Annotated in this window: 53 protein-coding genes, 1 other RNA gene, 3 pseudogenes and 1 riboswitch (1 of these 58 running past the window's edge); of the genes and pseudogenes, 19 read left to right on the forward strand and 38 right to left on the reverse strand. The window is 45.1% G+C overall.

What is annotated here, in order from left to right; all coding sequences use genetic code 11:
• Window positions 1-23: 23 nt before the first annotated feature.
• From AADZ70_RS05295 to AADZ70_RS05310, 4 genes and pseudogenes are all read right to left on the reverse strand, one after another.
• On the reverse strand, window positions 24-1,199 hold the full coding sequence (locus tag AADZ70_RS05295; protein ID WP_064778072.1) for an MFS transporter: 1,176 nt from the start codon (window positions 1,197-1,199) through the stop codon (window positions 24-26).
• A 140-nt stretch (window positions 1,200-1,339) separates the two neighbouring features.
• The gene (locus AADZ70_RS05300) at window positions 1,340-1,642 is read right to left on the reverse strand and encodes a metalloregulator ArsR/SmtB family transcription factor (protein WP_045926203.1); all 303 of its coding nucleotides are present in this window, start codon (window positions 1,640-1,642) and stop codon (window positions 1,340-1,342) included.
• 31 nt (window positions 1,643-1,673) lie between these two features.
• Window positions 1,674-3,602 (reverse strand): threonine--tRNA ligase, encoded by a 1,929-nt coding sequence (gene thrS / locus AADZ70_RS05305; protein ID WP_342007836.1) that lies wholly within the window; start codon window positions 3,600-3,602, stop codon window positions 1,674-1,676.
• Window positions 3,603-4,243: 641 nt separating this feature from the next.
• Window positions 4,244-5,105, reverse strand: a pseudogene (locus tag AADZ70_RS05310) (LysR family transcriptional regulator).
• Between the two features lie 118 nt (window positions 5,106-5,223).
• Between AADZ70_RS05310 and AADZ70_RS05315 the strand changes: the two are divergent.
• Window positions 5,224-6,204, forward strand: a complete 981-nt coding sequence (locus tag AADZ70_RS05315; RefSeq protein ID WP_342007837.1) for a zinc-binding dehydrogenase — start codon at window positions 5,224-5,226, stop codon at window positions 6,202-6,204.
• A 397-nt stretch (window positions 6,205-6,601) separates the two neighbouring features.
• On the opposite strand, the gene gltD is transcribed toward AADZ70_RS05315, so the two are convergent.
• Both gltD and gltB read right to left on the reverse strand, forming a co-directional pair.
• Window positions 6,602-8,083 (reverse strand): glutamate synthase small subunit, encoded by a 1,482-nt coding sequence (gene gltD / locus AADZ70_RS05320; RefSeq protein ID WP_045926200.1) that lies wholly within the window; start codon window positions 8,081-8,083, stop codon window positions 6,602-6,604.
• A gap of 16 nt (window positions 8,084-8,099) precedes the next feature.
• Window positions 8,100-12,659 (reverse strand): glutamate synthase large subunit, encoded by a 4,560-nt coding sequence (gltB, locus tag AADZ70_RS05325; RefSeq protein WP_342007838.1) that lies wholly within the window; start codon window positions 12,657-12,659, stop codon window positions 8,100-8,102.
• A 145-nt stretch (window positions 12,660-12,804) separates the two neighbouring features.
• On the opposite strand from gltB, the gene AADZ70_RS05330 reads away from it, so the two are divergent.
• Window positions 12,805-13,707 (forward strand): LysR family transcriptional regulator, encoded by a 903-nt coding sequence (locus tag AADZ70_RS05330; protein WP_016936565.1) that lies wholly within the window; start codon window positions 12,805-12,807, stop codon window positions 13,705-13,707.
• A gap of 58 nt (window positions 13,708-13,765) precedes the next feature.
• Here AADZ70_RS05330 and proB read toward each other — a convergent pair whose 3' ends face one another.
• From proB to AADZ70_RS05350, 4 genes are all read right to left on the reverse strand, one after another.
• Window positions 13,766-14,884, reverse strand: coding sequence for a glutamate 5-kinase (gene proB / locus AADZ70_RS05335; protein WP_016936566.1), 1,119 nt, complete (start codon window positions 14,882-14,884; stop codon window positions 13,766-13,768).
• A gap of 21 nt (window positions 14,885-14,905) precedes the next feature.
• Window positions 14,906-15,754 (reverse strand): pyrroline-5-carboxylate reductase, encoded by an 849-nt coding sequence (proC, locus tag AADZ70_RS05340; protein WP_342007839.1) that lies wholly within the window; start codon window positions 15,752-15,754, stop codon window positions 14,906-14,908.
• Between the two features lie 176 nt (window positions 15,755-15,930).
• On the reverse strand, window positions 15,931-16,299 hold the full coding sequence (gene rtp / locus AADZ70_RS05345; protein ID WP_045926195.1) for a replication termination protein: 369 nt from the start codon (window positions 16,297-16,299) through the stop codon (window positions 15,931-15,933).
• A gap of 282 nt (window positions 16,300-16,581) precedes the next feature.
• Window positions 16,582-17,298: a 3-ketoacyl-ACP reductase gene (locus AADZ70_RS05350; RefSeq protein WP_016936569.1), complete on the reverse strand. Its 717-nt coding sequence runs from the start codon at window positions 17,296-17,298 to the stop codon at window positions 16,582-16,584.
• Window positions 17,299-17,427: 129 nt separating this feature from the next.
• Between AADZ70_RS05350 and AADZ70_RS05355 the strand changes: the two genes are divergently transcribed.
• Both AADZ70_RS05355 and AADZ70_RS05360 read left to right on the forward strand, forming a co-directional pair.
• On the forward strand, window positions 17,428-17,733 hold the full coding sequence (locus AADZ70_RS05355) for a DUF948 domain-containing protein (protein WP_269774971.1): 306 nt from the start codon (window positions 17,428-17,430) through the stop codon (window positions 17,731-17,733).
• Between the two features lie 64 nt (window positions 17,734-17,797).
• Window positions 17,798-18,559 carry a hypothetical protein gene (locus AADZ70_RS05360; RefSeq protein WP_342007840.1) on the forward strand — a complete coding sequence of 254 codons (762 nt, stop codon included), beginning with the start codon at window positions 17,798-17,800 and terminating at the stop codon, window positions 18,557-18,559.
• Window positions 18,560-18,589: 30 nt separating this feature from the next.
• On the opposite strand, the gene AADZ70_RS05365 is transcribed toward AADZ70_RS05360, so the two are convergent.
• From AADZ70_RS05365 to AADZ70_RS05375, 3 genes and pseudogenes are all read right to left on the reverse strand, one after another.
• Window positions 18,590-19,837 carry an RbtT/DalT/CsbX family MFS transporter gene (locus AADZ70_RS05365; RefSeq protein ID WP_342007841.1) on the reverse strand — a complete coding sequence of 416 codons (1,248 nt, stop codon included), beginning with the start codon at window positions 19,835-19,837 and terminating at the stop codon, window positions 18,590-18,592.
• A gap of 47 nt (window positions 19,838-19,884) precedes the next feature.
• A complete protein-coding gene (locus AADZ70_RS05370; RefSeq protein WP_095241650.1) occupies window positions 19,885-21,348 on the reverse strand; it encodes an FGGY family carbohydrate kinase in 1,464 nt (487 codons plus the stop codon).
• Window positions 21,341-22,368 (reverse strand): annotated as a pseudogene (locus tag AADZ70_RS05375) (2-hydroxyacid dehydrogenase). The gene AADZ70_RS05370 and the pseudogene AADZ70_RS05375 overlap by 8 nt, the downstream one beginning before the upstream one ends.
• Before the next feature lie 120 nt (window positions 22,369-22,488).
• Window positions 22,489-22,581, reverse strand: a riboswitch (SAM riboswitch).
• Between the two features lie 146 nt (window positions 22,582-22,727).
• Between AADZ70_RS05375 and AADZ70_RS05380 the strand changes: the two are divergent.
• Both AADZ70_RS05380 and AADZ70_RS05385 read left to right on the forward strand, forming a co-directional pair.
• Window positions 22,728-24,782 carry a molybdopterin oxidoreductase family protein gene (locus tag AADZ70_RS05380; protein WP_342007842.1) on the forward strand — a complete coding sequence of 685 codons (2,055 nt, stop codon included), beginning with the start codon at window positions 22,728-22,730 and terminating at the stop codon, window positions 24,780-24,782.
• Between the two features lie 83 nt (window positions 24,783-24,865).
• Window positions 24,866-25,150: a hypothetical protein gene (locus AADZ70_RS05385; protein WP_016936576.1), complete on the forward strand. Its 285-nt coding sequence runs from the start codon at window positions 24,866-24,868 to the stop codon at window positions 25,148-25,150.
• A gap of 45 nt (window positions 25,151-25,195) precedes the next feature.
• Here the strand turns inward: AADZ70_RS05385 and AADZ70_RS05390 are convergent, their stop codons facing one another.
• Entirely contained in the window at window positions 25,196-25,420 is a 225-nt protein-coding gene (locus AADZ70_RS05390; RefSeq protein WP_045926188.1) for a hypothetical protein, read from the reverse strand.
• Window positions 25,421-25,615: 195 nt separating this feature from the next.
• Between AADZ70_RS05390 and AADZ70_RS05395 the strand changes: the two genes are divergently transcribed.
• Together AADZ70_RS05395 and AADZ70_RS05400 are read left to right on the forward strand one after the other, a co-directional pair.
• Window positions 25,616-26,194 carry a MarR family transcriptional regulator gene (locus tag AADZ70_RS05395; protein ID WP_342007843.1) on the forward strand — a complete coding sequence of 193 codons (579 nt, stop codon included), beginning with the start codon at window positions 25,616-25,618 and terminating at the stop codon, window positions 26,192-26,194.
• Window positions 26,187-26,477, forward strand: a complete 291-nt coding sequence (locus AADZ70_RS05400; protein WP_342007844.1) for a hypothetical protein — start codon at window positions 26,187-26,189, stop codon at window positions 26,475-26,477. Before AADZ70_RS05395 ends, AADZ70_RS05400 begins: the two co-directional genes overlap by 8 nt.
• Window positions 26,478-26,508: 31 nt before the next feature.
• Here AADZ70_RS05400 and yobK read toward each other — a convergent pair whose 3' ends face one another.
• From yobK to AADZ70_RS05430, 6 genes are all read right to left on the reverse strand, one after another.
• The gene (gene yobK / locus AADZ70_RS05405; protein WP_099745013.1) at window positions 26,509-26,967 is read right to left on the reverse strand and encodes a type VII secretion system immunity protein YobK; all 459 of its coding nucleotides are present in this window, start codon (window positions 26,965-26,967) and stop codon (window positions 26,509-26,511) included.
• A 14-nt stretch (window positions 26,968-26,981) separates the two neighbouring features.
• Window positions 26,982-28,784: a T7SS effector LXG polymorphic toxin gene (locus AADZ70_RS05410; protein WP_342007845.1), complete on the reverse strand. Its 1,803-nt coding sequence runs from the start codon at window positions 28,782-28,784 to the stop codon at window positions 26,982-26,984.
• 331 nt (window positions 28,785-29,115) lie between these two features.
• Window positions 29,116-29,448, reverse strand: a complete 333-nt coding sequence (gene csaA, locus AADZ70_RS05415) for a chaperone CsaA (protein ID WP_045926183.1) — start codon at window positions 29,446-29,448, stop codon at window positions 29,116-29,118.
• 68 nt (window positions 29,449-29,516) lie between these two features.
• The gene (locus AADZ70_RS05420) at window positions 29,517-30,227 is read right to left on the reverse strand and encodes a helix-turn-helix domain-containing protein (protein ID WP_342007846.1); all 711 of its coding nucleotides are present in this window, start codon (window positions 30,225-30,227) and stop codon (window positions 29,517-29,519) included.
• Between the two features lie 46 nt (window positions 30,228-30,273).
• Window positions 30,274-30,840, reverse strand: coding sequence for a WHG domain-containing protein (locus AADZ70_RS05425; RefSeq protein WP_342007847.1), 567 nt, complete (start codon window positions 30,838-30,840; stop codon window positions 30,274-30,276).
• Window positions 30,840-31,559, reverse strand: a complete 720-nt coding sequence (locus AADZ70_RS05430; RefSeq protein ID WP_188154137.1) for an MBL fold metallo-hydrolase — start codon at window positions 31,557-31,559, stop codon at window positions 30,840-30,842. Before AADZ70_RS05430 ends, AADZ70_RS05425 begins: the two co-directional genes overlap by 1 nt.
• Before the next feature lie 224 nt (window positions 31,560-31,783).
• Here AADZ70_RS05430 and AADZ70_RS05435 point away from each other — a divergent pair, with 224 nt between their 5' ends.
• Window positions 31,784-32,305, forward strand: a complete 522-nt coding sequence (locus AADZ70_RS05435; RefSeq protein ID WP_016936586.1) for a hypothetical protein — start codon at window positions 31,784-31,786, stop codon at window positions 32,303-32,305.
• A 28-nt stretch (window positions 32,306-32,333) separates the two neighbouring features.
• Here AADZ70_RS05435 and czrA read toward each other — a convergent pair whose 3' ends face one another.
• On the reverse strand, window positions 32,334-32,639 hold the full coding sequence (gene czrA, locus AADZ70_RS05440; protein WP_173363131.1) for a Zn(II)-responsive metalloregulatory transcriptional repressor CzrA: 306 nt from the start codon (window positions 32,637-32,639) through the stop codon (window positions 32,334-32,336).
• A 218-nt stretch (window positions 32,640-32,857) separates the two neighbouring features.
• Here czrA and AADZ70_RS05445 point away from each other — a divergent pair, with 218 nt between their 5' ends.
• Window positions 32,858-33,523, forward strand: coding sequence for a lysozyme family protein (locus tag AADZ70_RS05445; RefSeq protein WP_045926180.1), 666 nt, complete (start codon window positions 32,858-32,860; stop codon window positions 33,521-33,523).
• 61 nt (window positions 33,524-33,584) lie between these two features.
• On the opposite strand, the gene AADZ70_RS05450 is transcribed toward AADZ70_RS05445, so the two are convergent.
• Window positions 33,585-34,124, reverse strand: a complete 540-nt coding sequence (locus tag AADZ70_RS05450) for a DUF420 domain-containing protein (protein ID WP_016936589.1) — start codon at window positions 34,122-34,124, stop codon at window positions 33,585-33,587.
• A gap of 144 nt (window positions 34,125-34,268) precedes the next feature.
• The gene (locus AADZ70_RS05455; RefSeq protein WP_099745016.1) at window positions 34,269-35,051 is read right to left on the reverse strand and encodes a VLRF1 family aeRF1-type release factor; all 783 of its coding nucleotides are present in this window, start codon (window positions 35,049-35,051) and stop codon (window positions 34,269-34,271) included.
• A gap of 195 nt (window positions 35,052-35,246) precedes the next feature.
• Here AADZ70_RS05455 and AADZ70_RS05460 point away from each other — a divergent pair, with 195 nt between their 5' ends.
• Entirely contained in the window at window positions 35,247-35,744 is a 498-nt protein-coding gene (locus tag AADZ70_RS05460; RefSeq protein WP_016936591.1) for an N-acetyltransferase, read from the forward strand.
• A gap of 65 nt (window positions 35,745-35,809) precedes the next feature.
• Window positions 35,810-36,787, forward strand: a complete 978-nt coding sequence (locus AADZ70_RS05465) for a S66 peptidase family protein (RefSeq protein ID WP_342007848.1) — start codon at window positions 35,810-35,812, stop codon at window positions 36,785-36,787.
• A 33-nt stretch (window positions 36,788-36,820) separates the two neighbouring features.
• Here the strand turns inward: AADZ70_RS05465 and AADZ70_RS05470 are convergent, their stop codons facing one another.
• The 7 genes from AADZ70_RS05470 to AADZ70_RS05500 form a co-directional block, all read right to left on the reverse strand.
• Entirely contained in the window at window positions 36,821-37,213 is a 393-nt protein-coding gene (locus AADZ70_RS05470; protein WP_095241665.1) for a hypothetical protein, read from the reverse strand.
• A gap of 162 nt (window positions 37,214-37,375) precedes the next feature.
• Window positions 37,376-38,242: a 3D domain-containing protein gene (locus AADZ70_RS05475; RefSeq protein ID WP_016936592.1), complete on the reverse strand. Its 867-nt coding sequence runs from the start codon at window positions 38,240-38,242 to the stop codon at window positions 37,376-37,378.
• A 235-nt stretch (window positions 38,243-38,477) separates the two neighbouring features.
• Window positions 38,478-40,256 (reverse strand): DNA helicase RecQ, encoded by a 1,779-nt coding sequence (recQ, locus tag AADZ70_RS05480; RefSeq protein ID WP_047474646.1) that lies wholly within the window; start codon window positions 40,254-40,256, stop codon window positions 38,478-38,480.
• 102 nt (window positions 40,257-40,358) lie between these two features.
• Window positions 40,359-40,544: non-coding RNA, 6S RNA (ssrS, locus tag AADZ70_RS05485), on the reverse strand.
• Between the two features lie 224 nt (window positions 40,545-40,768).
• Entirely contained in the window at window positions 40,769-41,395 is a 627-nt protein-coding gene (locus tag AADZ70_RS05490) for an FMN-dependent NADH-azoreductase (RefSeq protein WP_003153791.1), read from the reverse strand.
• Between the two features lie 145 nt (window positions 41,396-41,540).
• A complete protein-coding gene (locus tag AADZ70_RS05495) occupies window positions 41,541-42,032 on the reverse strand; it encodes a TraR/DksA C4-type zinc finger protein (protein WP_016936595.1) in 492 nt (163 codons plus the stop codon).
• 88 nt (window positions 42,033-42,120) lie between these two features.
• Window positions 42,121-42,501 carry a hypothetical protein gene (locus AADZ70_RS05500; protein ID WP_045926174.1) on the reverse strand — a complete coding sequence of 127 codons (381 nt, stop codon included), beginning with the start codon at window positions 42,499-42,501 and terminating at the stop codon, window positions 42,121-42,123.
• Between the two features lie 92 nt (window positions 42,502-42,593).
• On the opposite strand from AADZ70_RS05500, the gene AADZ70_RS05505 reads away from it, so the two are divergent.
• Window positions 42,594-42,827, forward strand: a complete 234-nt coding sequence (locus tag AADZ70_RS05505) for a hypothetical protein (RefSeq protein ID WP_016936597.1) — start codon at window positions 42,594-42,596, stop codon at window positions 42,825-42,827.
• Here AADZ70_RS05505 and AADZ70_RS05510 read toward each other — a convergent pair.
• Window positions 42,814-43,296, reverse strand: a complete 483-nt coding sequence (locus AADZ70_RS05510) for an Hsp20/alpha crystallin family protein (RefSeq protein WP_047474642.1) — start codon at window positions 43,294-43,296, stop codon at window positions 42,814-42,816. The genes AADZ70_RS05505 and AADZ70_RS05510 overlap by 14 nt on opposite strands.
• A 72-nt stretch (window positions 43,297-43,368) precedes the next feature.
• Here AADZ70_RS05510 and AADZ70_RS05515 point away from each other — a divergent pair, with 72 nt between their 5' ends.
• Window positions 43,369-43,641: a hypothetical protein gene (locus tag AADZ70_RS05515; protein ID WP_016936599.1), complete on the forward strand. Its 273-nt coding sequence runs from the start codon at window positions 43,369-43,371 to the stop codon at window positions 43,639-43,641.
• Window positions 43,638-43,871 (forward strand): hypothetical protein, encoded by a 234-nt coding sequence (locus tag AADZ70_RS05520; RefSeq protein ID WP_003153785.1) that lies wholly within the window; start codon window positions 43,638-43,640, stop codon window positions 43,869-43,871. Before AADZ70_RS05515 ends, AADZ70_RS05520 begins: the two co-directional genes overlap by 4 nt.
• A gap of 44 nt (window positions 43,872-43,915) precedes the next feature.
• On the opposite strand, the gene AADZ70_RS05525 is transcribed toward AADZ70_RS05520, so the two are convergent.
• Both AADZ70_RS05525 and AADZ70_RS05530 read right to left on the reverse strand, forming a co-directional pair.
• Entirely contained in the window at window positions 43,916-44,260 is a 345-nt protein-coding gene (locus tag AADZ70_RS05525) for a PH domain-containing protein (RefSeq protein WP_003153783.1), read from the reverse strand.
• 372 nt (window positions 44,261-44,632) lie between these two features.
• Window positions 44,633-44,836, reverse strand: coding sequence for a DUF6501 family protein (locus AADZ70_RS05530; protein ID WP_007407979.1), 204 nt, complete (start codon window positions 44,834-44,836; stop codon window positions 44,633-44,635).
• Window positions 44,837-45,018: 182 nt separating this feature from the next.
• Between AADZ70_RS05530 and AADZ70_RS05535 the strand changes: the two genes are divergently transcribed.
• The 3 genes from AADZ70_RS05535 (at window position 45,019) to AADZ70_RS05545 (ending at window position 49,327) form a co-directional block, all read left to right on the forward strand.
• Window positions 45,019-46,506 (forward strand): aldehyde dehydrogenase family protein, encoded by a 1,488-nt coding sequence (locus AADZ70_RS05535; RefSeq protein ID WP_045926171.1) that lies wholly within the window; start codon window positions 45,019-45,021, stop codon window positions 46,504-46,506.
• A gap of 95 nt (window positions 46,507-46,601) precedes the next feature.
• Window positions 46,602-48,485, forward strand: coding sequence for a prenyltransferase/squalene oxidase repeat-containing protein (locus AADZ70_RS05540; protein WP_327815738.1), 1,884 nt, complete (start codon window positions 46,602-46,604; stop codon window positions 48,483-48,485).
• Complete coding sequence (locus tag AADZ70_RS05545) at window positions 48,482-49,327, forward strand: superoxide dismutase (protein WP_016936603.1); 846 nt, start codon at window positions 48,482-48,484, stop codon at window positions 49,325-49,327. Before AADZ70_RS05540 ends, AADZ70_RS05545 begins: the two co-directional genes overlap by 4 nt.
• Window positions 49,328-49,366: 39 nt before the next feature.
• Here the strand turns inward: AADZ70_RS05545 and AADZ70_RS05550 are convergent, their stop codons facing one another.
• Window positions 49,367-50,704: a sodium-dependent transporter gene (locus AADZ70_RS05550; RefSeq protein ID WP_099745020.1), complete on the reverse strand. Its 1,338-nt coding sequence runs from the start codon at window positions 50,702-50,704 to the stop codon at window positions 49,367-49,369.
• Window positions 50,705-50,908: 204 nt separating this feature from the next.
• On the opposite strand from AADZ70_RS05550, the gene AADZ70_RS05555 reads away from it, so the two are divergent.
• Window positions 50,909-51,880: a bile acid:sodium symporter family protein gene (locus AADZ70_RS05555; RefSeq protein WP_099745021.1), complete on the forward strand. Its 972-nt coding sequence runs from the start codon at window positions 50,909-50,911 to the stop codon at window positions 51,878-51,880.
• A 27-nt stretch (window positions 51,881-51,907) separates the two neighbouring features.
• Here AADZ70_RS05555 and AADZ70_RS05560 read toward each other — a convergent pair.
• The 4 genes and pseudogenes from AADZ70_RS05560 to AADZ70_RS05575 all read right to left on the reverse strand — a co-directional run.
• A pseudogene (locus tag AADZ70_RS05560) lies at window positions 51,908-52,653 on the reverse strand (MBL fold metallo-hydrolase).
• Window positions 52,654-52,726: 73 nt separating this feature from the next.
• The gene (gene odhB / locus AADZ70_RS05565) at window positions 52,727-53,974 is read right to left on the reverse strand and encodes a 2-oxoglutarate dehydrogenase complex dihydrolipoyllysine-residue succinyltransferase (protein ID WP_264820227.1); all 1,248 of its coding nucleotides are present in this window, start codon (window positions 53,972-53,974) and stop codon (window positions 52,727-52,729) included.
• A 15-nt stretch (window positions 53,975-53,989) separates the two neighbouring features.
• Complete coding sequence (gene sucA, locus AADZ70_RS05570; protein WP_188154144.1) at window positions 53,990-56,824, reverse strand: 2-oxoglutarate dehydrogenase E1 component; 2,835 nt, start codon at window positions 56,822-56,824, stop codon at window positions 53,990-53,992.
• A 227-nt stretch (window positions 56,825-57,051) separates the two neighbouring features.
• Window positions 57,052-57,671, reverse strand: the end of a protein-coding gene (locus AADZ70_RS05575) for a VWA domain-containing protein (RefSeq protein ID WP_342007849.1). 1,297 nt of this gene lie beyond the right edge of the window; the window shows 620 of its 1,917 coding nt (coding positions 1,298-1,917); the start codon falls outside the window, past its right edge; it ends in the stop codon at window positions 57,052-57,054.

Below are 57,671 nucleotides of genomic sequence, written 5' to 3' on the forward strand. Positions count from 1 at the left end.
AAACTGAGAAACGAGGCTTTTGTTTATTCGGCACTGTATTCGGATGAGGTTTTTTCAGACATTAACAACATAAGTGAAAGCACGCCGCACATCGCAATGACAACACCGCCCGCACCAATCCATGTCACTGACGCAAGAGACAGATGAGTGACAACAACGCCCCCGATACCTGCCCCGGCAGCCATAGCCAGCTGCATCATAGACTGGTTGAGGCCAAGTAATACACCTGATGATTCCGGCTCCATCGTTGCCAAATGATATTGCTGAGCCGGCCCGGATGACCAGGCGGAAAAGGACCAAAATATAAGCACTGCCGCCGCTCCGGCAGCGGAATGTGTAACAAAGGGCAATAACATGAGCATGATAGCATGAAGCGCCATTCCGCCGGTTAATGTGACACGCGCCCCCCATTTGTCTGCACTGAAACCGCCTGCTTTAGAGCCGGCAAGACTTGCAACCCCGAAAATAAGGAGCAATGTGCTCAGCATTCCGCTGCTGATATGAGTAACGTTCAGTAAAAACGGCGAAAGGTACGTATACGCAACCGAATAGCCTCCAAGCCAAAAAAACGTGATGGCCAGGCCGACAGCCACTTTTCGTTTCTTCAAAAAAGAGAGTTGCTGAATGAGCGGCACGGGTTTATCTCCTTTTATCTCAGGCAGCGCGAAACGTATAATCAGCATGGCAATGATTCCGAGTGCCGCAATACCGGCGAAAACCATCTTCCAGCCGAAAGCTTCAGACACGGTTCTTCCGATCGGCACACCGATAATGAGCGCCGCCGTAAATCCCATAATGACTGTCGCAAGAGAGCTTGCCTGCTTTCCCGGAGGAGCAATTTTTGCTGCAATCGTAAGCGCGGTTACCACCACGGTTCCCGCTCCAAGCGCCATGATCACCCGGGCTCCCGCAAATAAGCCGAATCCCTGCACAAGGAAAGAAATGATATTTCCGATAACAAACAGCCCCAGAGCATAGATCATAAGCTTCCTTCTGTCCAGCCTTGCTGTCAGGACCATCACGACGGGCGTTCCGATTGCATAAACGAGTGAAAAAATTGTAATCAGCTGCCCTGCCGCTGCCACAGTGACGCCCAAAGAACCTGCAATTTTATCAAGCACCCCGGATATCACATATTCAGAGGTCCCAACTAAAAAGCTGATAATCGCTAAAATATAAACCTTCCATGTATTTTGCATCTGATACACTCCTTCATTGATGATTTATATAAAGATATATTGTGATATATCGATATAATAGATTATAAACAGAAACAAATCGCAATATGTCGATATGTAATCAGAAAAAGAAACTGAATCCCTCTTCAAAGGATTCAGCCCTACATTTCGCGCTGAAAATAATCGGCCATCGCCTTTATCGCTTCTTCATCTCTTTTATAATAGGTATATTTGCCGATCCGTTTCGTTTGGATAAGGCCCGCCCGCTGAAGGATGGAAAGATATTGAGACGCTGTTGACTGTGTCATCTGAAGCTTATCGGTGATCTGACTCACACATACTCCGATTTCATTCATATCAATGCCATCATGCGGGGCGAAGTGATGGTCCGGCTCTTTCAGCCATTGTAAAATCTCAAGCCGGGACTCATTAGACAACGCTTTAAAAACATCAATAGGTTTCATACGTTTTATTATATCGTGATTTTACGATATGTCAATGCCGATTTACTTGAATCTCTTGTTTTGTTTCGTTTATGATTCGGGAAACAAAATCACTCACACTCTCTTCGAATGTGTCTTCCCGTCCGTATTGTCTTACCTGTACAGATTGATGGCGGCACTCGTGATCCCCCACAACAGCAATATACGGTATTTTTTTCATTTGAGCTTCTCTGATTTTATACCCGAGTTTTTCATCGTGCAGATCAAGCTCAGCCCTGATACCCGCTTTCTTCAGCTGCCGGTGCGCCTGTTCTGCGCAGTCCCGGTGTGCGGTATTTGATACCGGGATGATTTTTGCCTGTACCGGAGCAAGCCATGACGGGAACGCTCCCCCGAAATGTTCGGTTATGATTCCGAAAAATCTGTCAAGAGATCCGAATACCGCCCGATGAATAACAACAGGACGGACTTTTTGATTTTTTTCATCAATATATGTTAAATCAAATTTCTCCGGCATTTGAAAATCGAGCTGGACAGTAGCGCATTGATGGCTTCGATTCAGCGCATCTTTTATATGAATATCAATTTTCGGGCCGTAAAATGCGCCATCCCCCCGATTAAATCGAAAACGATATCCCTGTTCTTTTAATACTTTCTCTAATGCGCTCTCCGCCCGGTCCCACAAATGTTCGCTTCCCATGTAATTGTCCGGTCTTGTTGACAGCTCAATATCATAGGAAAAACCGAATGCGGTGTACACCTCGTGAATCAGCTGAAGCGCTGAAGTAATTTCGCTCTCGATCTGATCGGGCGTTACAAAAATATGCGCATCATCCTGGCAAAAGGACCTGACGCGAAGCAGGCCATTGAGCGCCCCGCTGAATTCGTGACGGTGCACCTGGCCGAATTCAGCCATCCGAATTGGAAGATCGCGATAAGAACGAAGCTTTTCTTTAAAAATGAGCATGTGGCCGGGACAGTTCATCGGCTTTAACGCGAAGCGCTGATGATCGGCTTCTGAGAAATACATATTCTCTTTATAATGATCCCAATGGCCTGATTGCTCCCAAAGACGCTGGTTCATCATCATAGGTGTGCGCACTTCCTGATAATGATAAGCATCCTGCTTTGAACGCAGAAATGATTCAAGCGTATTTCGGATGAACTGACCGTTCGGCAGATAAAAAGGCATACCCGGCGCTTCTTCTGAAAACATAAAAAGCTGTAATTCCGCTCCCAATTTTCGATGATTTCTCTTCTCCGCCTCTTTTATCAGCTGAAAATGCCTGTTCAGCTCCTTTTTTGAAGAAAATGCCTTCCCATAAATGCGCTGCAGCATTTTTTGATTGCTGTCGCCCCGCCAATAAGCCCCTGACACATGAGTGAGCGAAAAAGCTTTTATCTGACCGGCAGACGCCAAGTGCGGCCCCCGGCATAAATCAATGAAGTCGCTCTGTCGGTAAATACTGATTGTATCCTGCTGCGGAATATCGGCTAAAAGCTCGAGCTTCAGCGGCTCGTGAGCAAACAGAAGCTCTGCCTCTTCTCTGGAGATTTCTTCTCTGATGATTTCCGGATTTTCAGAAATGATTCGGTTCATCTCTTTTTCAATGACGGCCAATTCTCTCTCTGTAATCGTTTCATCCATGTCAAAATCATAATAAAAGCCATTTTCAATAACGGGACCGATCCCTAAACAGACCTTCGGATACAGACGTTTTACCGCTTGCGCCAATACGTGCGCTGCTGTGTGTCTCATCACTCCCAGCCCTTCTTCAGATTGAAAACTGCACAGTTCAATTTCAGCATCTTCATGAATGCTTCTTCTAAGGTCATATAACGATCCGTTTACCTTGCCGGCGGCTGATGTCTTTTTCAAAGCCGGACTGATTGATTGGGCGATCTCTTCTAACGTAACGCCTTTTTGGTATTCTTTTTGTTTCCCGTCAGGAAAAGTAATGACAATGTGCGGTTTCTTCACGGTCTGATCTCTCCTTTATTTTTAAGAAAATAAAAACACACTCATCCCAAAGCAAGGGGCGAGTGTGTGTCAGACCCGCGGTTCCACCCAAATTCCCGCCACTTCAAGCGGCGGCTCATTGTTGCCGTAACGCGGCTGTACGGTATCGGCTGCTTTCGTTCACCGATACAGCTCAAAAGGCGGTAAGCCCATTCTTCGTGCCGGGAAGGTCTCAGACTTGCCTTCCCTCTCTGTATGGCCGGTTCGAACGACTCATGTCCTTATCATTGCTTTTTTCTTATATCAACATAAAAACACACTCATCCCAAAAGAAGGGACGAGTGTGTGTCAGACCCGCGGTTCCACCCAAATTCCCGCCGCTTCAAGCGGCGGCTCATTGTTGCCGTAACGCGGCTATACGGTATCGGCTGCTTTCGTTCACCGATACAGCTCAAAAGGCGGTAAGCCCATTCTTCGTGCCGGGAAGGTCTCAGCCTTGCCTCCCCTCTCTGTATGGCCGGTTAAAATGACTCATGTCCTTATCATTGCAGATTCTTTATCCGAAAAAACTTTCTTTTATTATACATAAAATTTCGGGAAAAGAAAGTTTTTTTAAAAAAATCGGTAAAAAATTCGGCATATTCTGCTGTCCTGTTACGTCATCATCCATTCGGTAACGCTTTTAATCCATTCAGCAGTTCTTCAAACGCCGATGTCAAAAATAAATCACGCCGGTAGATGAATGATATATTCATATCCCGAAAACGTTCAGGGAGCTGATGATGAAAAAGATTTTCCCGGTTTTTAAAATAACGGGCGGCTGACGCAGGCAAAAAGGAAACACCCAACCCTGCCTGCACCGCTCCAATAATGGCTTCCAGCGTTCCGAATTCAATGATTTTATGTGCAGGCACTGCTTCCTCTTTCAATATGTTTTTTATTTTACGGCGGTGCGAACAGCCGGCGGCAAAAAACAGAATCGGCTCTCGCAGCAGGTTTTGCAAGCTGCCTTCCCGCACATTTGAGACCACGATCAATTCTTCTTGGAATACGGCGGATTGTTTAAGGTCTTCGTGTTCGACCGGCCCATAAACAAAAGCCCCGTCCAGCTCATACTGCAGGACGCGCTGCACTAAGGTATGTGTATCACCGGTTGACAGTGACAGCTGTACTTTCGGATATCGTCTGCAATACTCCGTGAAAAAATGAGGGAGATGGACGGCTGCCGGTTTCTAAAGAACCGATGCGGAGCGGGCCGTTCGGATGCCCTGCCTCTTGCGCATTTTTTTGCGCCTCATATAGCAGCTGCAGAATTCTGTCTGCATCTTTCAATAAGCTTTCACCTGCTGGCGTCAGCGTCATTCCCCGATTCGTCCGGTAAAACAGCTGTGTTTGCAATTGCCGTTCCAGCTGCTGAATCCGGTTTGTCACATTTGATTGAACATAATGCAGACTTTCCGCCGCCTTTGAAATACTGCCTTTTCGGGCGACAGCCTGAAAAATCTTTAAGTCTCCGCTTTCCATGTAAGGACACCTTCTTGCTATGATTTTTATTGATAGCCGGCTATCAATTTTCCTTCATTTACTGCAGCTGTTACAGCCTGTAAAATTTTTCTCATCAACCATAAAGGAGAGAAAAATAATGGATGCCATTATCATACACGAAAATAGCTTTCATTTCAGGCAGATACCTGACAAACATCCGGGGAACGGAGAAGTCAAAATAAAGCTGAAAACAGCCGGATTAAACCATCGCGATTTATTTTTGATGAAAAACCAAGAAACCGGAAACCGTGAATTTATTCTCGGTTCAGACGGCGCGGGAATCGTAACTGAAATAGGACACGGCGTCCGTTCTCATTTACTGCATGCGGAAGTCATCATAAACCCGGTGCTGAATTGGAAGACTGTTGAGGATGTACCAGCCGTCCCTGATATTTTAGGCGGTCCAAGCGACGGAACTTTTTCACCTTATGTCATCGTTCCTGCAGAAAATGCCATTGTAAAACCCGATCATCTGACATGGGAGGAAGCGGGCGTGCTGCCGTTATCAGCATTAACCGCTTATCGCGCCTTATTTACAAAAGGACAATTGAAAAAGGGCGAACACCTTATCCTTCCGGGCATCGGGAGCGGCGTGGCAACATACGCCTTACGAATGGCAAAAGCAATCGGAGCGACAGTCAGCGTCACCTCCCGCAGCGAAAACAAAAAACAGACCGCACTGTCATACGGTGCAGACCGGGCAATTGACAGTTACGGCGACTGGAATGAAGCGCTGAATGGCCAAAAAGCAGATATCATACTTGACGGTATCGGTCCCGCTTTATATCAACACTACCTTGACATTATGAAACCGAATGGCCGGATCGTAACATTCGGTGCCAGTTCAGGTGATCAGCTCGGATTTCCTATTCGCTCGCTGTTTTTTCCGCAGATTCATATTCTCGGTACATCAATGGGAAGCAATGAGGAATTCGCGCAAATGCTGGAATTGATAAAACGCTGCGGCATCCGCCCCATTATCGACCGTATGTACCCTCTTAGAGAAGCAGCAGATGCCATTAAGAGAATGCAAGAAGGACGGCAGTTCGGCAATATCGGCTTTCATATAGATGTCTAAAAAGAGGAGCGGTCCCCTCCGTTCTGACATACTCTTGATATATTTCTATCAAAAATATAAAAAAGTGTTTTCCCGGTTTTTAAAACTTTTCGATGATACAGCCACACGACGGGTAAAGTGCCCGTCAATAAAATGCACAGCAAAAGTGTCTTTAAACGGCGCCGCCCGAGCTTGCACAGCGCTTCTAGATATCTTTTGTCAGCACAATCCTTGAAGTAACGTTTTGCGGCAGCTATCAAAACAGGCCTTCTAAACGTTCACCGATTTGAAACTGCTGAACGGAAGAACAAATCATACGGCGCTCTGTTTCAGAAAGCAGATCATGCTGACAGTTCAGTTCCATGACATATGAAAAAACCGGCTGAGCCCAGCCGGTTCTATAATTAATCCCCTTTATTTACGGTAAAACAGTGCTCCCCATTAAATAACTGTCGACTTCGCGCGCTGCTTCCCGGCCTTCATTAATCGCCCATACAATCAGGCTTTGGCCTCTTCTCGCATCCCCTGCGGCGAAAACACCGTCAACATTCGTTTTATAATCCCCATATGCCGCCTGAATTTTATGATTTGCCGAATCGACACCAAACTGCTTCAATAATGGCTGTTCAGTTCCTTCAAAACCGATGGCGATAAACACCAGCTGAGCAGGCCATACTTTCTCCGTTCCGGGCAGTTCATGAAATTCATACTTACCGAATTCATTTCTGACTTTTTCCATTTGGATGGTGTGGATCTCTTTTAAGCGGCCTTGCTTATCGGCCACCATTTTTGTCGTCTGAATTGAATATTCTCTCGGATCTTTGCCGAACTTTGCCTGTGCTTCTTCATAGGCGTATTCAAGGGTGAAGACGTGCGGCTGTTCAGGCCACATATTGTCATTCGTGCGCGTCTGAGGAAGTTTAGGATGTTTCCCGAACTGATGCACGCTGCGCGCTTTTTGGCGCAGCGCGGTTGCTACGCAGTCAGCTCCTGTGTCTCCCCCGCCGATCACGATGACGTCTTTCCCTTTAGCGTCTATGAATTGTTTATCTTTGAAGTTGGAATCTAAGTAGCTTTTCGTCGCCAGTGTTAAATAATCCATTGCGTAATGGACGCCTTTTGCTTCCCGGCCTTCAATCAGCAGATTGCGCTGCTTTTGGGCGCCTGTGCACAAAATGACGGCATCAAATTGTTCTTTGAGCTCATCAGCCGTTATGTCAACGCCGATTTCGGTATTTGTCACAAAATCTATACCTTCCTGCGTCAAAAGCTTAATACGGCGTTCGACGACATTTTTCTCAAGCTTCATGCTCGGAATGCCGTACATCAGCAGGCCGCCGGCTCTGTCAGCACGTTCATAGACCGTTACGGAATGACCGGCTTGGTTCAGCTGATCAGCGCTTGCCAGACCTGCCGGGCCTGAACCGACGACAGCGACTTTCTTACCTGTGCGTTTCGCTGGAATTCTCGGCTGAATCCATCCGTTCTCAAAACCTTTGTCAATGATCGTCCGCTCGATGTTTTTAATTGAAACAGCCGGATCTGAAATGGCCAGTGTACAAGATCCTTCACAAGGAGCGGGGCAGACCCGCCCTGTGAATTCAGGAAAGTTATTCGTTTTCAGAAGGCGCTCCAGTGCTTCTTTCCAGCGCCCCCGATAGACGAGGTCATTCCATTCCGGTATTAAATTATAAATCGGACATCCGGATGTAAAACCGTTAATATCAGCGCCGATTTGGCAAAACGGTGTGCCGCAATCCATACACCGCGCCCCCTGCCGCTTTGACGCTTCATCTGAAAATGGAGCCGAATACTCTTTCCAATCTTTTAAGCGAGTGAGAGGGTCCCGCTCAGCCGGTTTTTCTCGTTTTTCTTCCATGAATCCAGTTGGTTTCCCCATGTTCCTCTCCCCTTTCTTACTGCACTACCGCTTGTTTTTGATCTTTGGCCGGCGTTTGGTGAGCCTTTGTGTTGGCTTCAAAAGCATACATAATGGCGTCTTCTTCTGATAAACCCGCCGCTTTTTGTTCTTCGATGCTGAGGAGCATTTGTTTATAGTTTTTCGGAATGACTTTGATAAAGGTCTCTGCGGCGTCTTCCCAATGATCCAGGAGGTCTGCGGCTTTTTTGCTGTTTGTCAGCGCCGCATGCCGTTTGACCATCTCTTTTACTTCTCTGATCTCCGTTTCATCCGTCAGTTTTTCAAATGAAATCATTTCCATATTGCATTTGCGTTTAAATGTTTTGGCATCATCGCTCAGGACGTATGCGATACCGCCTGACATCCCCGCTCCGAAGTTTTTGCCGACTTCACCGAGGACGACAACCCGGCCGCCTGTCATGTATTCACAGCCGTGATCTCCGATACCTTCTACAACGACATTGACTCCGCTGTTGCGGACCGCAAAACGTTCACCGGCGCGCCCGTTAATGTACGCTTCCCCGCTTGTTGCTCCGTAAAAGGCGACGTTCCCGATAATAACGTTCTCATGCGTTTCGCAATTGAAGGCATCAGGTGCTTTCACGATGATTTTTCCGCCTGACAGCCCTTTTCCTACGTAGTCATTTGAATCCCCGGTCAAATGAAGCGTCATCCCTTTAGGGACAAATGCGCCGAAACTCTGTCCGGCTGATCCGGTGAAATGGAGCCTGATCGTATCATCCGGCAGTCCTTCCGCTCCGTAGCGCTTGGAAATTTCACTTCCCGTCACGGTTCCGGCTACGCGATTTGTATTATTGATCTTGATTTCCGCTTCCGCTTCCTGACCGGCTTCAATTGCAGCCTGCACCGCCGGAAGAATTTCCGTCATATCAAGTGACTGACCGATTTTATGATTTTGCGCAGTCCGGAAAGTGCGCACGCCTTCAGGCTGATACAGCAGCGTGGACAAATCAAGCTGTCCCGCTTTCCAATGCGCTTTTGCACGTTCGCTGACATGAAGAACGTCTGTGCGGCCGATCATTTCATCCAGCGTTTTAAAACCTAACTGCGCCATATATTCACGCACTTCTTCCGCGACAAACAGCATGTAGTTTACGATATGATCAGGATCGCCCATAAACTTTTTGCGAAGCTCCGGATTTTGCGTCGCGACACCTACAGGACATGTATCTAAGTGGCAGGCGCGCATCATGACGCAGCCTAGAACGACGAGCGGCGCTGTGGCAAAGCCGAATTCTTCCGCGCCTAGCAAGGCGGCCATCACGACGTCGCGCCCTGTCATCAGCTTACCGTCCGTTTCCAATACCACGCGATCCCGTAAACCGTTCAGCATCAGCGTTTGGTGTGCTTCTGCAAGACCAAGCTCCCACGGAAGACCTGTATGTTTAATACTCGTTTTCGGTGAAGCACCCGTTCCGCCGTCGTACCCGCTGATGACGATGACATCCGCCGTACCTTTTGCCACACCGGCCGCAATCGTGCCGACGCCGGCTTTTGACACGAGCTTGACGCTGATTCGCGCGTTTCGATTTGCATTTTTCAAATCATGTATCAGCTGAGCCAGATCTTCAATTGAATAAATGTCATGATGAGGAGGCGGTGAAATCAGCCCGACACCTGGTGTAGAACCGCGGACATCCGCGACCCAAGGATATACTTTGTTGCCCGGAAGCTGGCCGCCTTCTCCCGGCTTCGCCCCTTGCGCCATTTTGATCTGCAATTCATCCGCATTGACGAGATAATGGCTTTTTACGCCGAAACGGCCGGATGCGATCTGTTTAATTGCACTTCTTCTGTCGTCGCCATTTTCATCCGGAATAAAACGTTTCGGGTCTTCTCCGCCTTCTCCGCTGTTGCTTTTTCCGCCGAGCCGGTTCATCGCTATTGCCAAAGCTTCATGCGCTTCCTTGCTTAATGAACCGAACGACATCGCCCCTGTTTTAAAACGTTTCACGATGGACGCAGCTGATTCGACTTCTTCTAATTTTAAAGGTTTGCGGTCTTCTTTGAATGCGAACAGATTACGTAAAAATCCGATTCGTTCTTCATCCGCTGCATGAGAATATTGCTTAAACAGGCTGTAATCATTCTTGCGGCACGCCCATTGCAGGGTATGGATGGTTTTCGGATTGAAAGCGTGGTGCTCTCCCCCGTTTCGCCATTGGAATTCACTACCCGGCTCAAGAGTTTGGCTGTAATCATCCTTGTAAGCCGCTTGATGACGCTGTTTTGCTTCTTGCGCGATCGTTTCGATATCAATTCCGCCAAGCTGGGATGCAGTTCCCGTAAAGTATTTGGAGATGACGTCTTCACCGATGCCGACCGCTTCAAAAATTTGGGCGCCCCTGTAACTTTGCACAGTTGAAATCCCCATTTTTGACATCACTTTCACGACGCCTTCTGTCACGCTCTTTCCGTATTTGCTGACAGCTTCTTCATACGAAATATCAAGCCGTCCTTCATCGATTTCCTGCTTATACGTAGCATAAGTCAAATACGGATTGACAGCATCGGCCCCATATCCGATGAGAGCCGCAAAGTGATGAACTTCGCGCGCTTCGCCTGATTCAACGATAATGCTTGCTTTAGTACGCAGACCTTGACAGATCAAATGCTGATGCAGCGCACTGACGGCCAAAAGCGGCGGAATCGGCGTCAATTCTTTACTCATTGCCCTGTCAGATAAAATTAACAGAGATACGCCTTCCTTGATCGCTTTTTCCGCCTGCTGAAACAAATCCTTCAGGCCTTTTTCCAGGTCATCGGAAAACAGCGTGCGGATGTTCTGGCTCTTAATGTCAGGATGCACAAGTGTTTTCAGCGCATAAAACTGTTCGTTAGATAATACAGGAGTGTACAGTTTAATGCGGCGGGCATTTCTTTCACTCGGATGCAGCAGATCGCCTTCAGCTCCGAGCCATGTCACCGTGGAGGTCACCAGCTGCTCGCGGATCGCGTCAATCGGCGGGTTTGTGACTTGCGCAAACAGCTGTTTAAAATAATGAAACAGTGATTGGGCACGATCGGATAAAACGGCGAGCGGCGAGTCATTTCCCATGGAGCCGAGCGGGTCTTTGCCTTCTTTAATAACAGGAATTAAATATTTCTGAATATCTTCATACGTATAGCCAAATGCTTTTTGCCGGACGAGAAGATCATCGAATTGTTCCTCTTCCCGGATTTCCGGATCAGGATTCACTTGAACCAATTCCTCTTCAAGCCATTTTTGATACGGGAATTCATTGGCGATTTCCGTTTTTACTTCTTCATCTGAAATAATCCGGCCTTCCTCTAAGTCAATGAGCAGCATTTTTCCGGGTTCCAGGCGTTTTTTATGAAGAATGTTTTCCTGCTCCACTTCAATAACGCCCACCTCAGATGAGAAAATAATATGGTCATCTTTTGTCACATAGTAACGTGCCGGACGAAGGCCGTTACGGTCAAGGATGGCGCCGATTTGTTTACCGTCCGTAAACGAAATGGCAGTCGGTCCGTCCCACGGCTCCATTAAAGAGCTGTGATATTCGTAAAAAGCCCGTTTCGCTTTAGACATGTGAGTGTTTTCGGTCCATGGTTCCGGGATCAGCATCATTGCCGTATGTGCCGGCTTCCGTCCCGCCATCACGAAAAATTCAAACGCATTATCAAGAATGGATGAGTCACTGCCCTCAGCATTTAAAATCGGCAGCACTTTATGAAGATCGTCTCCGAAGCTTTCTGAAACAAACTGCTGCTCTCTCGCCCGCATCCAATTGATATTGCCCCGGAGCGTATTGATTTCTCCGTTATGGATCAGATAGCGGTTCGGATGGGCACGTTCCCAAGTAGGAAAGGTATTTGTGCTGAACCGTGAATGTACGAGTGAAAATGCAGATACGAAGGTTTCATCCTGCAAATCCAAATAAAAAGCGTCAACCTGCTCAGGCGTTAACAAACCTTTATAAACGATAGTCTGGCTTGACAGGCTTGCGAAGTAAAAATCAAGCTGTTTCTGAACACCCCAATTTTCAGCCTGCTTCCGGATGACATACAGTTTGCGTTCAAAAGCAAGGCTGTCTTTCAAATCGTTTGCGGCACCGATAAATACTTGGCGCACGTACGGGCAAGTACTTTGTGCCACTGTTCCGATTTTTCCGACATTAACGGGGACGGTTCTCCAGCCGAGAACGGTCTGCCCTTCCTGCTCAATGAATGCATTCACCTGTTTTTCGATCTTTTTTCTTTCCTCTTCATTTTGCGAGAAAAAGACCATTCCTACCCCGTAACGGCCTTTTTCAGGCAGCTTCATTTCTCCGCACTCTTTCTTAAAAAAAGCATCAGGGATCTGAACCATCAGGCCGGCGCCGTCTCCCGTATTCGGGTCACTGCCCTGTCCTCCTCTGTGATCCAGCTGGCAAAGCATCTGCAGTCCTTTTTTCACAATGTCATGTGAAGGTTTCCCTTTTAAATGGGCATACAAGCCGATTCCGCATGCATCATGCTCAAATTCCGGACGGTAGAGACCTTGTGCTTTCGGCATTTGATTGTAAGTCATAATTCCTCTCCCCCGATCAGTTTCCGTTAATTATCGGTCATAAAATCTGACAACTTTAAATTAATTGTAAGTTTTCAAAACAATATAAACAATATATAATTTAGATCAAATACATCTCAAAATGAGATAGATAGGTGTGAACGCAATGGAATTACGCCAGCTTCGGTATTTTATGGAGGTAGCAGAACGGGAACATGTGTCAGAAGCGGCTGATCATCTTCATGTCGCCCAATCTGCCATCAGCAGGCAGATTGCAAATCTTGAAGAAGAGCTGAAGGTCACTTTATTTGAACGGGAAGGCAGAAATATTAAGTTAACGCCGATCGGCAAACAATTTTTAGAACATGTTAAAACAGCGATGAAAGCAATTGATTACGCGAAGGAACAAATCGATGAATATCTTGATCCTAATCGCGGAACCGTCAAAATAGGATTCCCGACGAGCCTTGCAAGTCAGCTTTTGCCGACAGTGATTTCAGCATTTAAAGAGGAGCACCCGAACGTTGAGTTTTTGCTCCGCCAAGGATCTTATAAGTTTTTAATTGAAGCCGTAAGAAACAGGGACATAGATGCGGCGCTTCTCGGCCCCGTTCCGACGGAATTTCCCGACATAACAGGCAATATCTTATTCACAGAAAAGATTTACGCGCTTGTTCCGCTGCATCATCCGCTTGCCAAACAAAAAAATATCCATTTAATTGATCTGCGCGGCGACCAATTTGTTTTATTTCCTGAAGGATTTATTCTCCGCAATATGGCGATTGACGCTTGCAGACAGGCAGGCTTTGCGCCGCTTGTATCAACGGAGGGCGAGGATTTAGATGCCATTAAAGGATTAGTCTCCGCAGGCATGGGCGTTACTTTATTACCTGAAAGCACCTTTGCTGAAACCACACCTCGGTTCACGGTCAAAATTCCGATTGAATTCCCTCAAGTGAAGCGCACCGTAGGCATTATTAAGCCAAAAGGCAGAGAACTGGCTCCGTCTGCGAATGATTTCTATCATTTTGTCATTCAATTTTTCTCCAAACTTGAACAATATCAATAAAAACAAACCCGAGCTTCAAAACGAAGCCTCGGGCTTTGCCATGTTTTATTGATTTTTCTCAGCCGATCGGGATGGACAGTTCAACGTGGCAGACAAACGCTTCCGGATCGATGACTGATTGACCGGTCTGTTTATGCGGCGTTTCTTTATATGTCTTCAGCTGAGCTGAGGAATAATTGACGATGCCGAGCCCAAGCTCTTCTCCCTGCTGATCAAGCAGTCTGACAACCGCCCCGCTGCTGAATCTGCCGTTAATCTGTTCGATATCCTGCGGTGACAGCGCCACATTTCCGTTCGCTATATCGCGGCTGCTTTTCTTCTCCATCACAATCTCGCCTTCGGGGCCGGAATTAAATGCAAGCCATTGTTCTTTGTGGTTTAACGGGAGGGTTCCTTCCGCTTCAAAATAAGTTCCTTCAGCCGCCTCTTCTACCGCTTGAAGCAGAATGTCCGGGGCGTTAGCCTGCCCGAGGAAACCTTTAATACCGGAGGCCATCACAATTTTAAAAGCATCCAGCTTTGAACGCATTCCGCCGGTCCCTATCTCACTCCCGGCATCTCCCGCGCTTGCTTCTATTTCCGGGGTGATGTCACTTACATGTCTGATTCGTGCCGCTTCAGGGTTGCTGCGCGGATTATCATCATATAATCCGTCGATATCTGATAAAATCACAAGCATGTCGGCATCAATTAAGCCTGCGACCTTTGCCGCGAGTGTATCATTATCACCGAATTTCAGCCGATTGACTGTGACGGTGTCATTTTCATTAATAATCGGAATAATGCCTCGTTCCAAAAGGACATTCATCGTATTGCGGACATTATGATAGCGGTATTCATCAGAAAAGTCGCTTCTTGTAATTAAAATTTGTGACGCGACATAACCGTGCGCTAAAAACAGCTTTGAATAAGCTTCCATTAATAATCCCTGCCCGATGGAAGCAGAAGCCTGTTTTTCGGGGAGGCTTTCCGGTTTCTGAATAAAGCCGAGCTTCCGATAACCTGCCGCCACTGCGCCGGAAGATACTAAAATCACTTCATAACCGCTGTCTTTCAGCTGTGCGATTTGATCCACCAATGTCTCCAGTTTTCTTCTGCTGATTTCTCCGTGCAGGCTCGTCAGTGAGCTGCTGCCGATTTTCACCGCGACTCTTTTGATCTCCGTCCGAGACGTCACTGTATCACTCCTGTTTTTATTTTATAGTGCTGCTGTTTTTTCAATTGTTTTGCTGATCTCAATAGAACGTTCGGTCGCATGTTTAATGGCTTTGGCAATGGCTTCCCCGCCGCCTTCAGACCTGAGCGCATCAAGGCCGGCTTCTGTCGTGCCGTTTGGAGAGGTGATGTTTTCTCGAAGCACATCCGGTTTTTCCCCCGTCTCCATCAGCATTTTTGCTGCGCCTAATAATGTTTGCGCGCCGATTTTGCGGGACAGTTGTTTATCTAAGCCGGCTTCTTCACCTGCTTTTTCGATAAACTCCATTAAATAATAAAAGTACGCCGGTCCGCTGCCTGCGATGCCGGTGAAAATGTCCATCTGATCTTCCTTGATCACATATACTTCACCGAGACATTCCAGAAGGGATACCGCAGTTTGTGCTGAACTTTGAGAGACATGGTCTCCGAAAGCCGCAGCTGTTGCCGATTCGCCGATCATGCTGGATGTGTTCGGCATGACTCTTACAACCGGCTGATTCTCATGTAATGATTGCTGTATAAATGAGGTTGTTATGCCTGCCAAGACAGACAGGATGATTTGATGAGGTTGAATACGCCGTTTCAGCGTCTCCAGAGCGATTTCAGCATCCTTCGGTTTCATAGCTAAAATAAAGACATCAATGTCTTCGGTTTTCATGCTGTCAAAAGCTGTGCCTTGAATTCCGTATTGATGTTCCAATTCAGCGAGTCGCTCTGTATTTTGGCGGTTTGTCACGCAGATGTTTTGATTGGGAATTTTTTTTGCGCGGACCATGCCTGATATCATTCCTTCAGCCATTGATCCTGCTCCTATAAAAGCAACTTTCTTTTGATCTAAGATCGGTAACATCTCCCTTGTTCGTATTTTGTTCGCATTTTTCACACGTTTTTTATGTTATCACGTCAGGAGTCAATGTCAAGTTTGAAGGTTTTATTGATATGTATTGTTCCCTGTCTGCTATTATGTATAATGAATCACAGAACACACCGCCTGAGCCCGGGCGGCGGGGTGTGTTCCGGACAGATTTAAAAATTATCTGACAGGGCTTTTTCTATCAGCTTTTTGCAGCGGTCAAGCTCTGTCTTAAGCTGTTTTTTGTAAAGCTTCGCAGCTTCATAGTCTTTAAATTGATAGAGAACGACTTCCTGGAGTTTGGCTCCTTCTTTTTTGACCTTTACCTGTTTTAAGATCCCGTCATCCAAGAGTTCGTGGAGTGACCGGTATACCTCAGTATGATTCGGCTTAAAACCGATGGGTTTAAATTCGGAGCGCAGCACCTCGAGAAGCTTCAGTCCGTAAAGCCGTTCCTGCTCTGTCATTGTAATCAGGTAAAGCTTTAAAAAAGCCCTTTGTTTCACTAAAAAACCGGTTGAACTTCTTTTTTCTTCTTTCAATATGTGCACACCCTTCCATATAACAAATTATTCCATGTACTAAATATTCTCTTTATATTCCGTTTCCCCTTTTATTGTGCGAACAGTTTAATTTGTATTTATTTGTTTTTTAGAGCGGCGGGAAAAAATATAATTGAACATTTGGTACATAGTTTATTTAGTTTAATTATAACTGATATCGGTTTCTTTTTCATTCCTTTTTTTCGCACAAATCCTTTATATCTGCTCATTCAGTTTTAAGGAAACAAAAAAAGACCTGTCTAAAAAGACAGATCCCGTTTTTTAAGGATTGGTTGACCATAAACCGGCAGTTTTGATGAAAATGCGCGGATGTAATTTCAATTGAGCAACCATATATTCTGCAAGATCCTCAGGCTGCATGACTTTTTCCGGATTGCCGTCTGTCAGATTTAATTCAATTGACATATCGCTGGCAACCGTGCTCGGAGTCATTGCGCTGACACGGATATTGTGTTTTCTCACTTCCTGCATGAGAGATTCAGTCAAACCGAGAACGGCAAATTTCGAAGCGCTGTACGCACTTGTCGCCGCGGCGCCTCTTTGGCCGGCCGTAGAGGAAATATTAATGATATCTCCTGATTTTCTCTCAATCATTTCAGGAAGAACGGCGCGTGTCACATGGTACACACCCATTACATTAACTTGAATGATGTCTTCCCACTCTTCTGGCGTAAGATCTAAAAATCCGCCGAATTTGCTGATTCCGGCATTGTTAATCAGGATGTCAATCTCACCGAGATCTTCTTTAATAGAAGCGACGGCTTGTTCGACCTCTTTTTGGCTTTTCACATCGGCAGCAGCGAATGATGCCTTTACACCAAGGGCTTCCACTTCTTCTGCAACCTTTTTCACATTTGCTTCAGTGCGGCCGATTAAACCGATATTGACTCCTTCTTTCGCTAAAGCAATAGCGGCGGCGCGGCCGATTCCTCTGCCCGCACCCGTGATAAGAGCCGTTTTGTTCTGTATATTTTCCACGTCTTTCACCCTTTCTGAATGTCCTTATGTACGATTTCACATTATAAGCAGAAAAAAAACAATTAGCAAATAAAATGATTCATCAATCTCTATAAAGGGTATCAACTGAAAAAAAGGAGTGAAAAGCAGATGATTATTATTTTGTATATCAGTGCTGCCGTTGCGGCTGCCGCATTGGTTTATTTAGCCGTATCAGCCGTGCGTTTTAAAAGAAACACAGCGCCTGATATAAAGAAGATTAACGCCACGGCAGCGTCCATGCAGACGTCCGTTGAAGAAATCAAAACAGAAACCCGTCTGTTATCACAAAAGCAGAAAGAACTGCAGGAAGACTTTCTCACTAAAAAAACAGCCGTGCAAACGACGGCTGCCGAAGCAAAAGGAACGCCTCATGTCCTGAAGATGCTCTGGAACGCCGGTAAAAGCGATTTATGAGCCTGCATGTCATCCGTCGTTTTTGCTGACACTAATAGAATGAGCGGGTTCAAGGAGGCATAATATGATTTGCAATCGTGAGCGGCTTGCACATTTTTTACGCCAGCTTAAAGCATTATCATCTTCGGGAGGATTTACAAAATCGGATTTGCTGAATCCGGAGTTCCATTTAGCAAAGGACGGAGATCTGGATATGTATTATTCGCCTCATAATGAGTATATCAACCCACATGCTGCAGTTGTCATTTCCGGAATTACACCCGGTTTTTTTCAGATGCAGCGGGCTTACAAAGCAGCGGCACAGCTTTTAAAAAACGGCGAATCTCTTGAGGTGGTAGCATATGAGACAAAAAAAGCGGCCGGGCTTTCCGGTTCCATGAGGCAACACATGATCGAAATGCTTAATGAATGCGGTCTGCCGGCCGCGCTCCGAGTTGAGAATTCATCCTGTTTATTTGGTTCAAAACGGGAGCTGCTTCATACGACATCCGTTATCAAACACCCTGTTTTTTATAAACAGAAAAACTATACGGGACATCAGCCGCTAATCAGCAGGTCAGCTCTTCTCAGCCGTTATGCGCTGAAATATTTTCCGGACGAAATAGAAATGATGAAAAAGGACATTCTGCTTATCCCTCTCGGTAAAGCAGCAGAATCCGCCTGCCGCATGCTGAAGAAGAACGGGAGGATGAATCATGCGGTCATTTTGGAAGGCTTCCCGCATCCGTCCGGCGCAAACGGACATCGTTTCAAACAATTTCACGAAAACAAACAATCGTTACGTGAACAAATTCAGCGCTTTGCCGAGTTTCTTCAGAAGCTGTAAAAAACGCCCCGAGCCTTCGGGGCGTTTTTGTTAAGAAGCATATTCAGGCAATGATTTATCTTGTTTTGCCGTTTTCTCTTCAGGTATTTTGATTTGATTTGTCAGGATTGCACTTACGAAATAGAGCGCCGCGAAAATCCATACTACGCCTTGTGCGCCGACAAGCCCGATAAACGCCCAGGCAAGCGCGGGGCCGACAAATGCCGACAGGCCCGCGGCCAGATTTAATACAGACATGGCAGCACCTTTATCGCTGCCGGCCGCCGTCGGCACGATAGCTCCGATCGGAACGAATCCGGCCAGAAGCCCTCCCCAAATAAAGCCGACAATGCTGACGAAAAGCAAGTTCCCATGTGATACAACAGGAGCATAATATAATAAAAGGGTAAAAATGCCGCAGCCCGCTCCCCCGAACCACATGACAGTCTTTTTCCAGCCGAACGCATCGCCGACTGCACCGAAGATTAAGTTAAAGACGATATTGCCGAGAAAGATCGTTCCCCAAATCTGCAGCCATACATTTGTAGAAATACCGTGCTGCGCCATATGCATTGGGAGAAATACCGGAAATCCGTATGTTCCGATGCTGTTGATGATCCGAACAATCCCCCCTGAAAGAACACGCGGATTTTCAGCAAGGATGGTGATTCCTTTCAGTAATTCCTGCACCTTTTCCTGTTTACTTGCTTTTTTCTTTTCAAAGCGGTCCCTATTTAAAATCAAAGCAAAAAAAGCGCCGAGGCATACCCAAAAAATCGAACTCCACAGCGTATTCAAATAGCCGAAAGATTTGATGGCCCAGCTTGAATACCAGGCGCCGAATACAAACATCCCGCAGCAATAAGCAATCCAGAACCAGCCGACCGCCGTACTGAGCTTGCTTTTCGGCGACCGGTAGATCACCCATGTCAAAAATGAATAGGCAAACAGCGGGTAGCCCAGCCCTTTAATAAAATACGTGACATACATAACCGGCAAATTTAGATTTTCAAATCCGTATGCGATAAACGCGGCTGTTCCGATAACGTAAAACAACAGCCCCATAAACATCGTCCGCTTTGCGCCGAAGGCTTCGAGACAGACGCCTGAAAACCAAGACGCCACAGCGAGAGAAATACCGTAAACCGTAAACAAGGATGCTGATTGCTGTACTGTCAAGCCGTTTTCAACTAAAAACGGGCTGAGCCAGCCTTGTTCAAGGCCGTCCCCCATCATAAACAGCACGACCCCTAAAAATCCCCAGGCAAGCTGTTTCGGAATTCCTATTTTATTAAGCATTTTTGTTCCTCCTCAGCAATCTTTCATGTTGTCATCTCATCCCCAAGTCAGGCTTTCACCGCTGGCTGAAAATGCGCAAATAATTTTTGCGTATGTTTCCATTCTTCATATAGGAAGAGATCCGTCTGATCCGATTCCGGTTCAATTAGCTTTGTGCGGTTCGAAAGTTCTTCTTTCACACCGAGAGCTTCGTTGCAGATCATCGCCGCCCCCATTACGGATGCCTGGCTGAAGCCTTCTCTCTTATAAATCTTCTTTTGCAGAAGGTTAGCAAGAAACTGTGTCAACGCAGCACTTTGGAAACCCCCGCCGCACACCTTCACATTTTGGGAAAAGGAAGTCACTTCTATTAACGCCTCATAGTTCCATTTGATTGAAAAAGCGATTTCCATCAGAGCGGCTTTGACAAAATGCGCTCGGCTTAAACTTTGGGATAGCGGGGCATCAAAAATAAATCCGCCTTTTGCGAGTGCGTTTTTTTCAGGCGATAAATAGGAGCCTAACGCAGAAACACACGCTTGATCATGTTTCGGCAGACTGGCGATTTCCCGTTCCATGACGCCGTAGGATTCATTCGGATAAAAAATGGATTTTAATTTTTGATAATTGAGTCCTGTTACACCCGGATTAGTTTCAAGAAGCCATTGACCTTCTTCTGTATGGCAATTCAGCCATGCATTCTCTAAACTTTCGGTTCCGGGCTCCGCTGTTATCTTTGTAATCGGCGTCGTCGTGCCGGATACGATGACGATATCTCCCGGCTTTGCATCTGCACTTTTAATGGCAAGCTGTGTGTCTCCCCCGCCTGCAATCACAGGCACTCTTTCAGAAAGACCGAGAACAGCCGCTTTTTTAAACGTTAACATTCCGACAACCGTCCCAGATCGGACGAGTGAAGGAAGAATGGCAGAAGGCACCCCGAAGATGCTGCATAACTTCTCTGACCACGCCTTTTCCCTTACGTCAAACAGCAGTGTTTCAGCGGCCTGTGACGGTTCATAGCTTAAAATTCCGCTCAGCTCAAATGTCACCCAGTCACTGATGCTTGTGATGTACTTCACTTCTTTCCATAATGACGGCTGTCTTTTTTTTAACCCGACAAGTTTCATGGCGGAAAATAAAGCGCTCGGAAGGCGTCCGGCGCGCTGATGCACTTCTTCTTTTAACTCGATCTCTCCCTCCCATTCGCGCCCTCTATTATCAATGTTGGGCAGACCGAGAAACGCCTTTTTATCTTTATTAATCAGAACAATTCCCTGCCTCTGGCTTGTTGAGGTGATTCCGATTAATGTAATATGAGGGCTTTTAGCAATAGCCTTTTTTGCCATAGCGCTGATTTGCATCCATAATCTTTCCGGCGAGAAATAACGGCCGTCCGGATAAAGCGGATCCGTCACATATTCAATGTCTTCCCTTTCCAGTGCGGTCACGTCGCCGCCGGCAGTCACAACCGCGACTCGCGCATTCCCCGTCCCGATGTCAAATACAAGGTAGCCTTTTTGTTCAGCCATTACAGCCTCCTCCTTCTTCTATCCTTCCATCTCAAGTTCTCTTTTGTTATAAAGTTCACGTATTGAGCAGAGCTGATCTTTTTTCCATTTAAAAAGCGCCTCATTTAAAATCCTCACATGATGATCCTCCACCTCAAATGTTGCGCCCGCTAAATGGGGAGTCGCGAACACATTCGGCAGTGAGATCAATTCATAATCAGAAGATTCAGGCGGTTCCTGATAAAACACGTCAAGGATCGCTCCTTTAATCCTCCGTTCTTTCAGCACCCGCAGCAGCTCTTTTCCGTCTGTAACCGCCGCTCTTGATGTATTGACAAAAACAGCTTCTTGCTTCATCAATTGAAAATGCCGGGCGCCGATTAGGCCGATGGTTTCTTCGGTGCGCGGCAAATGAACGGAGACAATATCACTTTCAGAAAATACCCGTTCAATCGTCGTTTTTTCATACTCCCGGTTCTCATGATTGACAAAGGGGTCATAGTACAGCACCTTGCAGTCAAAAGCCGACAACAGCCGGGCGATTCTCTGTCCTACAGCTCCGAAACCGATAAGGCCGACTGTTTTCCCCGTCAGCTCATTTCCCCTGAATTTGACGTAAGCCTGCAAATAATCACCATTCCACTTCCCGGCCTTCAGCCATTGATGAGAAGAATACGTGTGGCGCAAAAACGAAATGACATTTCCGATAAACATTTCAGCAACAGCCTGGGCATTGCGGGCCGGTGTAAAGAAGACAGGAATTTTTCTTTTAGTCGCCGCCGTGATATCCACATTAGACGGCATCCCTCTGCAGACGCCGATAAAAGCGGAATCCGGCAATATATCAATCACTCGCTCTGATACCTCATCAAGTTCGGTAATAAGCCCCGACGCGTTTGTCTCTTGAATCATCCGGATTAATTCATCTTCCCGATAGGCCCGGCCGTGCTTCTTCCACGGCAGGTGCACAGTCCGCCCGAACAGATCTGTCAGCTCCTTCAGCCCCTCGTCGTGATATGGTGCGGTAATTAAAACCGTCATGGTGCAAAACATCCTTTTCACATAAATTTTTCACAAAAAAATCTCTTTCCCCGAAGAAGGAAAGAGATTCATATACCGTCTTTATCCGCTTGAAGCGCACAAATATGTATAGACCATTCTTTCCTATCTTTCAAGCATACGCTTGCTGGAATTGGCACAATAAATGTTGCCGAGGTTTCATAGGGCCAGTCCCTCCACCTCTCTTGATAGAAAATAAAATGATGAAATTGTCAGGCTTTTAAAAAGAATAAACTCATCATAGATAAGTCCTTCCGTGATGTCAATACTTTTTTTCTGAATTGACGATCTATTTCGAAATGTTATAATGCTTACAATATAAAAAAAGAGGAGAAATGGCTATGAATTCTGCTGCAAAACAGCCAAACGGCGTCTTTAAATCGGTGTGCTCACTGGACTGTCCCGATCAATGCGGCTTACTTGTGACAAAAAAAGACGGAAAAATCGTTAACATTCAGGGAGACCCGGATCACCCGGTCACATCAGGGAATATTTGCAACAAAGTCAGACACATGGCTGAGCGCATTTATGATGAAAAACGTTTAACCGTCCCGTTAAAACGGATCGGCGAAAAAGGCAAAGCTGTGTTTGCGCCTATTTCATGGGACGAAGCAATCAATACGATCAGTGCGCGCTGGAAAGAGCTTATTGCCGAAGAAGGAGCGGAAAGCATTCTCCCGTACAGCTTTTACGGCAATATGGGAAAACTGGCGGCAGAGGGAATGGACCGCCGTTTTTTCTACCGACTCGGGGCGAGCCAGCTCGAACGGACGATCTGCAGCAAAGCCGGATCGGAGGGCTATAACTATACAATGGGAGAAGGCACAGGTACTGATCCGGAAGAGACCATACATGCAAAGCTCTTTATTTTCTGGGGAATCAATGCCGTCAGCACGAATATGCATCAGGTCATGATTGCTCAAAAAGCCCGGAAAAAAGGAGCTAAAATTGTCGTTATCGATGTACATAAGAACCAAACAGGCCGGCTTGCCGATTGGTTTATTCCCATTCGCCCCGGCACAGATGCCGCACTCGCTCTCGGTATCATGCATGTTTTATTTGCCGAGAACCTTCACGATGAAGCATTTCTCACAGAGTACACCGAAGGCAGTGAAGAATTAAAAGCGCATGTCAAACAGTATGATCCTGAAACGGTTTCTGTTATAACAGGCGTTAAAGCAGACGATATCAGACGACTTGCGAGAATGTACGGCGAAACCTCCCCTTCCCTTATCAGGATCGGAAACGGCATTCAGCACCATGACAATGGCGGAATGATCGTCCGCACCGTCGCCTGCCTTCCGGCTGTGACAGGACAGTGGCTCCGCACCGGGGGAGGCGCAATCAAGCACAACAGCGCGATATTAAACTATAACAGACAAGCGCTCCAGCGGCCTGATCTGCTTTATGGCAGGAAGCCAAGATCATTTAATATGAACAGACTCGGAAGCGTTCTTTTAGAAACAACACCGCCCGTACGCTCCTTGTTTATTTACGGAACCAATCCCGCGGTAGTTGCCCCGGAAGCGAATAAAGTCAGAAAAGGCCTGCAGCGGGAAGATTTATTTACAGTCGTTCACGATCTGTTTTTAACGGAAACCGCCAAATATGCGGATATCGTGCTCCCTGCTTCATCCGCCTTTGAAAACACGGATTTTTACACGTCTTACTGGCATCATTTTATTCAGCTGCAAAAACCGGTGATCGAACCATATGGGGACAGCAAATCGAATACGGAAGTGTTCCGTTTGCTTGCCGGGGCGATGGGCTTTACCGAGCAGGAGCTTCAGGATTCCGATGAAGAATTAATCAGACAGGCGCTGGACTTTCCCGCCAATCCGTATATCGAGGATATTGATTACGATTCGCTTTCATCCCATTCTTTCATGAGAGCCAATCGAAAAAAACCGCTTTTTCCTGGCAAGCTCAAGACGCCGAGCGGAAAAATTGAGTTATATTCTGAAAAGATGAAACAGGACGGTTATCCGGCGCTGCCGACACACATCCCTCTTGAGAGCGATGATGATTTCCCGCTGTTATTTGTCCCGGGACCGAATCATAACTTTTTAAACTCGACATTTTCGAATAATGAAAAACACGTAAAACTGGAAAAAGCGCCAAAGCTTTTTATTCATACAAAAGATGCTGAGCGCCGGAACATCGAAGACGGGGAAATCGTGAGAATATGGAACAACCGCGGCGAATGTGAATTGACAGCTTCAGTCGGCGAACAAGTGCTTCCCGGCGTTGCAGTCAGCCAAGGTCTTTGGGCTGACGCGGATGATAAAAAACAGCTGGTCAATTCACTCACTCCCGATCGGCTTGCAGATATGGGCGGAGGCGCTGTTTTCTTCTCCGGAAAGGTACAGGTGGAAAAGATCGGAAAGCAAAAATAGGCTCCCCCGCTCTTACTGAAAGTGAATCCTTTCGGCGGATTTGACCGTATAAAACATAATAACTTTTATTGGAGGTTTGCTGTATGGATATCATTACCGGCATTGGCATCGCTTTAGCCGGATATTTCATAGGAGACGGATTAAAAAACTTTAAATCACCTGATCCTCATGAGCACACTGACCAGATTCTCATCAAAGAAAAAGATCTTCACTTCTACATTGGCTATTATTTAGGAGTGACTAAGGAAGAAGCAAAACAAATCGTGCCTGACACTTCCGATATTCCGCATATCACCAGAAACGGAAAGCGGTATGTACAGAAAACTGCATTACGAGAATGGCTGACTGCCATGCTGGAAAAAGAATAACAGCTGCCGTGAATAGCGGGAAGAGAGTTCTCCTCTTCCCGTTCATTAAGATTTGCCGCCCTGCCTCTCTTCAACCCCAAACATACGACAGATATCGTTCTTACTTAACGAAACATCCCCTTCTTTGGACTTCAAATAAAACCCTTTCGTATATAACCGTATGACTTCCTCATATGCAAGCTCATGACGAAGGAGCGCCATTAAACGCCCGTCTTTTTCATCCTGTTTATTGAACCATTCATACTGTTCTGACCAGTTCACTTTCTGCATACCAAACACCTTCTCGCTTTGGATTAATGCCCTTTTCGCATTTATTATACTTATTTCACCTTTTGAAAACACTCCGACTGCCTGTGACATTTGTAAAACAGCCGTACCCCCTTTTAGTCACCATGTTGACTTATTTCCCATTTCGAGGTATGTTGTAATTGTCAACATGGTGACAATTTAGATTGGAGATCACTTATGGATATTAATTTACTAATGAAAGAACTGCATTTTATGCAACAAAGTTACACATCACTGTTTTCGGTCGTCAATAAGGTGCAAACTCGCGGAGACGAATACTTAGAAATGTTGACTTCCCGACAGCACATGACTCTTATTGCTATTGCCCATTTACCGACGGAAGATACCACACTTATGAATATCGCTAAAAAGCTGGGCACAACAAAACAAACCGCTAACAAATTAATTTCAAGCCTTGCGAAAAAAGGATATGTTCACACTGTGCCAAGCAAACTGGATAAACGTGCAATCAATATTGAGATTACCCCTGAAGGAACAAAAGCGTTAATTTCCTGTTCAGAAAAATCCACCTATTTTTTAGCGGATATGTTTCATGAATTCACAACTGAAGAAGTTGAAACATTCTGGAGGCTATTGCAAAAACTTTATCGTTTTGATGGTGAGGAACAGGATGGTTTTGAAGAAAAAGCACATTTGAAAGTTGAAGACCAGGCTCAATTCATCTCAGATGGCTATGAAGAAAAAATCATGGCTGAATTTTCAAAACGGCGATACGGGAGTGCAGACGATGAATAATATGCTTTATCGAAAAGTAAAAGAGGCAGAGAATAAGATAAAGGAAAAAAGCTATGAGCAGAAAAATAAAACTGCTCAATTTATTTCTCATGCCAAATATAAAATTCATAGCAAACGCAAACTGGACCGAGCCGGCAATTATATATCAATTGCCATTGGATTCTTTATCCTAACTGCCTCGTGGCTGACCGAAACACAATGGCTGCTTTGGATAGGTGCGGCGAGTATTTTGAGCAATGCCTGTTTGCTCATTATGAATCCTGTTAAAAAATTAAAAACCTGAAAAAAGCTCTCTAAAAGAGAGCTTTCTTTTATTAATCGTCCCAGTCTTCATCTTCTTCCCAGTCATCTTTCGCTTCCTTAATCTTATTATAAAAAAATTCAATAAAGCTTTCTGCAACAGTATCTTGATAACCAATTACCCTATCCCATTCAACTACAGGACATTCTCCGTCTTTCATTTTATTCGTATCTAGACAGTAAGCAAAGTAATCAACATCTTCAATAACCACAAGTCCATCAGTAAGGCTATAGTGTTCTTTATATTCATTAGTTCTATTTACAACTGATGCATGATCAAAGTTGTAGCCTAAAACTAAAACACCGAATAAACCGCCAGCACCGTATTTTTCTAAAAACCATTTATAACTAATAGGAAGTTGGCATTGAAGTTTTTCTTCAATGCGAGTTATGTTTTCATGGCTTGCACCCTCTGTGAATATAGCATTTTGTTTGTTTTCATTAATAAAGTTTTCAACCTTCGAATAAATCATTTAATTTAAACACCTCAATTCTCATTCTCAAATTGTTTCGCTCTCCACTTCCAATATCTCTTTCGAAAGCTTTCATACTGTGCTTTTAAAATCTTATCATTTCTAAAACTTTCACCATCAGTCTTAAGCTTATGAATCACATCACTATATTTTGTATGTAAACTGTTTGGGATTTCAAGCATTGGGCCAGGTTCTTCTTGAATCAAGTGATGTAAATTAATCTGTGTGCCATCTTTTGCATAAGGAGCATTGCCGTTTTTCATAAGCTGAAGATTTGTTGCGCCAAATTCTGTTTTTTGGTTAATATCAATATCTTTCATAGTATACACTCTGCGGCTTATGTCTTTAACTTTTCCTTTTGCTTTTACCTTGCCCTTAACCTCAAAAGCACCATACTTTTCTTTATTTAACCAAGGAAGGTTTATTTCTTGACCGGTAAACGGCTTTCTCGTTCCATCCGGGATTTTCTTTGCATTGGTCAAAAGTTCATTTTTAAGGTTTTGGCTATCAACCACATTGTATGGCACGTCCCCTGCCATCGCAAGATTATATTTAGAGTTATACGGAAGCAAATCTGAAATCTTGATGTCCTTAATTTTCTTCCCTGCTTGACTAGCTTTATTTATTACCTTCCCCGCCGCATCAGCTTTGTTAACGGCTCCTGCGCCTTTGGTTCCGACGACGGCCACAGCCACTGAACCGACCGCATATGTCACCCATCTTGACCTGGAATACGCATCTCCATTTACCATATCCTTTTGATACGATTCCTCAATAGCTGTTGAAATGGCATTATACGTGTTAATTGGATGAGCAACTGCCCCTATGATACCTTCAACAACTTCATCAGGCTTGCTGGTCAGCTGCCACAAACCGGTTACCGTGTCTTTCCCGACATCATAAAGACCGACGCCGGCTCCTTTTAAGATATCCCAAGTCATTTCTCCGGCTTCATCCATTTGTTTTGCTTGTTCAAGCTGAATGACATATTGCTGCTGGGCAGGTTCAAGATTCTCGTAACCGATCTTCTTCGCAATTTCCAAGTATTCATCCGGATCGGTCACACCGTCAGCGAGCTTTTTCTTCAAATCCTTGATTTCCCGCTCTTTCGCTTCTTCCTTCTTAATCGTCAAATAAGCATCTGAATGTCTTGTAATCTCGCCTTTTTTCTTATGGATGTCACTTTCTCTGTACGCCTCGGCATTATAGTGAAGCGGAGTGGCGTTTTTTCCTTTGCCCGTGGCAATTTGAAGCTGTTGAAAGCCAGCTTGGATGAAATGCTCGTTCGCTTCGGTTTCTGCGTATTCCTTCGTTAGATCATGATCGAGCTTTCCGAGCTTGTGTATGGTATTTTCCCGTTTCTTATCTGCTGAATCCAGCTGTTGATCGACATCCTCTGTCGAGAAAACATCAAGATGAACAATATCGCTTATCTCATTAAGAATATCTCTCATTTCATTCCGTTGCTCTTGCATGATGGCTTGTGATTTATTCTTCGCATAAATCAGCTCGTGTTCTAAAAATGACTCTTCCACAAACGAATCGGATAGTCCCGCATCAGTTACTTTTCCAGAAATGCTGTTAAGAAAAGCAATCTTCATATCGATCAGATCAAGCCAGCTGTCTGTGACACCAGCGTGATCTTGGAAAAAGGCTTTAATGTTGTCAGCGCCTTTACCTGAAAACTCACTGTCATCTAAGTCAGCCATTCCCTGAAAAGCTTTTCTGAGATTGATAAATTGTTCTCTAATCTGATTGTATTGTTTTGCCCGCTTTTCTGCAGCTGAGATTAACGAGTCTGCTTCAAATACCTTCATTTACGTCTCCTTTCCGCTTCTTTCCGTCTAAATTTTACCATGGGATATAAGATAAGCTGAACCTCTTTCATTTGCCGCACTGTTTTATGCAAGATCATAGAATTTGAACAAAACCTTACACCAAGTAGTCATGGTGATCGGCAAAACAAAGCCAGATATAACATATATTAAAATATCTCTTGCATTTCTACAGCCGCCATGCTATATTCATATAGCGATGAGCTGAATTGTGTAAGCCGATGCACATGCCCTTGCGGCGCACACGAATGTGGCGTGTGGTGTATCGCCTCAATACGCAAAAGACGTTTGCTTCTGCAAACGTCTTTTTTTATTATCCGATTTTCGTTCCGTTCGGTACAGTCTGCTCGGGCGTAAGCAGGACGACGTCTCCTTTTTCCGGGATGCCGCCGAGAACGAGAACTTCTGACTTGAATCCGGCGATCCGCCGCGGCGGAAAGTTGACAATAGCGGTAACCTGCCTGCCTGTCAAATCACCTGGCGCATACCGTTTTGTAATTTGGGCGCTTGATTGCTTTATGCCGATTTCTCCGCCGAAATCTATTGTCATCTTAATGGCCGGGACCTTTGCTTCCGGAAACTCTTCTGCTTTTACGACCGTTCCTATTCTGAGATCAAGCTTCATAAAATCTTCGATGACTGCCATGTCAAAAACTCCTTTTTTACAATCATGATACCAAAAAAAGACACAGTTTATTTAACCGATCTTTGGGCTTATTTATCTGTTTGAAAGGTGTTTCGATAGGCGCGCGGTGTTGTTCCCTTATGTCTGACAAACCACCTGGTAAAAGAAGACAAATTTTGAAAGCCGACCTCATGACTGATGTCTGTCAGCCGGCATTTTGTTTCAATAAGCAATTGTTCCGCTTTCTTCAGACGGAGCTCGGAAATATAAGCTTGCGGGCTTTTCCCCGTCTGCCTTTTAAACCAGTCAGAATAATAAGCCGGGTGGTAATGTTCGATTGCGGCAAGCTCTTTAATAGTAAAAGTCTTTGAGAGATTTCGGCGGATATACGTGATTGAATCATTTGTACGGCTTTCTTGTATCTTTCCAGCAATATATTCTGCGAGGAGACTCAATGAATGAGACGACTGCTGCTTTGCCTCTTCTGTCAGCAGAAACCGAATCGAAGTCCAAAAGGAATCAAGCTTATTGATCACACCGGGGTCAAATGAGCCGCTTAAAAAATATGCCGGCATGTCAAGAACGAGACATTCATTTCGCTCCAAAGAACGGAACCGGTGTTCATGTCCTGGCGGAATATACAGCATTTGATCCGGTTTTAATCTCACCTCACGTCTTTCTGTTTCCAAGTTCAGCTGTCCTTCGAGAGGAAAGAGCATTTGACAGTATGTGTGAACATGGGAATCAAAAATATGTGAATAAGTGCGCCGCTCACAAACGATGTTCTGTAATGAATCCATTTGCCCCTCCTTTTTGGATGTTTCGTTTTTAGTTTACATAATAATATTATTGTTTATCTAGTTGTAAACCTCTTAAAAAAGCAACAACGGCAAACTTCCGGCTTTCCTTAATTGATTCAGTCAATTCAAATGCACTCTGTTTCCTCAGCGCAGCAAAACCGTGAAGCAGGCTTCTCAGTCCTCTTGCGGCATGGATTGCGTTTTCGGGACGTGCATAACCGTTTGCTGTCAGCAGCCTGACAACAAGATTCACAAGCTGGCTGGACAAATTCTCCATTCGGCCGTCTTTTATTTTTTGAAATGTTGCTTCATATAATCCGGGATTGGCTTCAGCGAAATTGATATAGGCATCAGCAAGTGAAAGCATGACCCTTTCACCTGTCAGTCCTTCTGAGGATGCCGCCATGTTTTCATATAACATGGTTAAACCGGAGACGGCCAGCTCTTTCTTAATTCCTTGAAGACCATTGACAAAATTATAAAGGGAAGGCGGTTTTACGTTTAAGGACTTTGCAACGGCCGCAAGCGTCACTTCATTCAGCCCTTTTTCGTCAGCGATGCCTGCTGCGGCTCTCAATATCATGTCCAGGCTCATTCCGACTCTCGGTGACATTATAATCGGCCTCCCCGCAGGCTTCGTTCGGCTTCATCAGCAGCCTCAGCCATCATTTCAGCAGGATGATAGAGAACATTTCCATGACCGGCGGCCAGACAGCTTGGTTGATGAGCGATAAGCGTTCTTGCTGTTTTTACAGCTTCTTCTTTATTCCAGGTGGCAAAGGCGGGAAACGGAAATCTCCATTTCAGCTTTCCTGAAACCGCAAGGCCTCCCCGTACTTGAAAGGCATCTCCGACGATCAGCATATCATCTCTCAAATCTTTAAAAGCAAGACTCCCCGGCGTATGACCGGGAGCGGGAATGACAAGCAAAGATCCGATCCGCTCGCCGCCTTTCAGCAGGCGATCAGGTTCGGTCTGAATATTTTTGGGCACTCCTCCCTTTATCGGCGTTTGTGCTTCATGCTCAAATAATGAAGTGTCACCTTTCAGCAAGAAAGAATCACGTTCAGAAATACAGACATCAGCATCCGGAAATTCCGCAGATAATGAGTCAAGCGAACCGATGTGATCTACATGCGCGTGGGTGAGCAATATGGTATTCAGCGGTTTCCCAAGCTGCTGCAAAGCTTGTTTGATTCCTTTATGGCTGTTGGGAAGGCCGGCGTCAATCAGGGTTACCCCTTCTTCCTCCTCAACCAAATAACAATTCACCGGGAAAAGCGCAGGAAAAAAGGTCAGCTGCCAAACGTTTCCGTATTGTAAGATTCTCATCAATATCCCCCTGAAACTAATGTTGTTAGTTTTATTATAACTAATACCGTTAGTTTATCAAGCGTTTTCTGTTTAAATCTTAAAAAAGGCGCGGGCGCTTCTCTCATGCCAAAAAAAGAAACACGCATACTGTGATAAAAGATGCTTTCAGCCTGCGAATAAATCAGACTACTAAAACCAGCCGGATAAGCATACACTACTCAACGGAGGGGGAGTTCCACATCATGCATATCACACTTCAAAGCATCTGCCCTGTCTTAATGATTGCCTTTTTTCTATATAAAAAGGTGAAACGGTCCGTCGGCTTTCAGCCTTTGAAACCCCGCTGGCTTTATACAAGAATGATTTTATTTTCATTGCTGGCCGCCGCTCTGGCGTTTTTCAGCATCACACACCCGGCTTTATACGGGTATCTTATATTCGGCACTTTTTGCGGCTGGCTTCTGGTTCTGTTTGCCAAACGAAACATTTCTTTTGAAGAGCGCCGCGGAAAAATGTATTTTCGGACTCATCTGTGGATTGAACTTATTCTATTAACGTTATTCCTATCGAGATTTGTTTATCGGGTTATTGAAATTTACCGGGTCACAGCGGATTTTACCCATCCGGAGGCATACAGCCAAACGGTCGGCGCCGATCCGCTGACCATCAGTGTCTTTTATTTCATCGCTGTTTATTACAGCGGCTTCTCTTTTTATGTTTTAAAAACGAGCAGAGACCAGACAAATAACAGTCAATACGGCTGACATCCCTGTCTAAAAGCAGGGATGTTTTTTAATCGTGCCGCGTATGGTGAATCATTTGCTGAAGCACATCTAACACATGTTCATCCTCAGGAGAATAATAGATGGATGTTCCTTCTCTGCGTGATTTGACGAGGCGCAGATTTTTAAGAAAACGCAGCTGATGAGAAACGGTAGACTGCAGTAAATTCAGCTTTTCTGCGATATCATTTACCGCGTGCTCACCCTGTGACAGCAAATGGAGAATTCTGATTCTGGTCGGATCAGACAGCGCCTTAAAAGTCTGGGCAACCAAAAATAATGTTTCCTCATCTAAATCGACAGCGGGGTCATTCATGTTTCCGGATTCGTGAAATTCAGTCATATACCTCACCCTTCTTTTCTCAAGTAGCCCAATTATACCAAATGTCAATTGATGCAGATACATCCTGTGCCTGACAAAAGAACCGTTATTTTAAATTTATGTTTCAAATACGGGTTTCTGCTTGGTTTCGCGCATTCATCTGTGTCATAATGAAAAAGTCATAATGCTCCTGAAATTGAGGGTGAAACACAGTGGAGAAAAAGAAAAAAGGCTGTTTCGCTGCTGCGGGTCTTATGATGATATGTGTTTTTGTCATGGTGTCCTTCTTTCTCATCCTGTTATTTTCAAATAATGAATTGCTCAAAAGTCTTCCATTTGATGTCAAACCGATCGTGCTTGAACGGCTGACGGATTACAAACCGCTTGTGGAGGACGAGCTGGATGAAAAAGGGCTCACTAGATATACATCGCTGGTACTCGGCATGATATATCAAGAGTCAAAAGGAAGAGGAAATGATCCCATGCAGTCTTCAGAATCTCTGGGTTTAAAGCGAAATCAAATCAAAAACCCTCAAACCAGTATCAAACAGGGAATCAAACAATTCACTCTCATGTACCAAACAGGCAAGAAAAAAGGCGTAGACTTGGATACGATTATACAAAGCTACAACATGGGAGCCGGCTATATTGATTTTGTGGCTGAACATGGAGGATCGCATACTGAGGAACTGGCAAAACAATACTCCGAGCAGCAGGTCAAAAAGAATCCGAAACTTTACACTTGCGGAGGGAACAAAGGCAATTTCCGTTATCCCTACTGCTATGGTGATTACACGTACGCAGAAAAAGTAAAAGCAAAAACAAAAACCGTTGAACAATCCTTAAATGTAACAACACTTGAAACGCTTGAAGAGTAAAAGGCGCCCTGTCTGAGGCGCCTTTTTTCAATAGAAAAAAACCGCGCGAAGCACGGCTTTTTTAATAATACGGCGATATCATTAAGTATACAATGACACCCGTCAGACTGACATACAGCCAGAGCGGCATCGTCCATCTGGCGATTTTTTTGTGGCGCTCCACCTGCATGCTGAAACCTCTGATCAGCGTAAACAGCGCAAGCGGCACGATGATGGCGGAAAGGCAAATATGCGTAATCAAAATAAAGAAATAAATCCCCCGAATGATGCCGTGGCCGCCGAATAAAGTATTCTCAGCTATCGAGTGATACACGACATAGCAGATCAAAAACAGCAGAGTCGTCGTAAACGCCGCCAAAATAAAGCGTTTATGCGCTTGAATGTTTTTTTGCTTAATCATAAAGAGCGCTGCCAGCAAAAAGATAAAAGTAAAGCTGTTAAAAATGGCATTTAACATCGGCAGAATATGAATATTGGCAATGCTGACCTGACCCGATTTCGGCATAAAAAACAGCACCGCAATTAACCCGTTGATCAAAACGGTCAATGTCAGCACGATACCGGTATAACTTTTAGGTTTGTTGTTTTCTGTCTGATTCATCTTATGACCTCTCTCAATTTTACTGACTATCCAAATGGTATGAGAATTCAGCTTTGATGTCAACGGTTTCGCCCGCTTCGTCAGAAATTAGACAAACTTAAGCCCTAAAAAGACCGGGTGTTTGAGACCCGGCCTTTCGTCATATTATGCTTCCTTCAACAGTTCTTCTATCACCTTATGTTCGTTTTCATTCAACAGATTTTTTGGAATGACCCGATCAATCGGTTTGTTCATATGCTGATCGAGAATATCGGCTGTTTCCTTATCTCCCGCGATTACGAGGCGCTCCCATTTATGTGATGCGGCCTTTTGATCAAGGTTTGAAGCCAATCGTTTATACAGCCTGTTTTGATTTTCTTCGACGTGGGCTTTGGCAGCATCTTCGGCCATTGATGCGGAGCTCTCGCTTACATCCTGCGGTTTCCAGGATTCATTGATGACGTCGTATTGATAGTGCTCCACCCCTTCAATTTTTCCGAGTACGGTTTCGATAATCTTCACTTCATTTTGCTGGGTGAGAATAAAAGCCGTGCTCGGATATTGTTCACGGAGAAGTTCCAATTGGTCAAGAACGGCCGTTTCTTCCCAATAAAACCGTGTTTCGACAGGCACCTGCAGCTCAATCGTCTCCCAGATACCGCTTTCTCCCGATGCAAAAAATACGAGACTTCGCGGCATTTCTTTACCGAGCCCATCGATATATTGATAGACACGTTCCATGATGCGGACGAGGGATTTTTCTTCTTTTGGATCACTGACAGACAGATACTCCTTTAATCTCCGAAAACCGGTTTTTAAAGCGATTTTCCACTCTCCCCCCTGCTGATCCGGATTTCTCATATCCGTATTTACATATAAGGAAAGCATTTTATCAGGAGATTCCGTCATTACGTACTTCAATTTGCCGATGAGTGATTCAATTGCCATCATAGATTCCTCCTTTTTCCGCTTCTCCCTGTTCCTTTCCCTATCCCGGCCTCCTTAAAAACGTCAATCTGCATATATACGGCAGACTTTTCTAAAAAAGTTTTTGCAAAACCCATTTACAAACCAAGACATCATTTACTACAATGGATACTTGTGTTTGACTAAGACGTTTTACGCTGTGAAAGGAGTATGATTTTGTTTACTGCAGAAGAAAGAGATCAGAAAGAGCTGGAAAAAGAGCTTCATAAGCTTGAATTTCAGATTTTCAGAATGCGGGAGAATCTGATAGATGTATCAAAAGACGCGCGAGTGCTTGGTATTGATCAATCGAACAATGACGATTGGATCATTGTTTCCTCGATTGATGATGGCCAAACATGTAAGATTATGCTGACTGACTGTGAATCAGCCTACCGGGGAAGAGGATGTTTTTCACTGATTGCTTCCTATTATGAAAATGCCATTCATATCGGGGACATTAAAGGCCCGCCGAACCACGGCTACGGTTCGATCTGCATGAAATTTTTAAAACATATCGCCAGGGAGCAGAATATCCCGAAAGTGACGGGCGACATCGCTAAGCGTGATTGGGATCATGTCGACAGACTCGTTCATTTTTATGAAAAGCATCAATTTGATGTCTGGATTGACAAGGATACACAATCAGGCGGCATTAAATGGGTCGACCTGTAATAAAGTGATAGAAAAACCCCCTTTTCTATGGTGTAATAGATAAAACCATATAAGGAGGGTTTTTTTTGTATCCCGAAAAATTGAAAAAAGGTGACGGCATTCGTATTGTTTCCCCAGCAACAAGCATGTCCGTTATGACAGATGAAAATATAAATGCCGCGAAGACAAAATTGGAGGAGCTGGGTTTTTGTGTCTCTTTTTCAGAGCATGCGAAAGAAATAAATGAATTTGATTCATCATCCATTGAATCGCGTGTCCGGGATCTGCACGAAGCTTTCGCTGATCCTGACATCAAAGCGATTTTGACAACACTCGGCGGGTTCCAATCAAATCAGCTGCTCCGTTATCTTGATTATGAAAACATCAAGCGGCACCCGAAAATCCTTTGCGGCTATTCAGATATTACCGCCCTTGGCCATGCCATTTATCAAAAAACCGGGCTTGTCACATATTCCGGCCCCCATTTTTCTTCATTCGCCATGAAAAAAGGATTGGACTATACGATTGACTCTTTCTTAGCCTGCTGCGCTTCTGATAAGCCGTATGAAGTAAAGCCTTCGGCCAAGTGGAGTGATGATAAATGGTATATGAACCAGGAGGACAGACGTTTTTATCCGAATCCGGGTCCGCTCGTCATTCAACCCGGTTATGCGGAAGGAACACTGATCGGAGGAAACCTCTGCACCCTGAATCTTCTGCAAGGCACGGAATACTTTCCGGAGATGGAACAAGTGATTCTGTTTATAGAAGATGATCATATGTCTGACATTCATATGTTTGATCGGGATTTGCAGTCACTCATTCATCTTCCCGCTTTTTCAGCCGTGAAAGGAATTGTCATCGGACGGTTCCAGCATGCTTCAAATGTGTCTAAGGAGGCTCTCTGTGCCGTCATCCGTACAAAAGAAGAACTGTCATCCATGCCTGTTATCGCAAATGCTGATTTCGGCCATACCTCCCCTTTGATGACATTCCCGATCGGAGGAACATGCAGGATAGAAGCCGGCGCAGAAGGCGGACGGATATGGATCGACCGGCATTAACACAAAAAGACGGGAAAACCGCCCCGTCTTTTATTATTTCGGTGTCTTATGCCGCGGCGTTCGCGGAGCGATCATAATTCGTCCGCCAGCCGCTGACGTCACCCATACGGAAACTCCTTCATAAAAATGGCTGATCTCTTCATTATATACGGCGTGTGTCAGTTCACGTTTATCATGCGTTCCGTCTTGGTTTTTTACGTTTAAAATAAGTACAAGCTCGTGTCTGCCATTATTCATTACGCCGGTATGTCTCACCTTTTCAATAACGGCTGGCCTTCCTCTCCCTCTGTCAAGCGCCTGAAACAGCCTGACAGCAGGCATAGACAATCCGATGACCAGCACAATGGCCCAAGCGGTGTACATCCCTGCTTGAAATATCGGTGATTCTGTGAAGGTATTCCACAACAATATAAGTTCCGGCTCCATTCGATTCATCCCTTCAGATGCCGCTTTCAAACTTATTCTCTCTATATCATATTCGGGGAACGCTTTTTCTTTTTCAGCATATAACGATTATACACAGACAAAAAAGGGAAGAAAAAAAGAACACAAAGCATTTCGCCTTGTGTTCTTCATCTCTATATGAAACTAGTCTAACACTTTAACATTTACTGTTCTGACGCCCCAGTTGTTAGCGTCACTTTTCTTTGCAACAAATACGTCAATTTTATTTCCTTTAATTGCGCCGCCTGTATCTGCTGCTGTTGCCACTCCGTAACCTTCAACATAAACCTTGGAGCCAAGCGGAATGACACTAGGGTCTACCGCGATGACTTTTGCATCAGGGTTTTTGTTTAGGTCAACACCGGTTGCCGTTACACCGGAAATGCCGCCGTCGTTAGCGGAGTAAGCAGTTGCAGTCATTGTCAGCTGCTTTTTAGGCTCTTGTTGGTTTGTATTTGATTGAACAGGCTGCTGTTTTGCTTCGACAGCCTTCACTTCTTGTTTAGGTTGTTGTTCTTGAACAGGTTCTTGTTTAGGCTGCTCTTTTTGGACAGCTTCTTGTTTCGGCTGTTCTGTCTCGGCAGCTGGTTTTTGTTCAGGTTGCGGCTGGCTGGCTTGAGCCGGCTGTGCAGCCTGCGCCTGACCTTTCACCTTTAATGTTGTGCCTGCGTAAATGATATCTGATTGCAAGTTATTCAAGCTTTTCAGATTACCGACTGATGTTCCGAATTTCTGAGCAATTTTCCAGAGGCTGTCGCCCTGCTTCACTGTGTACTGCCCAGATGTGGTTGTTTCTACTGAAGAAATAGTCAGTTTCTCTCCTTCAATGATTAAATCAGAAGATAACTGATTCCATTCTTTTAAGTCCTTTAGGTTCACTCCGTTTTTTTGCGAGATCCCCCAGAGCGTGTCACCCTTTTGCACCGTGATTTCTTTAGCAGAAGCGTGAGCTCCGAATGCAGTTGTTGAAATTGCTGCAACTGCGACAAAGGACATAATCGTCTTCTTCATAAGTAAATCCTCCCTTGTTAGCTTTTTATTGGCGGCTAACAGGTGATATCGTAACATATGAAAATGTCAGTTCAATAACAAAACGATTTGAATTAGATTACAGTTCCTTTACATGAAACATTTCTCTCACTTGGTAAGTCTTGCTGAAACCTTGATACAGCAAGGGTTTTCAAGCTTCTGATTTTTCCGGCGCGGCTGTAAAACACAATGTGCAAATTTCTATAAAAACTTTTTTTCACTCTGTTTCTCTTACATAATTTCGGATTTCTTCTAAAAAAAGCGCTCCGTATTTCAATCGTTTTTGTTCCCCTACCCCTTTTACGGAAAGAAGATCATGATCCGTTTTCGGGAGTTTCGCAGACATTTCTTTTAACGTCTGATCCGAGAACACGACAAATGGAGGCACGCCCTGTTCCGCTGCGATCTCTTTGCGGAGACGCCGGAGAATCTCAAATAATTCATCATTTTCGGTGACAGCGGCAGCCTGTAAGGCTTCTTTTCTTGCGACTGCGCTCTTTCCAAGCAGCACGTCCCTTCCTTTTTGGGTGACCATAAGCGTCGGAAAAGTCCCGTCTGCCATTCTGATGTATTCATCTGAAATAAGGAATTCGATAAAATCACTGATTTCCGCTGCGGTTTGATGCTTCATAATGCCGTAAGTGGACAGGCTGCTGAAGCCGTTTTCCAGCACTTTTTTATTTTTTGACCCGCTAAGCACCTGCGCCACCATCGTTTTTCCGAAACGTTCATTCATTCTGATGATGCATGATAATACCATCTGCGCTTCTTTAGTGACGTCATGCGCGCTTCTTGTATCAGTGCAATTGCCGCATGCTCCGCAAGCTTCCGCCTCATTCTCGCCAAAATATTTCAGAATAAACCGCTGCAGGCAATCTTCGGTATGACAGTAATCCACCATCTGCCTCAGTTTTTTGAGATCCTGCTTTTGTTTTTCTTCTCCGGCAGCCGATTGATCTATCAAAAAACGCTGCACCATAATATCCTGCGGCGAAAACAAGAGCACGCACTCGCTATTGAGGCCGTCGCGCCCTGCCCGTCCGGCTTCCTGGTAATAGCTCTCCATATCTTTCGGAATCTGGGCGTGCAGAACGAATCTGATGTTGCTCTTATCGATTCCCATTCCGAAAGCGGACGTAGCAACCATCACTTGTATCTGATCGTTAAGAAACCGCTCCTGCTGATCTTTTCTGTCATCATCCGCCAATCCGCCGTGATAACGGCCGGCATTGATGCCGCTGCGTTTTAATTTCTCATATAAACGGTCCGTTTCTTTTCTTGTTGCTGTATAAATAATGCCGGCTTCGTGTTTATTTCTTTCCAGGTACTGCTCGATAAAACGGTCTTTGTTTTCGCCCTTTACGACTTTGAATGTTAAATTCTCTCTGGCAAAACCGGTATACACAGTTTGTTCTTTATTGATGTGAAGCTGCTTGCAGATATCATCATGAACCTCAGGCGTAGCCGTCGCCGTTAATGCGATGATGACGGGCGGCTCTTTTAATTCATTAAAAAGGATTTCGATATTCCGGTAACTCGGCCTGAAATCATGCCCCCATTGCGATATACAGTGAGCTTCGTCAATGGCGACAAGAGGAACCGTAATATTCTGCAGGATGTGAATGAATTCAGGAGAAGTCAAACGCTCCGGCGTGATGTAAAAGAGCCGGTAAGCCCCTTCCTTCAAACCGGTCAGGCGCTCATGAATGTCACGGCTTGTCTGAGTGCTGTTAATATAAGCTGCCGCGATACCCGCTTCTTCAAGCGCGTCGACTTGGTCTTTCATTAAGGAAATAAGAGGGGAAATAACGATTGTGGTTCCTTCAAACAGCAGTGCGGGAATCTGATAGCAGATTGATTTCCCGCCCCCCGTCGGCATAATGCAGACCGTGTTTGTTCTCTCCTCTGCAACTGATTGTATCGCCTGTTTTTGCCCCGCGCGAAGGCTGTCGTAGCCAAAATAATGCGCCAGAAGGGATTCGGCTTTATCCAGCATATGTCGTAAAACCTCACTTTGTCTTTGATTCTTTTATTTTATCATACTGATAAAGTACGCTGCTCAAGGTCAAAATAAAAAGCCATCTCCGCAAGGGAAATGGCTTTCGCTACGTATGCCGTACGCAAGTAAGAAAGTTTTAAACCACCACTCCTCAAAGTGGGTGTTTGCAGAAGCGTTCCTGTCGTCCTCTGCAATGGAGGCATGACATTCCGGCTTCGATATAAAACTCCCTATTACAGCTTAAAGGTTAAAACTTAATTAACAATACGAACAATGTAGCTTCTCTTATATCCTACACCATCAGTCGTATTTTGGCAAGGGGGTTAATTCTTTTACAGAAAACCTTTTTTCTGTGCAAAAAATGCTTTTTTCTCGATAAAAGTTGTTTTTTCGACAAAATATCAATATATCAATATAAGATTGCTGCGAAAGCTGTCACCAGTTTCTTCTATATATAATAGAAAAAACTCTCACACCCTATAGGGGTGCAAGAGTTTTCGGCAATTAGATTAGAATTTTGCAGCCAGATCTTTCGCTTCTTGCAATCCTTTTTCAATGATCGCTTGAGCATTATCAGGCGCAGCATTATGGCCTTCAACGACAACAGTGTGAAGATCTTGAACTCCCCAGAAGCCGAGAACAGTTTTCATGAAGTTTAATGACATTTCAAGAGATGCCATCGGTCCTTCAGAATATACGCCGCCGCGTGCGTTTAAGAGCGCTACTTTTTTATCTCCCATCAGACCTTTAGGGCCTTCAGGCGTGTATGTGAAAGTAACCCCTGCGCGAGACAGGTAATCAACATAAGTATGAAGCACAGCAGGCACTGTGAAGTTCCAAAGCGGGAATGCAAACACGACTTTGTCAGCTTTGACAAATTGGTTTAAGTAAATGTCAGCTGTTGACGCTTGTTTTTTCTCTTCGTCTGTCATTTCAATTCCTTTTGAAGCTTTGAATGTTCCGTTAATCATATCTCTTCCGAGGTAAGGAAGGTTTTCTTTATGAAGATCAAGTTCAATTACTTCATCATTCGGATTGTTTTCTTTATAAGCAGCGAGAAACGCTTCATATAATTTTACTGATACGCCTTCTTCAGCCGTACGGTCACTTGATTTTACAAATAATACTTGAGACATTCTAAATTCCTCCCGGTAATCTTTTAATATTCACTTACAAATAGTATGTTACTTTCTTTTTTATATAAAGTCAACGTTTTTATTTCGATTCTGAGATTTTTTTATGGAATAAAAAAACAGGTACATGTGAATGTACCTGCTGATATTATTGTGAATCCTGCTCGCGATCCAGAATTTCGTAAGTTTGTGAGTTTTTTTGATCAACGGTTTCTTTATTTGAGAGGTCTTTCACCTGCTCATGAAATTCCCTTTCATATGAAGGGGCGTCTGTTTTCACATCCCCCTCTGCTTCCCGTTGCGCATCAACGGTCATTCTGGCGTACGGAACGGCTTCAAGCCTTTCATAAGGGATTTCTTTTCCCGTTTTTTCGCATATTCCGTATGTTCCTTTATCCATCCGCTCAAGCGCGGCATTCACCTCATCTAAAAGATTCTGATCGACTTCATCCAAGGTCTGATTCGTAACCCTGTCCAAATAAATGCTTCCGTGATCAGCTAAGTGATTATCTACTCCGTTTGACAGTTCTCCCGTGTCTTCCCTCATTGAATGTTTTTCTTTTGATTCTCCTTGAAGACCGTCCTTTAAATCGATTAATTTATGATAAAGGCTGTCCCGCTGTTCTTTTGATAATGACATATTCAGCATCTCCTTTTTCGTCTGTATTCCTGCTGCTCTCAGTTCAGTTATTACATACCCTCAAAAAAGGCGGCTGAAACAATGGGTCTCAATGTGTTCTCCCCCTGATGTTGACACTCGGTGTCTGCTGTTTTGTCTGTCTTTTTTCTTTCACCGGATCATTATCCTGGTTGTCCCGAAATTCTTCAGGGCAGGCTTTTTTGAGTTGGTGCTCCGGCGTATGGTATGTGGCGCCGATATTCAGCATTCCGCTCAGCTCTCCTATATTCAGCTTTTCAAAGTCAATGTTGTATTCCACTTTGTCCACTTTTACGCTCTCGATATGGACATACGTTTTTTCCCCTTCAACCGTTTGCGGTTCAGAATGACATTTATTCTGAAGCTCATCAAGCTGCTGTTCCACTTTCTGAAGCCTGTCTAATTCTTCTTCACATACTTTTTTGAAAAGCTCTTTCATTATTTTTTTCAAAGAAAATCACTTCTTTCCCCGTCACTCTTGGAAAGTTCTAGGTGTCCCGTATTGCGAATATATAAACATGGTATACAAAAAGGAGGTGAATGATGATGTTTTTTCCATCGGTTATTAACTTTGAGCATATAAAAATAAACGGAATCAGCAGCGGAGCGGCATTTAACACCGGTTCTTCCGTTATACTGAGGCGCACTGCCGCTAATAAAAGAAATGAAGGATATGGTGAACAAAGCGGAGATTGCACTGTTGTCGCTATCCCCATCATGAGTATTGATGATTCAGATCTGATAGACGGCACCGCAAATAAGGTCAGCCTTCGATAATAATATGGCTTGCATCCCCCAAATGTTTAGCAATTGAGATATATAAAATTCCGTCTTTGAATACCGCCTGCATCCCCTTCGTTCCCTGAGCAGAATGAGGAAGATCGAGTTTTTTTTCGAAATCGCCGTATTTTCCGGCCTTCTGTTTAAAATCCTGTTCATTGAAGTAGGATTTTCTCGTGCCTTTTACGACAATGTATTCTCCGTAGGACAAAAGCTGAACATCTTGTTTCCGATAGCCGGGCAGATACAGCAAAAATTGGAGTTCATCATGGGTTTCCACTATATCTATAAGAGGAAAAGCATCCTCATTCCTTCTCATTTGCCCTTCTCCCTGCTGAAAGGGAAAATGAGAATGACCGTTTTGGAACGACTTCAATTGCTCATCATCAAAAATGTTTTTCCAAAAATCACCGCCGGACATGTTTTGCGCCATTTCCATCCATTGCTTCATCTTGTCGAAATCCATTTTTTATCGTCCTCCTGTCTAAGCATACGGTCATAACAGCCGGCATACACCTGTATTAAAGGAGGTTTGCCTGTGGTTCAACCAACTCCATATATCAATATTAATATTTTCATGTTGAAAATTAATTCCTTTGAAAATGCTTCAGCGGTGAATGTCGGACAGAATTTACTGGCGGAATGGCAGAATTCCGATAAAAAGAATCAGGGGTACGGACAGAATTTCGGGGATGCTAGCGGCTTTTTCGGCACGAATGGGAAAGTGGATGACAGAGATCAAATTGATGCTCCGTCTACCTTCGAGTCAGCATGCGGCAAAATCCCCGCCGGGAAAGGAGACCCATTATGATGTTTTCGCCGGTTTTGGTAAATGTAGGGGGCTTTAAAGTGAATGCGGTCGACCGCGGCTCTTCCATTACGATCGGCCCGTATCAGCAAATCGATTATTTTTTATCCAATAAGATTAACTATGGATTCGGTGAAGAAAATGGTGATTTGGCGCCGATTTATATCCCCATCAGTTCTATTGCTGATCCGGATCTCATTGATTCGAACTCCGGAAAAACAAGCATTATCTAATAAAAAAGCCATCCGCCTGCATTCGGATGGCTTTTATGTCATATTTAGCTGCATAAGTATTTTGTTAAAATGGCTTGAACCTCGGTCAAGTCCGTTTCTTTTGCAAATTCCAATTCGAATGTTTTTCCCCTTGTCATTAATACGAGGCCCGTATCAGGATCAAACATCCCTGCTTCTTGAATGGCGAAGCTTTCAATTGTTTTATATGGAAGGAAGACGCGCACTTTCTTTTTGGAGAACATTTTATTATCAAAGAAAATCACTCGTTTATTTGTAAAGCATATTTGGTCAACCCGCAGTTTATAGATCGTTTCAATCCGTTCTCCCTCAACGAGCAAAGCCTCCAGCTTTTTTGTGTCGGTTGATCTGCTGACAGAAAAAATTCCCAATGAAGAACCCCACTTTCTGCTTCTATACTATATTTTATCAAATACATAAAAAAATAAGTTCTTTATCCCTATATAAGAATACGACATAGACAGCATTTAAACCATTACGAACAGATTACATTTTCAGAACGTTCATCGGATAGGCCTTTTCGCGAAAGGTGCTCTGTTATGAAGTAATACGGTTTTGCAGAAGAAAAGGTTTCAAGAAAACCACACTTTTTTCGAAAAGTCAGTTTTTTCTTATCGCCGTAAAAAACCGCGGCCTCTGAATGCCGCGGTTTCAACAAAACATCGACGATCTGTATCTTCAATTGTTCCTTATTTGACCGTGCTTTTTCCGAACATGCTGAAGCAAAATAAATTCATTCAGCTTTAGACTTCTTCAAAATACTCTTTGTAGAAGCCGCCGACTTTATTTGTGTTGTCCACGACAAAAATAAATTCTTCTGTTTCATTTTTGACCTCATACTCTTTGCCGGGCGTCAGTACGTTTTTGACAATGTATTTTTTCGCATCTGTATGTACGCATTTTACCTTTTTAACGCTTTCTTTTGTCTGCCAATTATTATGAATCATCTGTAAAACTCCTTTTCTTCATCGATAAGCTTATTGTAGCCGTTTTTTCTTGTGAATTGCAATAACGGTTATCAATTGATTTTACTTGGGTCTGTATTATAAAATGACTGTATGCGCTTACTTTGCGCGGACATCAAGATGCTCAAAACAGACCATAAAAAATTTCGGGAGGTTTGTTACGAATGAGTTCTTTAACGATGCAGATCACAAAAAGGCTGGAAACATTTTTGCAAGGCACGAAGAAGCTTTATATTGACGGAAAATTTGTTCCGAGCGCTTCAGGATCAACCTTTGTCACACCGAATCCGGCAACCGGAGAAACTTTGATGACGCTTTACGAGGCACAGGCAGAAGACATTGACAGTGCAGTGAAAGCGGCACGCAAAGCCTTTGATCACGGCGAATGGCGCACAATGCCGGCCGCTTCCAGAAGCAGGCTGATGTATAAGCTTGCTGATTTAATGGAAGAGCACAAGACTGAACTCGCGCAGCTTGAAACACTTGATAACGGAAAACCGATTAATGAAACGACGAATGGAGACATTCCGCTGGCAATTGAGCATATGCGTTATTATGCCGGGTGGTCCACAAAGATAACCGGACAAACGATTCCTGTCGCCGGCTCATATTTTAATTACACCCGCCATGAGCCTGTCGGCGTCGTGGGGCAAATCATCCCTTGGAACTTCCCGCTCCTTATGGCGATGTGGAAAATGGGCGCCGCCCTTGCCACAGGATGTACAATCGTTTTGAAACCGGCGGAGCAGACACCGCTGACCGCCCTCTATTTAGCTGAATTAATTGATCAGGCGGGCTTCCCTGACGGCGTCATCAATATTGTTCCCGGGTTCGGCGAGACGGCCGGGGAAGCGCTGACCAACCATGACGATGTCGATAAACTCGCTTTTACCGGTTCTACAGAAATCGGCAAAAAGATTATGGAGAAAGCCGCGAAAAGTATCAAGCGCGTAACGCTGGAGCTTGGCGGTAAGTCACCTAACATCATTTTGCCTGACGCCAACTTGAAAAAAGCCATTCCCGGCGCTTTAAACGGGGTCATGTTTAATCAGGGGCAGGTATGCTGTGCCGGCTCCCGTGTCTTCATTCACAAAGATAAATATGATGAGGTCGTAAGCGAAATGGTTTCATATGCGAAATCACTTCGGCAGGGAGCCGGTCTTCACCAAGATACGCAAATCGGTCCGCTCGTCAGTAAGGAACAGCATGAACGCGTGCTTTCTTATATTGAAAAAGGAAAAGCAGAAGGCGCCAAAGCCGTTACAGGCGGAAGCTGTCCGTTTGAAGAAGGGTATTTTGTCTCCCCGACAGTATTTGCGGACGTGGATGACAGCATGGCCATCGCAAAAGAAGAAATTTTCGGCCCGGTTTTAGCCGCTATTCCGTATGATACGGTAGATGAAGTCATTGAGCGTGCGAACCGCTCGGAATACGGCCTTGCAGCCGGACTTTGGACTGAGAATGTGAAAAACGCCCATTACATTGCTGACCGTCTCCAGGCCGGCACCATCTGGGTCAACTGCTACAATGTATTCGACGCGGCCTCTCCTTTCGGCGGCTATAAGCAATCCGGCCTCGGACGGGAAATGGGCTCTTACGCGCTGGATAATTATACAGAAGTGAAAAGCGTCTGGATCAGTCTGGAAGATTAATAAAACGAGAAACTGCTGCCTGCCAGCAGTTTCTTTTTTGTGTCATGCCGCCTTTTGCATATGAATATATATGCTTCTGAAGGAGTTGAGCGAGTGTGAGCACAATTCGTGAAAAAGTCAGAAGCCGCCAAAAGAAAACCATCTCCCTATTAAGAGAAAAGCAAAATGCTGACGGCTCATGGTCATTTTGTTTTGAAGGCCCGATTTTGACAAACGCCTTTCTGATCCTCCTTCTCACTTCTCTCGGAGACAATGATAAAGAACTGATCGCTGAGCTTGCAAAAGGCATCCGCGCAAAGCAGCGTCCGGACGGAACATTTGCCAATTATCCCGATGAACGGAAGGGAAATGTGACCGCTACTGTACAGGGCTATGTCGGCTTGCTGGCTTCCGGCTTATATAACCGTTCTGAAGCGCATATGATTCAGGCCGAACGTTTTATCATCTCTAACGGCGGCTTGCGGAACGTACATTTCATGACAAAGTGGATGCTTGCGGCAAACGGCCTTTATCCGTGGCCCGCACTGCACCTGCCATTATCTTTCTTAGTGATTCCCCCCTCTTTTCCGCTGCATTTTTATCAGTTCAGTACATACGCGCGGATCCATTTTGTGCCGATGGCTGTGACGCTTAATAAAAGATTTTCACTGAAAAATCCCAACGTTCCGTCTCTCGCGCACTTAGATCCGCATATGACCAAAAATCCGTTTACATGGCTTCGTTCCGATCAGGAAGAGGACAGAGATCTCTCTTCTCTATTTGCGCATTGGAAACGGCTTTTACAGATTCCCGCCGCTTTTCACCAGCTTGGTCTCCGTACGGCCAAAACGTATATGCTTGACCGGATTGAAGAAGACGGCACATTGTACAGCTATGCGAGCGCCACTATTTTTATGGTGTACAGCCTGCTCGCTCTCGGTGTATCACGCCACTCCCCTGTTATCAGAAAAGCGCTTGCCGGCACGAAAGCTTTACTCACGTCTTGCGGCAATATACCGTATCTGGAAAATTCAACATCGACCGTTTGGGATACGGCGCTTCTCAACTATGCGCTCATGAAAAGCGGCATTTCAGATAACGATCAGATGATAACAAGCGCCGCCCGCTTTCTGCGTGAACGGCAGCAGACGAAAGTGGCGGATTGGGCCGTCCACAACCCGCATGCAGAGCCGGGAGGATGGGGTTTTTCAAACATCAATACGAATAATCCTGATTGTGATGATACAGCGGCAGTGCTTAAAGCCATTCCGCGAAAACTTTATCCCGGCTCATGGGAACGCGGACTGAGCTGGCTTTTGTCCATGCAAAACAGTGACGGGGGCTTCTCTGCTTTTGAGAAAAATGTCAATCATCCGCTGATCCGCCTGCTCCCGCTTGAATCGGCTGAGGAAGCTGCCATTGACCCTTCAACAAGCGACTTAACCGGACGGGTGCTTCACTGTTTAGGGGAAGCGGGGCTTTCTTCGGATCACCCCCAGATTGAAAAAGCCGTCCAATGGCTGTTCCGCCATCAAGAAGAGAACGGTTCATGGTACGGCAGATGGGGTGTCTGTTATATTTACGGAACATGGGCTGCGCTGACGGGCATGAAAGCTTGCGGTGTCAGCCAAAACCACCCGGCCGTAAAAAAAGCGATCCGCTGGCTGAAGTCTATTCAAAATGAGGACGGAAGCTGGGGAGAATCCTGTAAAAGCGCAGAAATCAAAACTTATGTCCCCCTTTCTTACGGAACGGTTATACAGACGGCATGGGCTGCGGAAGCTTTGCTGCAATACGAAAAACCGCATCACCAGGCCATCACAAAAGGCATATCTTTTCTTATTGAAAACCGGCATTACGAGGGAGCTCCTTTCAGCTATCCGACTGGAATCGGCCTTCCGAAACAATTTTACATCAAGTATCACAGCTACCCGTATGTATTTTCTTTGCTTGCGCTCAGCACTTTTATGAAAGTGAGTGAAAAGGAGGAAGAAAAATGAAACGGCACGCTTATCAAACCGAGATGCTGAATTGGTGTGAAACCTTGAAGGAACAAGTCATTCAGCAAGGCCGGTTCGATCGCTTCGCGGCACAAATCGACCGGATTTTTCACACTCTTCAGGATGACGGATTAACGGAGGCTGAATGGTACGAACAGGCATCAGGACTTTACCGGGACATTACCCAATCGGAAGAGCCGGATGAGCCCAGAGCTTTTGTGCCGATCGGCAAGCATGTACTGCCTAAGCTGCCTTACAGTTATTCCGCGCTGGAACCGTATATTTCAAGGGAAATCATGAAACTTCACCATACAAAACACCATCAGAGCTATGTTGACGGTCTGAATCATGCTGAACTGGAGCTGAAAAAAGCGCGGCAGATGAAACAGTACGACTTAGTAGCGCATTGGGAGCGGCAATTGGCGTTTCACGGCGCCGGCCATTATTTGCACAGTATTTTCTGGTTTTCCATGAACCCAAACGGAAAAAGACGGCCGACGGGCGCTCTCTTTCAAATGATTGACTCATCATTCGGGAGCTATTCTGCTTTTAAAGAACAATTTTCTCAGGCAGCTAAAAAAGTCGAAGGAGCCGGCTGGGCTATCCTTGTCTGGGCACCGCGCTCGGGGCGGCTGGAGATTTTGGCAGCTGAGAAGCATCAGCTTTACAGCCAATGGGACGTCATTCCTTTGCTCCCTTTAGATGTGTGGGAACACGCCTATTATTTACAATATAAAAACGACCGCGCGGCTTACGTGGATCAATGGTGGAATGTCGTTGACTGGCGGGAGGCGGAGAAACGGTTCGAGCAAGCGCACCGCGTGATGTGGCCGCTTTATTAAAAAAGCCCCCGTTTTGAACGGGGGCTTGCTTCTTTTGATTTAAAAAATACCGAGCACGTGCAGAAAAACAATAATAATGGCTACAGGAGACACATAACGGATTAACAGAAGCCAGACTGCAAACCATTTCCGTTTAATACCTGAACCGCTTTTCAGTTCATCAAACAGCGCCTGTTTCGGAATTTTCAGCGGGACGAAAACAGCAATTAAAAGCGCGCCCAGCGGCATTAAGACATTGCTAACGAGAAAGTCCGCAGCGTCAAAAATACTGCGGTGAAAAATTGAAACATCACTCAACATTCCATATGACAGCGCAGAAGGCACGCCGACAATAAAGATGGCAAGTCCCCCAATCCATGCATACCGCTTTCGTTTTGCCGAATCGCCTTTTGACAAAACGGCAACCAAAATCTCAAGCATTGAAAAAGCCGATGTCAGCGTCGCAAATAAAAACAGCAGCAAAAAGGCGAGTAAAAACACGATACCGAACGGCATATGGTTAAAGACGGTCGGAAGCACGTTAAACAAAAGCTGCGGGCCCTGATCCGGCTTGAGGCCGAATGAAAACACCGCCGGAAAAATCGCCACGCCCGCCATCACGGCAACAAGGACATTTAATACCGTCACTGATACAGCGGATTGAACAATATTTTCTTCTTTTTCTAAATACGCACTGTATGTAACCATTACGGATACTCCGACGCTTAACGAGAAAAATGACTGTCCCATCGCATATAAAATGGTATTGGCGTCCATCGCGCCGAAATCGGGCATGAAGAAGAATTTTAACCCCTTCGCTGCATCATGAAGCGTAACGGAGCGGATCATTAAAAGAATAAAGAGAATAAACAGAGCCGGCATCAGCACCTGACTTACTTTTTCGATGCCGCTGCTTACCCCCTTTGCAACAACTAAAATCGTCAGCACGATAAACAGCAGCTGGCCGAAAACCGCTGCATAAGGGTTTGAAATGGTATCGATAAATAACGTATCAAATCCAGATGTGAGCGATAAACCGCCTGTAAAGCCCTTTATAATATAGATTAATATCCATCCCCCCACTACGCTGTAGAAGGATAATAGAATAAAACACGTAACGATTCCGAGATATCCGATCCAATGCCACTTTTTCCCCGGCGCAAGCGCCTTATAAGATTCAACGGCGTTTTTTTGCGTTTTTCTGCCGATAATAAATTCAGCAAGCAGAAGCGGCAGTCCGATTAAAATCGTAAATAAAATAAAAACGAGCAGAAAAGCGCCGCCTCCGCTGGTTCCCGCTACGTAAGGGAACTTCCATATTGCGCCGAGCCCGATTGCAGAGCCGGCCGTAGCTAAAATAAATCCCAGCTTAGATGACCATTGATTAGCTTCTTTCACTTCAGCACTCCCAATTCATTTCAGTATAAAAATCAATTGTAAGAATATATGTCTGAATAGTCAAGAAGATATTAGTTGACATAATATAATTATAAAAAACTTATATTTAATATTGAATTATTCAGAATATTATTTATAATGGAATACAGAAAAGTCAGTCAGATTTTCTGACTTGATTGATTGGATGAAAAAGGAGCTGTGTTTATGGAATGGATGAAAAAAATAAGCGGGTTTGCGGGACAAACTTTCGGCTTATGGGTGATCGTCTTTGCTGGTTTAGGATTTGCCTATCCTGATTTGTTTTCTTGGATCAGTTCTTATATGACGGTTTTTCTAGGTATTATTATGTTTGGAATGGGGCTTACTCTTCAAACAGACGATTTTAAGGAATTAATCAGGAAACCTTGGCATGTCATCATCGGGGTCGTTGCTCAGTTTACGATTATGCCGCTTACGGCTTTCTGTTTATCAGCCGGGCTCCGCCTCCCCGCAGAAATTGCAGCGGGCGTCATTTTGGTCGGGTGCTGCCCGGGCGGCACCGCCTCAAATGTTATGACCTTTTTGGCAAAAGGCAATACGGCGCTTTCAGTTGCGGTCACTACAATTTCAACATTGCTTGCTCCTATTGTAACGCCGGCACTTATTATGCTGTTTGCAAAAGAATGGCTCCCTGTTTCTTTCGGCTCACTTTTTGTTTCCATTATGAAAGCCGTGCTTTTACCGATCATCCTCGGTGTAATTGTGAAGCTGCTCTTCAAAAAACAAGTCGGCCAAGCCGTTCACGCGCTTCCTCTCGTGTCGGTAATCGGCATCGTAGCGATTGTATCCTCTGTTGTAAGCGTAAATCGTGAACATCTGCTCCAATCAGGGCTGCTGATTGTGACAGTCGTCATCTTACATAACGGAATCGGATATTTGTTAGGATTCCTGACCGCAAAGCTGTTCAAAATGGATTATGCTTCGCAAAAAGCGATTGCGATCGAAGTCGGGATGCAAAACTCCGGACTGGGCGCGGCGCTTGCGACAGCACACTTCTCCCCTCTGTCAGCCGTACCGAGTGCGATTTTCAGCATATGGCACAATCTGTCAGGATCTGCTCTTGCCACCTACTGGTCTAAGAAAAAAGGGAAAAACAGCGCAGAAGAGGATGAAACAGCAAAGATTCCGCTTTCATAACTGAACAAGGATAGGGCGGCTGCCGCTCTATCCTTGTTTTTTCTGCAGATCACGAAACAGGCGCAAAAGCGCTTTTTTTACATTCCCCTGAAATAAACCTCCATGATAACAAATCAATTGGCTGATATCATAATCGAGCAGCCGCTCTACGGAACGGACCGCATCTCCCATATGTAACGTATAGCCGGGATGAGCAAGATTCAGCTTTCCGTCTTCAATAACGACCGCATCGCCTGTGATCATTATTTTTTCGGCAGGCAGATAAAGGCTGATATGGCCGGGTGTATGACCCGGCGTGGCCACAATGCGAATGCCTCCGCACCAAGGCAGCAGCTCGCCGTCAGTAACTGCCCGGTGAACCGGAGCCGATTCGGCTGATTGAAGCGAGCGGATGAACTGTTTTGCATGAGGTTTTGCTTCCTCTGGCAATGAACAAAACGTTGATTCAGCCTGCTCAAGCCGTAAAGATTTTTTGGAGCCGTCAATATACGGCGCTTCATGTTCGTGTGCTGTCACGCTGATATCCGGATATAATCGGAGCAATGCAGCGAGTGAGCCGATATGGTCTATGTCGTGATGCGTTACAATGATTTTTGTCAATGAATGAAGCGGCATACCGTGCCGGGCAGCAGCATGTTGAAGATGGTTTGTAAAACCAGGATATCCGCAGTCTATTAAAATCGTGTCATGTTCGTCTTGCAGAAGAACCGGCGTGATAGAATGCCCTTCTCCATTATGTTCAAATTCATCTCAAGCGGATAACAGTTTTTCATCTGCATTTCTCCCCTTCCTCAATAAAAAAAGTACACCGCTTGTAAAAGCAGTGTACTTTTTATCTGACACTAATTATCCTTCCAGCAACAGCTGTTCCGGATCTTCAAGCAGGTTTTTAATGGTGACAAGGAATCCGACCGCTTCTTTGCCATCTACAATTCTGTGATCATATGATAAAGCGATGTACATCATCGGACGGTTTTCAGAGCGCTCGGCATCAATCGCTACTGGGCGCAGCTGAATTTTATGCATACCTAAGATTCCGACTTGAGGGCTGTTTAGGATTGGTGTTGACATAAGCGAGCCGAATGTACCTCCGTTTGTGATCGTGAAGGAGCCTCCTTGCAGCTCACCTAATGTTAATTTATTGTTTCGCGCTTTCTTCGCAAGCTCGCCGATTTCTCTTTCAATGCCGGCGAATGTCAGACGATCAGCGTCACGCACGACTGGGACGACAAGCCCTTCTTCAGCCGCAACAGCGATACCAATATCATAAAACTTCTTCACGATCAGCTCATCGCCTTGAATTTCAGCGTTAAGGAGCGGATATTTTTTCAATGCTGCCACGACGGCTTTTGTGAAGAAAGACATGAAACCGAGTTTTACTTCATTTTGCTCAAGGAATTGGTCTTTACGGCGTTTTCTTAAATTCATAACGGCCGTCATATCCACTTCATTAAACGTCGTCAGCATCGCAGAAGTCTGCTGCACTTCAACCAATCGTTTCGCGATCGTTTGTCGGCGGCGGGACATTTTTTGCACTTCGACAGGTTTGTCAAAGCTTTGCTGTGTTTTTTGAGCCTGCTGTTTCGGCTGTGCCGCAGGTTTTGGAGCCGGCTTTTCATAAGCTTCCACATCATGTTTGCGTACGCGGCCGAGCGGGTCCCCCGTCGGAATTTGTGAAAGGTCAATTCCTTTTTCCCTTGCCAGCTTGCGTGCAGCCGGAGACGCAACCGTTTTTGATTTTGTTTCTGATTGTGCTTCCTGGCTGACTTCTTGAGCAGCCGGTTCAGCTTTTGCTTCCTCTTTCGTTTGTTCATTGGCTGGAGCATTTTCTGAAGGGGCAGGTGCAGAACTTTCGCCAGCGCCTTCTGTAATGGTGCCGATAATTTCTCCTACTTGGACGGTATCACCCGAATCTTTCAATACCTCTTTTAGAACACCCGATTCTTCTGCTGTCAATTCAACATTTACTTTGTCCGTCTCCAGTTCAAGCAAATACTCACCCTGTTCTACATAGTCACCGGGCTGCTTTAACCATTGGGCTATCGTTCCTTCTGAGATTGATTCTGCTAATTCAGGTACCTTAATTTCCGCCATTTTTACATTTCCCCCTTAGTTTTTGCGAGTCAAGCTATCAGATACAATGCGTTCCTGTTCTTTTTTGTGGACTGTCGGATCTCCTTCTGCGGGACTGGATCGTCTTCTTCGGCCGATGTATTGAACATTTACTCCTTTCGGCGCGATTTCCGTCAGATACGGGCTGATATAACTCCAAGCCCCCATGTTCTGCGGCTCTTCCTGAACCCAAACGATCTCTTGCAGGTTCGGCAGTTTGGCGAAAAGTTCTTTCGTGTCTTTTGCCGGGAACGGATACAGCTGTTCGATTCTGGCAATATGAAGCCAATCTTTATCGCCTTCCATTTTGTTAAAGTGATCGCTGATGTCAATTGACACTTTTCCGCTTGATAACACGACGCGAGTCACTTTTTCGTAAGCGTGGGAAAGACCGGATTGCTCATAGACCGGCTTGAATCTGCTTTCGCTCAGTTCCTGCACTTCAGATACCGTATTCGGATTGCGCAGCAGGCTCTTCGGTGTCATGATCACAAGCGGGCGGATTTCCTCACGAAGCAGCATTTTCGCTTGTCTTCTTAAAATATGGAAATATTGAGCCGCACTTGTCAGGTTGGCCACCGTCCAGTTGTTTTCTGCCGCCAGCTGCAGGAACCGCTCGACGCGGCCGCTGGAGTGTTCAGGCCCCTGTCCTTCGTAACCGTGAGGGAGCAGCATGACTAATCCTGATTTTTGTCCCCATTTTGCCCGTCCTGCAGAGATGAATTGATCAAAATAGACTTGAGCCGCATTGGCAAAGTCCCCGTACTGCGCCTCCCACATCACGAGCGTTTCAGGTGAATACACGTTGTACCCATATTCAAAGCCGAGAACCGACCCTTCAGAAAGCGGGCTGTTATGCACCGTAAATGAAGAAGCACAGTCGTCTAAATGATGGAGTGCAACAAATTCTTCTCCTGTTTCGCTGTCATGCAGCACAAGGTTTCGCTGAGCGAACGTTCCGCGCTCTGAATCCTGTCCGGTCAGCCGGATCGGCGTGCCGTCTTTCAAAATGGAAGCAAACGCAAGCGATTCAGCCAATGACCATTCCACTTTACGATCATCATCAAACGCTTTGGCGCGTCTTTCCAAAATTCTTTTCAGCTTGCCGAACACGTTAAAGGATTCCGGCCAGTTGATGAGTTCGCCGTTCAGCTTGCGGAGAACATCAAAATCAATGGCTGTGTCAACGTCAGGAAAACCGTTGGACACCGGTTCCGGCAATTCGATTTCCCGTACGGCGTCTTCTTTTTTGGCGGGCACCTTTTTATAGGCGTCTTCAATACGTTTTGTCACTGCCGTTTCAATGTTTTGCGCTTTTTCCTCGCTGATCAGGCCTTCACTTACGAGTTTTTCCGCAAAGATCCGCTTGACAGTCGGGTGTTTTCTGACGGCGTCATACAGCATCGGCTGTGTAGTGGACGGCTCATCCATTTCATTGTGGCCGTACCGTCTGTACCCGATTAAATCGATTAAGAAATCTTTATTGAAACGCTTCCGGTATTCGACCGCAAACTTAACGGCTGACAGGCATGCTTCAGGATCATCCGCGTTGACGTGAACGATCGGGATTTCATAGCCCTTCGCCAAATCACTGGCATATTTTGTAGAACGGGATTCATCGCTTTCAGTTGTAAAGCCGATCATATTATTGGCAATGATATGAATGGCCCCTCCGACCTGATAGCCTTTCAGAGAGCTTAAGTTCAGCGTCTCAGCGACAATTCCTTCTCCCGGGAACGCTGCGTCACCGTGTATTAAAATGGCGAGCGATTTTGTTTCATCTTGAACCGGGTACCCCTTTTGCGTTCTTGTTTCCTGTGCCGCCCGCGTGCTTCCTTCAATAATCGGATTGATGAATTCCAGGTGGCTCGGGTTATTCGCGAGCGTAATCCGCGCGCTTTTGGTTTCAGCATCCTGAAGCTGTCTGTCTGCACCGAGGTGGTATTTTACATCTCCCGTCCAGCCGTAGCTGATTCCGATCGAGCCTTCAGACGGTACAAGATCTTTATTCGGCGCGTGCTGGAATTCTGAGAAAATAATCTCATATGGTTTTCCGAGCACATGCGCGAGGACATTTAAACGGCCTCTGTGTGCCATTCCGATATTGACATTGGTTGTGCCTGCTTTCACAGACTGGGAGATAATGTCGTCAAGAACCGGCACAAGCGCGTCTAATCCCTCAATTGAGAAACGTTTCTGACCGACGAATGTCCGGTGTAAAAATTGTTCAAATCCTTCTACTTCCGTCAGTCTTTCTAAAACGGCTGACAGTTTTTCCGGTGAATTTTTCCGGAAGAGTTCTCCGGATTCGACCATTTTTGTAATCCATGCGCGCTCTTCGAAATCATGCACATGATCAAATTCAAAGGAGATGGTTCTTTTATACGTATTGCGTAAATGCTGGATGGCTTCTAAGCCGTTCGTTATATTGGCAGGTGCGTCTTTACAGATGACAGACGCTGGTATTGCTTTCAGTTCTTCTTCTGTAAGCCCGTACTCGGATAACGGAAAGAGCTCGCTCTTTTTTTGATCCTTTCTGAGCGGATTGACGGAAGCGTTCAGATGGCCATAGGTTCGAATATCTTCTGCAAGTTTAACTGCTGCTGCGATCTTTTGAATCAGATCTGCGGTGACGCGTCCCTGTTCCTTTGTTCCCGATGCCTCTTTTATCTGGCTTGGCGGAGCGCCGAGTTCGTCAAACATGTCTTTCAGATCCGGATCAATGCTGTCTGGATCTTCAGCATATTGGTCGTACAGCTCCAGTGCGTAGCCGAGGTTCGGTCCGTAAAAATCTTCCCAATTCATTCTTTGTTTCATATTATTTTGAAACATTTGAATATTACCCCCAACCTAGATAATCAAGTGATCATTTCACTATCTTGAAATAACTTTTGAACACTGTGCCCAAAATTATGTAATAAAAACGCTTCCAAGGATATTTTACCACTGATTGTGTTTGGATTCTACCTTGATTGTTCACAAAATAGTAAAAAAAACAGATCCATAACGAAAAAATTAAATCATTTTAAAATAAAAAGCGAAAAAGCATAGGAAAAAGCTTATCCTATGCTTTTATGAAGCAGTTTTTTCAAGAGCGGATACAGCACATCGGGGAGCTGATCGACATCCGGAACAAAAATACTGTACTTTCCGTACATATCCTGAATGGTTTTCATCTGGGATTCTTCTATCGCGGTATTGGACAGAAAAACATTTATGACTTCGATCCCTCTTTTTCTCGCTTCGATGACAGCCTCGCTCGTATCGACGATGCCGTTTTGCTCGTAGCCGAACGCTGCGGGCTCCCCGTCTGAAAACACGATTAAAAATTTTTGTGCCTCACTCCGCCTCATCAGCTGTTTTGTCATTTGTCTGATGGCATATCCGTCTCTGTTATCTTCCTCCGGCGCAAGCTGCATGATCAAAGGACCCGCCGCCTGCAGCAGCGACTCTTCAAACGGAATCACCGTATTGAAGAAGTTCGGCTGGCTCGTTTCGGTCGCTTCGTTTGTATCCTCCCAAAAACCGACGATCTGGTGCGGAACGGACACTGATTTCAATGCTTCATGAAAAAGGACGATCCCTCTCTTTGTTTCATCCATTTTGTCGAACATGCTGGCCGAACAGTCGACAAGCAATGTAAATACAGCGTCAATTTCTGAAGACGGATCCTGCTTTT

The sequence above is a fragment of the Bacillus sp. YBsi01 genome (assembly GCF_038406745.1).
Lineage (GTDB): Bacteria > Bacillota > Bacilli > Bacillales > Bacillaceae > Bacillus > Bacillus siamensis.

Excerpts from the sequence above, each read along its gene's own strand:
- AADZ70_RS05295 (WP_064778072.1), bottom strand. The coding sequence starts at position 1,199 with ATGCAAAATACATGGAAGGTTTATATTTTAGCGATTATCAGCTTTTTA.
- AADZ70_RS05300 (WP_045926203.1), bottom strand. The coding sequence starts at position 1,642 with ATGAAACCTATTGATGTTTTTAAAGCGTTGTCTAATGAGTCCCGGCTT.
- AADZ70_RS05315 (WP_342007837.1), top strand. The coding sequence starts at position 5,224 with ATGGATGCCATTATCATACACGAAAATAGCTTTCATTTCAGGCAGATA.
- gltD (WP_045926200.1), bottom strand. The coding sequence starts at position 8,083 with ATGGGGAAACCAACTGGATTCATGGAAGAAAAACGAGAAAAACCGGCT.
- gltB (WP_342007838.1), bottom strand. The coding sequence starts at position 12,659 with ATGACTTACAATCAAATGCCGAAAGCACAAGGTCTCTACCGTCCGGAA.
- AADZ70_RS05330 (WP_016936565.1), top strand. The coding sequence starts at position 12,805 with ATGGAATTACGCCAGCTTCGGTATTTTATGGAGGTAGCAGAACGGGAA.
- proC (WP_342007839.1), bottom strand. The coding sequence starts at position 15,754 with ATGTTACCGATCTTAGATCAAAAGAAAGTTGCTTTTATAGGAGCAGGA.
- AADZ70_RS05355 (WP_269774971.1), top strand. The coding sequence starts at position 17,428 with ATGATTATTATTTTGTATATCAGTGCTGCCGTTGCGGCTGCCGCATTG.
- AADZ70_RS05360 (WP_342007840.1), top strand. The coding sequence starts at position 17,798 with ATGATTTGCAATCGTGAGCGGCTTGCACATTTTTTACGCCAGCTTAAA.
- AADZ70_RS05365 (WP_342007841.1), bottom strand. The coding sequence starts at position 19,837 with ATGCTTAATAAAATAGGAATTCCGAAACAGCTTGCCTGGGGATTTTTA.
- AADZ70_RS05370 (WP_095241650.1), bottom strand. The coding sequence starts at position 21,348 with ATGGCTGAACAAAAAGGCTACCTTGTATTTGACATCGGGACGGGGAAT.
- AADZ70_RS05380 (WP_342007842.1), top strand. The coding sequence starts at position 22,728 with ATGAATTCTGCTGCAAAACAGCCAAACGGCGTCTTTAAATCGGTGTGC.
- AADZ70_RS05385 (WP_016936576.1), top strand. The coding sequence starts at position 24,866 with ATGGATATCATTACCGGCATTGGCATCGCTTTAGCCGGATATTTCATA.
- AADZ70_RS05390 (WP_045926188.1), bottom strand. The coding sequence starts at position 25,420 with ATGCAGAAAGTGAACTGGTCAGAACAGTATGAATGGTTCAATAAACAG.
- AADZ70_RS05395 (WP_342007843.1), top strand. The coding sequence starts at position 25,616 with ATGGATATTAATTTACTAATGAAAGAACTGCATTTTATGCAACAAAGT.
- AADZ70_RS05400 (WP_342007844.1), top strand. The coding sequence starts at position 26,187 with ATGAATAATATGCTTTATCGAAAAGTAAAAGAGGCAGAGAATAAGATA.
- yobK (WP_099745013.1), bottom strand. The coding sequence starts at position 26,967 with ATGATTTATTCGAAGGTTGAAAACTTTATTAATGAAAACAAACAAAAT.
- AADZ70_RS05410 (WP_342007845.1), bottom strand. The coding sequence starts at position 28,784 with ATGAAGGTATTTGAAGCAGACTCGTTAATCTCAGCTGCAGAAAAGCGG.
- csaA (WP_045926183.1), bottom strand. The coding sequence starts at position 29,448 with ATGGCAGTCATCGAAGATTTTATGAAGCTTGATCTCAGAATAGGAACG.
- AADZ70_RS05420 (WP_342007846.1), bottom strand. The coding sequence starts at position 30,227 with ATGGATTCATTACAGAACATCGTTTGTGAGCGGCGCACTTATTCACAT.
- AADZ70_RS05425 (WP_342007847.1), bottom strand. The coding sequence starts at position 30,840 with ATGTCACCGAGAGTCGGAATGAGCCTGGACATGATATTGAGAGCCGCA.
- AADZ70_RS05430 (WP_188154137.1), bottom strand. The coding sequence starts at position 31,559 with ATGAGAATCTTACAATACGGAAACGTTTGGCAGCTGACCTTTTTTCCT.
- AADZ70_RS05435 (WP_016936586.1), top strand. The coding sequence starts at position 31,784 with ATGCATATCACACTTCAAAGCATCTGCCCTGTCTTAATGATTGCCTTT.
- czrA (WP_173363131.1), bottom strand. The coding sequence starts at position 32,639 with ATGAATGACCCCGCTGTCGATTTAGATGAGGAAACATTATTTTTGGTT.
- AADZ70_RS05450 (WP_016936589.1), bottom strand. The coding sequence starts at position 34,124 with ATGAATCAGACAGAAAACAACAAACCTAAAAGTTATACCGGTATCGTG.
- AADZ70_RS05455 (WP_099745016.1), bottom strand. The coding sequence starts at position 35,051 with ATGGCAATTGAATCACTCATCGGCAAATTGAAGTACGTAATGACGGAA.
- AADZ70_RS05470 (WP_095241665.1), bottom strand. The coding sequence starts at position 37,213 with ATGGAGCCGGAACTTATATTGTTGTGGAATACCTTCACAGAATCACCG.
- AADZ70_RS05475 (WP_016936592.1), bottom strand. The coding sequence starts at position 38,242 with ATGAAGAAGACGATTATGTCCTTTGTCGCAGTTGCAGCAATTTCAACA.
- recQ (WP_047474646.1), bottom strand. The coding sequence starts at position 40,256 with ATGCTGGATAAAGCCGAATCCCTTCTGGCGCATTATTTTGGCTACGAC.
- AADZ70_RS05490 (WP_003153791.1), bottom strand. The coding sequence starts at position 41,395 with ATGTCTCAAGTATTATTTGTAAAATCAAGTGACCGTACGGCTGAAGAA.
- AADZ70_RS05495 (WP_016936595.1), bottom strand. The coding sequence starts at position 42,032 with ATGTCATTATCAAAAGAACAGCGGGACAGCCTTTATCATAAATTAATC.
- AADZ70_RS05505 (WP_016936597.1), top strand. The coding sequence starts at position 42,594 with ATGATGTTTTTTCCATCGGTTATTAACTTTGAGCATATAAAAATAAAC.
- AADZ70_RS05510 (WP_047474642.1), bottom strand. The coding sequence starts at position 43,296 with ATGGATTTCGACAAGATGAAGCAATGGATGGAAATGGCGCAAAACATG.
- AADZ70_RS05520 (WP_003153785.1), top strand. The coding sequence starts at position 43,638 with ATGATGTTTTCGCCGGTTTTGGTAAATGTAGGGGGCTTTAAAGTGAAT.
- AADZ70_RS05530 (WP_007407979.1), bottom strand. The coding sequence starts at position 44,836 with ATGATTCATAATAATTGGCAGACAAAAGAAAGCGTTAAAAAGGTAAAA.
- AADZ70_RS05535 (WP_045926171.1), top strand. The coding sequence starts at position 45,019 with ATGAGTTCTTTAACGATGCAGATCACAAAAAGGCTGGAAACATTTTTG.
- AADZ70_RS05545 (WP_016936603.1), top strand. The coding sequence starts at position 48,482 with ATGAAACGGCACGCTTATCAAACCGAGATGCTGAATTGGTGTGAAACC.
- AADZ70_RS05555 (WP_099745021.1), top strand. The coding sequence starts at position 50,909 with ATGGAATGGATGAAAAAAATAAGCGGGTTTGCGGGACAAACTTTCGGC.
- odhB (WP_264820227.1), bottom strand. The coding sequence starts at position 53,974 with ATGGCGGAAATTAAGGTACCTGAATTAGCAGAATCAATCTCAGAAGGA.
- sucA (WP_188154144.1), bottom strand. The coding sequence starts at position 56,824 with ATGTTTCAAAATAATATGAAACAAAGAATGAATTGGGAAGATTTTTAC.